This window comes from Nocardia sp. CY41 (assembly GCF_009829325.1).
GTDB lineage: Bacteria > Actinomycetota > Actinomycetes > Mycobacteriales > Mycobacteriaceae > Nocardia.
Map to the genome: position 1 here is coordinate 115,065 of NZ_VUOS01000024.1, position 56,497 is coordinate 171,561.

The window sequence follows — 56,497 nt, forward strand, 5'->3', positions numbered from 1 at the left end:
CCCACGCCTGACGCTCGTTTCCGACCGTGCCGCTGCCCGGTCGGCGCCGACCGGGCAGTGCGCGGCGGCTGTGGTCCCGCTCCGGAACGACCGCCGTAGCCGTCGCGTACCCCGAGGGCTCCGTGCGGTGGCATCGCCGGTGCGGTCAACTCAGCAGCCGCTGCTCCAGTTGCGCGAGAACGGCTCGGTTGCGCTGCGCGTCCAAGGCCAGTGCCGCGGCCCAGACGTGCGCGGAGATGACTCCGGTCTGGACGCGGTCGATCCAATCGTGAATGGTGCTGCGCCGGTCGAGGGTGTCGCTGTCGAAGGTGATGGGCTCGAGCTCGGGCAGGTGGACATAGCGTAGCTGCGTGATCTCTCTCCCGCGGGCGTCGAAAATGCTCGCGGCCCAGACTTCCTCGGTGGTGGAGACTTCCTCGGATCCGTCGGGAGAGGCGCTCGTCATGTCCGGCTGATTGTCGATCCCGTGCACGATCGTGTCCGCGGCCGCCTGGTGCGCCAGCCCGAATCCCCACAGCCTGCCGTGCATACCCGCCATCATCCGGCCGGCGATGTCCAGGATCGGAGAACCCGCGACCGTGGGGGTGTCATTCGGTGAGAATTCCGCGAAACCTGCCGCGCTCGCGGAGTCGTCCTCGCCCGTGCCGGTGAAACCCCAGATGTGGACCAGGCCGGTGTCGAGGCTCGGCGCGCTGCTGCGGCGGGTGATCATGGCGGGCAGCAGCATGTCGAGGACGGAGCGGGCCGGATACCGGATGGCCGGTACGGTGTCCGGGCGACGGGTGCTGCTGTTGCGCTTGTGATTTCGTCGGCCGGACATAAGCTTCTCCGTCGAAGTGTGGTTTCGGACAAGGCATCGACCCGGTGATAGTCAGCGCTGTCAGTGTAGATAGCTCGACCGGTGACATTGTCGACAACCGCGCATACTCGTGCGGTGCGCAGTCCGGTTGTCCGGTGAGGGTTGCTGGGCGTGGCGAGCGTCCGGCCGCCCACCGCGGGGTTGTCCGTCCAGGTCCGCCCGGCAGCCGGCGATGCGGCGAACCGGTTGTGCGGCGGCGCGTCCGCTCGGGCTTTCCCTGTGACGTCGGCATCAGGGCGTGTTGACACGGGACTGCGATGCGGCCTCCCTATCGGCGTCGGCGGCTCAGTCGGAAAGCCGGTCGTCGCGAATCAGACACGTGATCGAGAGATCTCGTCTGGCTACGCCGGGTTGTGCGAGTGGACCGGGCGGATCGCGTCCACGACGTTCACGCACGTCAGGTGATCGGCCGGATGCGGTCCGTCGGTGCACCGGAACGGGACGTGCGCTGCGCCTTTTCGCGGGCCCGGATGACGAGAAGATGAGGACGTGCCACAACGTCTCCTCGCCGATCGCGAATTTCCTTGACCGACCGCCGGTCCGGCGGGCTGGTGTGCGGCCCCGAGTTGTCGGCGGAGAGGTCAGGCGGTGCGTTCCAGCGGCGGTGCGGAATGACCGATGGTGGCGCTGGTTTCGCCGATCAGGCGGTGCAGGAAAGCTTCTTGCTGCCGTCGGCCGTGGACGGCGGCGCGGTCGAGCCCGCCGGGGGTCAGGTGGGTATAGGCGGTGCGGACCAGATTGACGGGAATTCGCAAGGCGGGGTACCACGGCGGGACGTAGGCGGGCAGCCCGAGCGTCCGCATCGCTTTCGGCCCGAGGAAGGCGCTGCTGACGGACAGATGCCGGGCGCGGGCCAGACGGCCGCGCAGCGCGGGCAGGTTGGGGTAGGACCAGTTCAGCGGATCGTCGGCCATGGGCCGGGCCAGTTGGCGGCTGGTCTCGTCGGGGTTGGTGATGGCGGTCAGACAGTGGTCGAGGATGGCGATGCCGTCGCGAAAGCCGGTGGGCAGCCATCGTTCCTCGACGCCGATGAGCCAGCCCACGTAGCGGGTTAGGTGCGCGGCGGCCGTCAGTTCGCGGGGAGACAGGATGACGCCGAGCGCCATGCCGCCGACGACCGGTGCGAGCAGCGCGCCGACCAGGGTGGCGGCCATGTCGGTCTGGTTGATCGGCAGGCCCCATTCCTCGGTGCGCCAGTCGGGCATGGCGCCGACGTGCCGCCGGACCAGCGAGTGGATGAGCCGCACGTGCAAAGTGGAGCGGTAGCCGACGCCGTAGCGGTCCATGCCGCTCTCGGTGGACACGTCCATCGCCCACTGCAGGGTTTCGGCGAACCGGCGGGCGGGGCCTTTCTCCAAGGCGCCGGTGCGCAGCAGCGTCTTGTTGAATCCGGAGGCCAGATAGCCGCCGATGAACGAGACGTCGCGAGCGAAATACAGCCCGTCGTTGCCACCGGAACGGAATACCCGCTCGCCGTCGCGCAACAGGGCCGGGTCGACCCAGGCCGGGGTGTCTTCGACCACGCCGAAGAATTCGCGCAGCGGCGCGGGAGCATCGGGAATGCTGTCGACGCCCGATCGGAGCGCCCGCTCGAACAACGGCCGCGTGACGGCCATGCCTTCGGCGTACATCCACTCGACCAGGCGGTCCATCGGCTCGTCGCCGACGAGCAGGGATTCCCCGAGCAGCTGCCAGCGCTGCGGAGACGGTTTCCCGATGCGCAGCAGCGCGGAGAACGGGCCGAGGCCGGGGGCCTTACGGGGCCGGTCGGGGTGCCGTGCCGGGACGGTCGCGGACGTGGTCATGGGTGAGCTCCTCGTCGGGGCGGGTGATGCCGTGTCTGATCAGCGGCACGATGGTGGTGCGGACGAAGGCGCGGGCGCGCTCGTCGTCGGTGAAGTCGACGCTTCCTCCGCCTGGAGTGAGCAGCAGCGAATGGGCGAGGCGGGCAACGAGTTCGGCGACCGGGTGCGGGTTGTACGCCGCGATGAGGCCCGCGGACTGGGCATGGGTGAGCATGCCGACGATGTACTCGATGCCGATGGACACCAGGCGTTCGCCCTGCGCGGTGGAGAAGCGCAGCGCTTCCTCGGGTGCGACCCGCAGCAATTGGGTGACCAGCCGGTGGATGCGGGTCTGCAAGAGGACGTACAGCATCGTGTCCTCGATCTGGGCGTCCACGCTGTCGGCGGTGGCGGCGATCGCGGTGACCTCGGCCAGCATGCGGCGGGTCTCCCGGGCGAGTACCGCTTCGATGAGGTTGTCCTTGCCCGCGAATCGGCGGTGGATGGTGATCCGGCTGAGCCCGGCCCTGCGCGCGATGTCCTCGAGGCTCGCCCGGCGGATCCCGAACTGCAGGATGCGGTCCAGTGCGGCGTCCAAGATCCGCTCGTCGACGCCGTCGGCCCGCTCCGTCATGAAACAAGCATAGAAAGATTGTTTCATTGAGTCAATGTTGCAGCGTTGCTCGCCGCCGCAACGTGTCGGCCGCGTCCGTGGGCACACGCGGGGTCATGCGCCACGATCGTGGACTTGCCGGCGAATAGGATTGCGCGAGAAGTGAGCTCGCATCCGTGCGGCTGCCGGAGTATGGGAGGGCCGATGACCGTTCTGCGTCGGCGGTGCGGTGCACTGCGCTGGTCTGCCGCGTTCGCGGTGGCGGCTTCGACCGGGGGATGCGCGACCCTCCTCGGTGAGCCGGCGCCGCCGCCTTCTGCCGCGGAGATCGCGGCCGCCCGAAGCGAATTGGTCGGGTTACCGGCTTCGGAGGTGGCGGAGCGGCAAGTGGCGTCGGTGGTCGAGCAGATCGCGGCCGCCGCGTCGGCGATCGAACCGGGATTGCGGTGGAGCCGCGCCGAGGACCGCGCGCTGGGGCCGTGCTACGGGCCGTACGAGCACACCGGCGGCAGGCGTGTCGTGCTACCGCGCTACCGGGCCGACGGTTCGCTGCCACAGGCGGCATGGCCCGGTTTCCAGGAAACGGCCCGTGTCCTGGCCGCGTCCGTCGGCGCGACGGACATGCTGCCCGCCGCCGCGTCGTCACCGGAGGCACGTCACCTTCGCGGGGCCGGATGCGGCGGCTTGGGACAGCAACACCCAGCTGTCGGTGTTCTCCGACGCCCGGTCCGTGACCATCACCGCGACCGTGGGCTGCCGCCTGCCCGAGCAGCCGGGCGGCTGAGCATTCGGCGGCCTGCTCGCGACCAGGGCAGGTCATCCTCGCCCGAGAACCGGCGGATCTCCGGCCCGGGGAAACCCGGATGGCGAGTCGCTGATCGACCCGGGTCGGTTCCACGGCGCCCCTTCATGGAGCAGGGATCATGCAGGATCGAGAACGTGAGTCTGCGACGAGAATTCGGGGAGCGGCGGCGGTCAGCGTCCGTGGCGACGGCACGATCTCGGTAGGTGACCCGCTCGGGAGGACTCGACGCGGCAGCGCAGAGCCGGGGATCACGGGCCGCGGAACGCTCGCCGGTAGGCGCCCGGCGTCGTGCCCACCTGGGCGCGGAAGCGGCGGCGCAGGTTGACCGCCGAGGTCAGGCCGACGCGTGCCGCGATCGCCTCCACCGGCAGGTCGGTGTCCTCCAGCAGGGTGCGCGCCTCGGCCACCCGCCGCGACAGCAGCCACGCACCCGGGCTCGTGCCGAGCTGATCGGCGAAGCGCCGGGCCAGCGTGCGAGGCGACACGCTGAGGTACGCGGCCAGATCGCGCACCGACAGCGGCGCCCCGATGCGCGCGTCTGCCCACTCGAGCAGTCCATCCAGCGCGTCCGCGGGCGGCGGAGGCGGCGCGTACTGTGCTTGGCCGCCCTCGCGGTGCGGTGGCATCACCATGTGGCGCGCGATGAGCGCGGCGTGCGCCGCCCCGTGGTCCCGGCGGACCAGGTGCAGGCACAGGTCGATGCCCGCGCCCGCTCCGGCGCTCGTGGCGACGTCGCCGTGGTCCACATAGAGCACGTCCGGCTCCACGCGCACCTGGGGGAACTCCCGCTCCAGCTGTGCGGCGCGCGCCCAGTGCGTCGTCGCCGAGCGACCGTCCAGCAGGCCCGTGCGCGCCAGCGCGAAGACCCCGGAGCAGATGGTGACCAGCCGCGCCCCGCGCGCGTGTGCCCGCAGCAGCGCGCGGCGCACGCGGGCGGACAGCGGCGCCTCCACCGGCGCCCAGCCCGGGATCAGCACCGTGTCCGCCGAAGCGAGCGCCGACAGTCCCCGTGACACCGACAGTGCGTACCCGGATGTCGTCGGCACCGGTCCGGGCGTCTCCGTGCACACGTCGAATTCGTAGTACTGCGGCACCCCGGCCCGCTGCGTACCGAACACCTCGGCAGCGCAACCGAGTTCGAATGTCGACTGCACCGGCCGCACCAGGGCCACCACACGATGCATGGCACAAAAGTACCCTTCGATGTCCGACCGGACACTTTCTCCTGCTCCTCGCGCGCGGCACCGTAGGAGGCATGCATCCCGAGATCCTCGCCCAAAAGGGCTACACCTCCGCCTCCGTCGAGGAATCCCCCGTTCGTGAACTCTTCCCCGGGATCCGGCTTCGTCCCCTGTGGACCGGCGCGGGCGGGGCGAAGGCCAACGTGCTGGAGATGGACCCGGGGACCTCGTGGCCGCGCCGCGACATCCACGAGCCCGGCCCGGAGGAGGTCTACGTGGTCACGGGCACGTTCAACGACGGCGCGCGCGACTACCCGGCCGGGACGTTCCTGCACGCCCCGGCCGGGTCGTGGCACGTGCCCGCGACCACGACCGGCTGCACGTTGTTCGTCTTCTATCCGGAGGGGTAGAGACACGCGGATCTCGGCCGGGACGGGCATGTCGACGATGTCGCACAGCCGCCCGGCCGCCGGCCGCATTGCGGTCGTGGCAGCTGGAGTCGCTCCCGGCTCTGTGCGCAGACCGTCGTCGGTGACTGATCGCAGCCTGTTGGTATCCCACCGCCGCTTCCGGCCGATCGACCGTAGGCCGCGAAAGCCGCCCGAGAGGCCGTTCGAATCGTCAGACCCGCTCATGAGTTTCGGCACGGGCAGGTGCCTCGATTTCGGTGAGACCGGTCAGGGCCTGTGGCAGCGGGCCATGGTGCAGGACGCCGAGGCGTTGGGTCGCGCGGGTGAGCGCGACATAGAGCTCGGCCGCGCCGCGTGGTCCGTCGGCGAGGATCCGTTCCGGCTCCACGACCAGGACGGCGTCGTACTCCAGGCCCTTCGTCTCCGACGCCGCCACGGTGCCCGGCACCCCCGGCGGACCGATCACGATGCTGGTGCCTTCGCGACCGGCTTCGTCGCGGACGAATTCCTTGATCGCGACGGACAATTCGTGCTCGGCGACCCGCCTCGACCATGGCTGGACACCGCATGCGCGCACCGATTCCGGTGGCCGCACGCCGGGCGCGAACTCGGCCAGCACCGCGGCGGCGACGGTCATGATCTCCGCCGGAGTGCGGTAGTTCACCGACAGCGACCGGTACACCCACCGGCCGGGCACGTACGGCTCGAGCATCGCGTCCCACGACGTCGCTCCGGCGACCGACCGGCGTTGCGCGAGATCGCCGACCACCGTGAAGGAGCGCCCGGGGCAGCGGCGCATCAGCACCCGCCAATCCATCTCGGACAATTCCTGCGCCTCGTCGACCACCACGTGCCGGTAGGTCCAATCCCGGTCCGACGCCGCACGTTCGGCGAGTTCACGGGTGTCGCGCTCCAGGAAGCGATCCGCCAGATCCTCCGCGTAGAGCAGATCATGGGCGAACAGGTGGTCCTCGTCGTCCATCATGTCCTCGCGGCTGACCAGGATGTCCAGCACGCCCGCCGCGTACTCGGCCTGGGCCGTCTGCTCCCGCTCGGCGGCGCCGTCGTCCGGCTTCTCGCGGCCGAGCAGGTCGACCAATTCGTCGAGCAGCGGCACGTCCGACACCGTCCAGGCATCGCCGACGGCGCGCCCCAGCGCCCGGTCGGCGCCTGCCGCCGCCAACCTCTCCGGGGACACGTAGAGCTGCGCGAGGAGTCCTTGCGGTGTCAGGATCGGCCACAGCTCGTCGAGCGCCGCGGTGAACTGGTCGTTGTCCGCGAGTTCCGCGATCAGGTCCGACCGCACGTTCTCCCACGCCAGGCGGTCCTCCCGGGTCAGCCAGCCCCGGCCGATCCGGGCGATCGCCCGTTCGGTGAGCACCCACGTGACGATCTCACGGAACACCGCACGGGCTTCGTTGTGCGGCAGCCCGCTCGCGCGCGCCTCATCCCTGGCCCATTCGGCGGTCTCGGCGTCGATGCGGACCGTGACGTCCGTCAGCTCGATCGGCAGTGGGTGTTCCGGCAGCCGCTGCCGGTCGGCCACTGCTGCCGCGAGCACGTCCAGGATCTGCCGAGAGCCCTTGAGCCGGGCGGCATCGGGGGTGTCCTCCGCGGTGACGTGCAGACCGGGCACGAGGTCGCCGGTGGTCATGAACACGACGTTCGTCTCGCCCAGCGACGGGAGTACACGGCCGATGTGGTCGAGGAACGCCGGATTGGGGCCGATCACGAGCACACCGTTGCGTTCCATTTGCTCCCGCTGCGTGTAGAGCAGGTACGCGACACGGTGCAGCGCCACCACGGTCTTCCCGGTGCCCGGTCCGCCCTCGATCACCACTACTCCTGGGTGATCGAGCCGGATGATCTCGTCCTGTTCGGCTTGGATCGTCGCGACGATGTCGCGCATCCCCGCGCCACGCGGCGCGTCGACCGCCGCGAGCAGCGCCGCGTCGCCGCGCTCGCCTCCGCCGGGGCGGCCGAGCACCTCGTCGGTGAAATCGACGACGTGCCGTCCGCGAGTGTGGAACTGGCGGCGCCGACGCATGTTCTCCGGACTGGCGGCGGTGGCGACGTAGAACGCGCGCGCCGCGGGCGCGCGCCAATCGAGCAACAGCGGTTCGTACTCGTCGTCCTCGTCGAAGATGCCGATCCGGCCGATGTAGCGACGCTCGCCCGTCAGCGTGTCCAACCGGCCGAAACACAGTCCGCTGTCCGCCACGTCCAGCCGCTTCGCCTGCTCGGCCAGTGCGCGCACCTCGGCGTCCCGTTCCATCGGCGTCCCGCCGTTCCCGCGCAACACGGCGGTGTAGCGGGCCCGTACCCGCGTGCGCTCGGCGTCGAGTCGCGTGTAGAGCCCGGTCACGTAGCTCCGCTCGGACCGCAGTTCGTCCTCGTACCCCTGAGTTGACACAGCCCCTCCTTCTCCCGGCTCGACGGTCCCGCGTGGGTCACGCGAATACTGTTTCTCGCCTGAGCGCGTCGAGCAGCAACGCCGCAGCCAGCGATTCTGCGGCATCACCCGGGTCTTGCCGCAAGCCCAGGGGTGCGCTATAGATTGAGAGTGGAAAGAGGCGTGTGCGTTCACGCCACCGTACGGGCTGTCGCCCTCCTGGCCTCCGATCCGGCCTACTCGATCAAGTTCTGACTCTTCAGCCAGTCATAGGCGACGTCGGCGGGATCCTCTCCGTCGATGTCGACGCGACCGTTGAGATCCTGCATCAACTCGTCGGTGAGGCGCTCGGAGATCGTGCCGAGCAGGGTGCGCAGCTGCGGGTAGCGATCCAGGACCGCCGCTCGTACGACCGCCGTGCCGCTGTAGGGCAGGAAGAATTTCTCGTCGTCGTCGAGGACGACCAGGTCGAGGTTCTTGACCCGGCCGTCGGTGGTGTAGATCATGCCGAAATTGCACGGGGCGCTCTTGGCCGTGGCCGTGTAGACGACTCCGGCGTCCATCCGCGTGACGTTGCCGGACGGAACACCGTTCGGATCGTTGTAGGGGATCCCGTATTTCTGCAGCATCGGAATGAAACCATCCGAGCGGCTGAAGAATTCGTCGTCGACACAGAAGGTCCGGTCGGGAACGGGGAGCGCCGCGACGTCCGACAGCGACCGAACTCCCAGGCGTTCGGCGGTCGGTGTGGACGCGCCGAAGGCGTAGGTGTCGTTGAAGTTGGCCGGCGGCAGCCATTCCAAGTCGTGGTCGCGCTTCTCGATGTCGTGGACGCGCTGCCAGAGTTCCTGCGGGTCGGAGATGGTCTCGGTCTGGTTGTGGTAATTGACCCAGCCGGTGCCGGTGTATTCCCAGAGCACATCGGCGTCGCCATTGAGCTGGGCCTGCCGCGACGACGCCGACCCCGGCGCCCCGGTCAGGTCGGTGACGTTCGCACCCGCCGCGCCCAGGTAGGTCGCGGTGATCTTGCCCAGCAGCACGCCCTCGGTGAAGCTCTTCGAGGTGACGGTCAGCTTCGCGCCGTCCAGCGGCCGTGCGCCGTCCGGCAGGTGCGCGTCGTGGAAGGTTCCGGACGAGCTCACCAGACCGCACCCGGCGAGCGTCGCCGCGGCGACGACGACGAGGGCGGAAACCAGCGTGACCAGGCGGGCTCGCGGCGATCTCATGAGATACCTCGCGGGGTCGCGGCCAGTTCGACCAGTCTGCCGAGCCAGTCGATGAGCAGCGCCAGCAGCCCGACCAGGATCGCGCCGGAGACCAGCAGTTTGGGGAGGAAGAGGGTGACGCCGGTGGTGATCAGGGTGCCGAGGCTGGTCGCCCCGATGAACGTACTCAGCGTCGCGGTGCCGACCAGGATCACCAGCGCGGTGCGCACACCGTTGAGGATCACCGGCACCGCGAGCGGCAGTTCGACCTGCGCCAGCGTCCGCGCGGCCGAATAGCCGATGCCGCGCGACGCCTCGATGGTGCGCTGATCGACCTGTCGCAGCCCGACGATCGTGTTTTGCAGGATGGGCAGCACCGCGTACACGACCAGACCGACGATGGCCGTGCGGAATCCGGTGCCCAGCCAGAAGGTGAACAAGACGAGCAGGCCGACCGCGGGCGCGGCCTGGCCGACATTGGCGATGTTGACGGCGATCGGTTCGAGTCGTCGCAACGCCGGGCGGGTCAGGGCGATGCCCAGCGGTATCGCCACGACGACCACGATCACGGTGGCCACCACGGTGAGTTTGATGTGCTGGAGGATCGTGGTCTGCAGGTTGTCCCATCCGAGGGACGCCTTCTCCGTGGCCGTGAACGTCGTCGACCGGTACCAGAGGACGTATCCGGCGCCGATGACGAGGATGATGATCGGCTCGAACCACACGTCGAGCGGCACGCGGCGCAGGCGGTTCATGACGGCTCGGCCGATCCGGGTTCCTCGTCGGCGGCGACCACCGGTGTCGGCGCCGGGTCGCTGCCCTCGACGTAGGTCGTGTAGGAGGGCTCCGCTTCGTCGTCGCGCCCTTCGGCGAGTTTGTTCCGGATGACCTCGGTGACCGTGCCGATGCTCAGGGAGCCGAGCACCGCGCCGCGGCCGTCGGTGACCAGTGCCGCGCCTTGGCTGGTGGCGAGCATGGCGTCGAGCGCGTCGTTGAGGGTCGAGGAGCGCGCCACGACGGGCAACCGGCGATCGAGGTAGTCGGAGACCTCCGGTTTGGTCGCCACCTCGGTCAGTGCGGGCCATGACCGCGGCCGCCCGGCCTCGTCGACGACGACGACCCAGGTGTGCCCGGCGGCCTTCGCGCGGTCGATCACCTCCCGTGCCGGCTCACCGATCCGGGCGGTGATCACCTCGTCGTAAGCGACGTCGCGCACTCGCGACACGGTCAGATACGCCAGCTTCGCGCCGGACCCGACGAACTCCTCCACGAACGGCGTGGCGGGTACGGTGAGAATTTCCTCCGGGCTCGCGTACTGCTCGACGTGACCTCCTTCGGACAGGATGAGCACCTTGTCGCCGAGCTTGGTGGCCTCCTCGAAGTCGTGCGTGACGATCACGATGGTCTTGCCGAGTTCCTGCTGGATTGCGATCAAGCTGTCCTGCAGGCGGACCCGGGTGATCGGGTCGACCGCACCGAACGGCTCGTCCATCAGCAGGACCGGCGGGTCCGCCGCGAGCGCTCGCGCCACCCCGACGCGCTGCTGCTGGCCGCCGGACATGTCCTTCGGCAGCCGGTCGGCGAAGGTGCCCGGGTCGAGACCGACCAGATCGAGCAGGTACTCGGTGCGTTCGGCGATCCGCTTCTTGTCCCACCCGAGCACCCGCGGGATGGCGCCGACGTTCTTGGCGACCGTCCAATGCGGGAACAGACCGCCGGACTGGATGACATACCCGATCGACTGGCGCAGCTTGTCGGGGTCCTCCCTGGTGACGTCGCGACCCCCGATGAAGATCCGGCCCTCGGTCGGCTCGATCAGCCGGTTGATCATCTTCAGCGTGGTCGTCTTGCCGCACCCGGACGGGCCGACGAACGCGACGATGTCGCCCGCCTCGATATCGAGGTCGAGGCGTTGCACCGCCGGTCTGTCCTGGCCCTTGTAGCGCTTGACGACCGAATCCAGCCTGATGGAGGCGCCGGTGACATTGCGCTCCGCCGACGCCGAAGCGGGCCGACTGGTCACATCATCGGTCATGACAGTCCCTTCGCGATCGTGAGGCGCCCGAGCAGGACGAGCAGCGCGTCGAAGACCAGCGCGATGATGACGATGAGGATGGTGCCGGTCAGAGCCATCTCCAAGGCGTTCGCTCCACCCAGACGGGAAAGACCGTTGAAGATCAGCGATCCGAGGCCCGGGCCGAGGACATAGGCGACGATGGCGGCGACGCCCACGATCATCTGGGTGGATACCCGGATGCCGGTGAGGATCACCGGCCAGGCGATCGGCAATTCGACGGTCAGCAGAATGCGCCATCGCGAAAAGCCGATGCCGCGCGCGGATTCGACTACCGAGGCGGGTACCGACCGCAAACCGACAATCGCATTACCGATCACCGGCAGCGCCGCGAAAAACGCCAGCATCACGAACGACGGGGTCACGCCGAGGCCGAACGGGACCAGCAGGATCGCCAGCAGCGCCAGCGAAGGAATCGTCAGCGCGACGCGGCTGGAGGTCAGGGAGAGCGCCGACACCAGGGGCAGCCGATAAACCGCCACCGCGATGAGCACGGCGACGACGGTCCCGACCAGAACGGTCTGGAATGCCAGGGAGGCATGCTGATACGTGAGAAACGCCAGAACCTCTCCCCGCCCGCGGACGTAGCTCCATAGATTCACGGGATTCCCCTCGTCAGCCGAAGACCTGTCGGTGCCTGTCCGCGCATAGTCGCCCGGGCGTGCGAGCCGTCAAAGAGTAATCGAAGCCGCGCATTTGTTCCCCGTTGGCGCGCGGAGAGCGAATCCTCGAATCGCCGAACCGTCGCATTCTTCCAGCCGTCACCGGCACGAAAACAATGCCTCTGCGCAGCACTCATTTCACTCTGATGCCGGTCTCGGTGCGGCTGCGTGATCGGCGAACATACCAGGGCCCTTCGCTCGAACCTGACGATCGGCTCGTAGGAAACCACGCCTGCACCGGCGCGCCCAGTATTACGGTCAGCCGGATCGAAATACACGATCGGCCGGATCTTCTCGGCTGCCTGCTCGCGAATGCCGGGCAGAACTCAGGTGCGGGGTCGCAATCCGTCCACGAACAGGTCGAGCAGGCGGCCGGCCTGGTCCCGGCGTTCCGGGCTCTCGGTGGCGAGCGATACCCCGCTGAGGCCGACGAGTACGTCCTCGGGTGCGACGTCCGACCGCAGTGTGCCTGCCTCGGCTCCCGCTCGGAGCAGCGTGGTGACGGCCGTGGTCAGACGATCGCGACTTTCCGAGAACGGGTTGCCGCCGGAGGCGATCAGTGCGCGCAGGGCGTCGCCCATGCCGCGTTTGGTGGTCGTGTAGTCGACGAAGCGGTCCATCCACGTGCGCAACGCGCGGTCCGGCGGCTGGGCGGCCAGGAGATCGTCGACGGAGTCGCACAGCCGGGTGAGTTCGCTGCGGTAGGCGGCGTCGATGAGCGCCTCGCGGGTGGGGAAGTGGCGGTAGAGCGTCCCGATGCCGACGCCCGCTTCCTTGGCGATGGCATCGAGCGTGACGTCCGATCCGTCCTGCGAGAACGCGCGCACAGCGACCTCGAGCAGCCGGTCTCGGTTGCGACGGGCATCGGCGCGCAGCGGGCGTGCGTTGGTCATCGAGTCCTCCCGGGAACAAAGCGGAGGGTCCTCCGGTTATCGCTGGTACCGGAGCATCCTCCGGTTCCAGTCTACCGAGAAGGGGACATGTCATGTCCGATCGCATCACCACCCCGTTCACCGCGGAGTCGACCGCGGCGGAGGTACTGGCCGGCATCGATCTCGCCGGGCGGCGTGCCGTCGTCACGGGAGGAGCTTCCGGCATCGGCGTCGAAACCGCCCGGGCACTGGCCGGCGCCGGAGCCGAAGTGACCCTCGCCGTCCGCGACCTCGCGGCCGGGGAACGCACCGCCGCGGACATCCTCGCGACCACCGGGAACGAGAAGGTGCGGGTCGCCGCGCTCGATCTCGCCGACCGAGCGTCCGTCGCGGCGTTCGCCGGAGAGTGGGACGGGCCGCTGCACATGCTGATCAACAACGCCGGTGTGATGGCATCGCCGCTGATGCGCACCGCGCAAGGCTGGGAGATGCAGTTCGCCACCAACCATCTCGGCCACTTCGCGCTGACCACCGGCTTGCGCAAGGCGCTGGCAGCGGCGGACGGTGCGCGCGTCGTATCGGTCAGTTCGAGTGCGCATCACCGGTCACCGGTCGTCTTCGACGACATCCACTTCGAGCGCAGGCCCTACGATCCGTGGTCGGCGTACGGCCAGTCCAAGACGGCCAACGTGCTGTTCGCCGTCGAGGCGACCCGGCGCTGGGCCGACGACGGCGTCACCGTCAACGCGGTGATGCCCGGCGGTATCCGCACCAATCTGCAGCGGTACGTGTCCGACGAGGAACTCGAGCGGCTCCGCGCGGCCGCGGGCGGGACCCGCATGATGTGGAAGACGCCGCAGCAGGGTGCGGCGACCTCGGTTCTGGTCGCGGCGTCGCCGTTGCTCGACGGTATCGGCGGCCGCTATTTCGAGGACTGCGGCGAAGCCGAGGTCGGCGTGCTCAGCGCCCGCAACGGAGTCGCCGAGTACGCGCTCGACCCGGAAGCCGCCGCCCGGCTGTGGCAGGTGTCGAGCGAGATGTCGGCGGAGTGACGGCCACGCCTTCGCTCTCGGCGCCCGGCCAGAAGCCGGAAGCGGGGCGCATGCCGCCCCTGCCGGCCGGGCGCTGCGAGCGGGGGACGGTCACCGATCGGTCGGCGAACCCACGGCGAGCCGGCTGCGCAGGAAGTCCAGCACGCGGTGCAGGGCGGCCTGGGTCGGCTGGCCCGGTTCGTCGATGAGGTGCTCGGTCAGCACCGAATGCGGGCTCAGCACGGCATCCGGGTTCGCGTCGGCGTCATCGAGTTCGATCGCCAGGAACGCGTCGCCGAACTGCGCGCGCAGGAACTCGAATCGTTCGGCGGGCGAGCGACGATCGCCACGGAAACGCAGCCCCATCACCGACAGACCCTCCGCGCAGCGTTGCTTGATGCGGGCCAGGTCGGACGGCGAGACGTCGATGGAGCACTTGTTCCGGGAGGTGAGCGCCAGCGGCAGCCCCGGCTGGGACAGCACGGGGGCGAGCAACCGGTCGTCGACGGCCATCGCCAGGGCGAATCCGCCGGTGAAGCACATCCCGACCGCGCCGACTCCGGGTCCACCGCAGCGCTGGTGCTCGTGTTCGGCCAGCGCCCGCAACCAGTGCACGACCGGTGACGTACGGCCGGAGGCGAAGACCACGAATTCCCGGCTGATGCAGATCGGCCCGAACTGACTCGCGACGTTCGCCAGCGCCGCGGCGAGCCCGTGCGCGGCGGGACTGGGGTCGCGGCCGGGTTTTCCGTACAGGTGTGGGACCACCGCGGTACAGCCGGCGGCGGCGACTCGCCGGGCGAAGTCGAACACCTCCGGCGAGATGCCGGGGAATTCCGCCATGACGATCACGGCGGGTCCGGAGCCCTGGCGAAAAATTGTGCGGGTCTTGCCTTTGTGCGTGAACGTATCGCGCTGGAAGTCGACCAGATTGTCGTCGGTCATGAATGGCCTCCTCGGGATCGGGCCCTCACTATCGACCGACCGGCCTCGCTCGGTATTGGAAGAATGTTCCCCAGGCTTCGTAGCGGTGCTTCGAGACGGCGGTGCTCGGCTCCGCCGCCAGTGCCCCCGGCGTGACCGCCGCGAAACTCGATACGTCCCGGCACAGGTGGGACTGGTCGGTGTAGCCACAGGTCGCCGCGACCTCGGCGGCGGGACGGCCCGCCACCAGCCCTTCCACGGCGTGCCGGAATCGGACCAGCATGGCGGCGCGCTTGGGTGTCAGGCCGATCTGGGACTCGAATCCGGCCCACAGCCGCTTTCGGCTCCATCCGCACGATTCGGCGAGCGCGCCGACCAGGATGTTTCCCCGGCTCGCGACGACGCGATCCCAGCATGCGACCACTTCCGGGTCCGGCGTGCGCGCCGGGTCGGCGCATCGGGTCAGGAACGATCTCGTCAGCGCGAAGCGCTCCTCCCAGGTCGCGGCCTGCGCCAGTCGCTCCCGTAGCCACCGGGCGCGGCGTCCCCAGAGGTCATCCAAACCGAAGACTGCGCCGCCCAGATCGGACGGGCGCACCGGCAACAACGAGTAGGCCAGTACCGGCGACAAACGCACCTCGATACACTGGACCCCCGCACCCCGGATCCGCATCGTCCCCCGGGTGAACGCCGAAACGAAGCCGGGGAAAGTCTGCGGGCCTGCGCAGCTGTCGACGAGCAAGTCGTTTTCGCCGAATTCGATCACCACCGTGATCGCGGGGATTCCGGTGACCCGCAGATCCATCCGTGGCCACCACGATCGTGGAAACCGAGCATCGCGGCGCCGCTGACCGGCGCGATACCGGCCGGACGACGGAAATCCCATCCGGCACCACGATGCCGGTCGAGCTCGATCGCTCCCACGCGCCCAGAGTAGCCGTCCCGGGCCGGGGCGGACGTCTCCGATCAGGGCCGGCTGGTGCGGTCGACGGCGAAGCGCGCCAGATTGGTGGAGATGATCTCCGGCCGCCCGCCGGCTTGTCTCGCCGCGGCGGTGAGCACGTCGATGTGGTGGTAGCCAGGAGCGGTCACCGTCTCGCCGTGGCCGCGCCACCCGGTGGCGACGACGACTCCGGCGCCGCCGATGAGGTTGATGGTCGGATTGGCGAGGATGCCGCCGGGGTGGGTGCGGTGCCGTGCGAGTTCGGGGGCCTGGGACTGGAAGACGTCGAGCGCGAGCCGCATCGGGAAGTACCATTCGGTGAAGTCCAGCGGTTGCGCGGCCAGGCTGCGCGAGAGATCCGCGATATCGGTGACCTCATGGGTGGCGTCGGTGAACGGCGCGCCGTCGCGGTCGGTTGCGGCCGTCGCGGCCGGGTCGTCGTAGTTGCGCCAGGTGTAGAGCGGGCCGTATGGCTGATCCGGGATCGCTTTGCGGTCGGGACCGAACAACATCCCGGTGAGCCCGCGCAGTGCAGGCACCGCGGCGACATCGCCGGGAAGCGGGAAGTCCTTGCCGGTCACGGCGCCTCCGCCGAAGAAGCCGAATCCGGCTTGCAGTAACGCCAGCGGCTGGGAGTTGGCGTCGAGGAACGCTCCCAGCGCGGCGGCATTGGTGATCCGGAAATCCCGTACCGAGGGCGAGCCGGTCGCGGCGACCGCCGCATCGCGCGACAGCAGGACGCGGTAGGTGGTTTCCTGGTTGAGGCTGCTGGGCACGTACCGCGCCAGATCGGATTCGGCGTCGGGTGCCAGATAGGCTGCCATCCCGGCGATTCCGAGCAGATTCATCGTCTCCGGGTTGATGACCGCGGGCAGAGCAAGCACCCGGGGGAGCGCGCCTCCGTCGAGCGCGGCCTCGACCGCGGTGGAACCGATGCCGCCGAGGGAGAGGTCGATGATGTCGGGGATGCCGTTGAGCGCGGACAGCGAGGCGTCGATCGAGGAGTCCAGGGCGAAATAACCGGCGCACTGGTCGGCGCCTGCCGCGCCGTCGAAATCCCATTCGGCGAAGAACGCGGTGAGGACTCCCCCCAGGGAATGTCCGCCGCACAGCGTCTTCTGCTTCCGCAACCCCGGATCCGGCAATTCGGCGGCCAGCAGATCGAATTGGTCCTGCACCGTTTGCGCGACACCGAGGTGACCGAGCCACCCGAGCTGGTCGTTCGGCACCACGCCGCCGAAGCGCCTGCCATCGATTTCCGCGCCGCGGTAGTAGTAGTCGACGGCGAGGTGCACGTCGTCGGCGGCCAACCCGGCCCGTCTGCCGAGATGATCCTCCAGGCAGTTGGAGCGGCGATCCAGGGCCCAGAATTCGATATGGCGGCCCTGCTGCGCCGCCGCGGCGACCGTATTACGCGCGACGCTGTCGAACGCGCCCGCCCCTTCGAAGATTCCCGGCTGCGCCACCAGAACCGCGTCGGCATCCGCCGAGCGCGCGGGGCCCCCGCCGTCCCGGTAACGCAGGTAGGACAGCCGATCACAAGCGGCCGGATGCGGGCCGACCGACTCGGGCAGCGGAATACGCAGGCTCACCACGGATTCCGCCACCGAAGCGATCGGCGACGAGGAAACCACCGCGATCTCGGTGCGTTCCACATCGAGCGGCTGCGCGGTGGCGTTCGGTGCGGCCGCCGCGACGACCAGGGCGGTGGTCACCAGGGCTGATCTCAGGAAACGGGGGACATCGTCACGATGTCTCACGAATCGACCGTGGCCCGCCAACGATTGTGTCGACATCGACGACCTCTCGTCACGACAGCGGAGCAAGCTGCATCGCCGACACTTTCCGCGTCGGCGCGATGAAACTCATGGTGGGCCATATCGGCTGTCAACGTCCGCGGAACGGGTTACGAGATCTCCCGAAGCCGGAAGGCTTTGCCCTGTGGCACAACCCAGATCTGGGGGGCGCCGATCCTCCGCGTCGGTCATGCCGCCGCACCCGTCCTTCGCGCACGATCGGCTCGGTGACAAGCTCGTTGCACAGCGGCGCCGTGGTCGACGATCGTCCGTCTCCACAGGCGGATGCCACCCGAGGCGGGCGCGGCGGTGAAGGGTCCGCCCGTGCACCCGGCATACCCACCCGTTCGCCGAGCGACGTAACCTCCGGCGGCTGGTCGGGTGCGTGCCGCCCAGCGGCGGGTGCCGGTGCCTGGCGGCCGGCGCACGGTATCGAACGGGCGAGCGGTGCGGAGCGACCACGGATATCCGGTGGCTCGGCAAGCGCGGCAAACGGCCGCGCACGGGGTCGGGGAGGCCCTACGCTGTGCTGGCCGAGAACCGATCGTGCTGTCAGTTGGGGGACCCGATGTCCGATACCGCGCTGTTGCTGATCGATGTGCAGAACAGCTACCTCGTTCAAGACGTGCGTGACGCGCTGGGGTGGCCCCCGATCTGGCGGCTCGACCGAGTCGTGGCCGAGTGCCGGGATGCGGCCGAGGCCGCCCGCACGTCGCACCTGCCGGTGATCTACTCACGGCAGATACCGAGCACGGCGAAGATGTTGGCCCTCAACCCGCGGTCCGCCCGGCACCGGCGCTCCCGGGCCGCGTTGGTGCCGAAACTGACCGCCGAAGACCGGCACTGGCGGTCAGAGATCATCGACGCCGTGGCTCCGCAGCCGGATGATCTGGTGCTGGACAAGACCCGGCACAGCTTCTTCGCCTACACCGAACTCGATCCGATCCTGCGCAGCATGAACATCCGCCGGCTCGTCGTCGCCGGTCTGCAGACCAACGTCTGTGTGGAAGCGACCGTCCGCGCGGCGCTGGAACGCAATTTCGAAGTGGCCGTGGCGGAGGACGCGGTCACCACCGACGGGCCCGCCCTGCACTTCGCGGCCCTCGACGCGATGCGCGTGCTCTACGTCGAAGTCGCTCCCTGGCGTGAACTTCTCGCACCCGGCGCGGCTTGGGACGTGGCCTATCGGACGCCGAACTACGGACGTGACCCCGCGTACTGGTCGGATCCGCACATGCCTCTGCCGAACCCATAGCGCGATCCGGCGGATTTTCTCGCCGTCTCCGAGCGAGCGAGTGTCTTGCCCGGCCCGGATTGCCGTTCGTCGTAAGGTCGCGGTCATGAACGCACGTATCTGCCTAGGCGCGGTCGTCGCCGCCGTCGGGGTCACCATGACCGGGACGACGGTGGCCGCTGCTGCGCCGGATATGAACAACCCCAACTTGATCCAGGCCGACCCGGCGGACTTCATGGTCGGTGACACGGTGTACTTCTCCGGCTGGCTCGGGTCGAGCAATTGCGCGATCCACCCGAACGGTGATGTGGGCTGCGACCTTTCGCCCGGCCACACGCTGTGGGGAATCGTCCCGATCTCCGACGTCGCGATCGATGTCCCGTTCCTGCCCGCGCATCCGACCTTCGGACTGGGCGGCCCGCACGGCCGTCCGGGCAGCCGGTGGATCACCGACGTCCCACGTCCCGAGGGGAAGGTCTATCAGGGCACCCGGATCAGCTACGCGGGCGTCATCTGCATCGGAGGCCTCCCCAGAGGCGCCGGAGTGGCCTGTACCTCCAAGGGCCACAGCTTCACCGACGGTGCGCAGGTCGAGATCAGCTGATCGCCGAGCTCGACCGCGCTCGTTCCGAGGCCGCCCGCTGTCGAAGCGGCGGCCCACGGCATGACGACATCGACATAGCGGCAGCTCCGAGTCCGCGGCGGGCAGATAGAAATCCTGGTCGTTGGCGGTGAACCCGTGGCCGACGAACGCGATCTACAGGGCCGCTCCCAGTTCGTCGGCCTGCTGGAAGGCGGCCTTGATGCGCCGCTCGAGTTCGGTGAACGTGGGGTCGAGCAGGGGGCCGTCCCCGATCGGCAGCCAATGGCCGACCGTGGGGAAGGTCGTGTACAGCGCCACGGCCGGCTCACCGGTGAACCCGAGCCGGGGGAATGCCGCGCACTCGGATGCGACGATCAGAGCCGGCCTCTCCGCCATGGAAGAACTATCGGGCAGGGCGACCGACGGCACGACAGCACCGGGCACACGTCGGCGGCCGCCACGGAGGTGTGCGAGAGTGGCGTGTCCGAATGTTTCGGGGCACGACAGTGGGCTGTCGCCCCGAAGGATGGGGAGTTGGAACGTGAGTGTGCCGGAGTTGGTCTACAACGTCGTAGTCGTCGCGCATCTGCTCGGAATGGCCGCCGTGGTGGGTGGTTATGCGGCAGGGCGGCCGCGGGTCTCGGAGGTCATGGTCTGGGGCGCCCGGTTGCAGGTGGTCACGGGGTTGATCCTGGTCGGGATGGCCGAGTCGATCGATGCGCTGGGCAAGGATCCGAACATGGCCAAGATCGGCGTGAAGCTGATCGTGGCGATCGCGGTGGCGGCGTTCGCCGAGATCGGGCACGCCGACGAGAAGCGCGGCAAGCCGGTTCCGTGGCTGACCGACGCCGCGGGCGTACTGGCGATTCTCAACGTCTCCGTCGCCGTTCTGTGGTGAGGTGTCCGGCGCCCGGCGCGCCGAACACATCTCACGCCCCGAACAGCGATTGCCCGAGATAGCCGCCCGGTGACGCGACACCGGGCGGGATCGCGAATACCGCGGAACCGATCGGCGTGGTCCACACATTGAGCGCGTCGAACTCCGCCAACCGGCGCTGCACCGGAAGGAATTGGGTGTCCACGTCACGCTGATAGGCGGCGAACAGCAGACCGGAGTTGGAGATCCCGCCCGGGGCGGGCGCGTCGTCGTAGTTGTAGCCGCGTCGCAGGAAGCGCTCGCCGTCGTGCGTGTGATGAGCGCGAGCGATGTGCGACGACGGTGGGATGACGGGGATGCCGTTGGCGTCGACGGCCGTGAAATCCGGCTCGTCGAACTCGTCGGTTCCGGTCAGCGGCGCACCGTGGGCGATGGTGCGTCCGATGGTGAGTTCCCTTTCTTCCCGGTCGATCTGGTCCCAGGTGTCCAGCGTCATCGCGATCCGGCGGAGCACGCAGGAGGTGCCGCCGGCCAGCCACGGCTGGGTAGCGCCGTCGTCCCACACCAGACGGGCGAACTCCGGTGTGCCCGGGGCGAGGTTCACCGTGCCGTCGACCTGGCCCATCAGATTGCGCGGCGTCCTGCCCGGCGCGGCATTCCGGAAGCCGCGCTGCACCCAGCGCACGGTGACCAGCGACGACACGCTGCGCGACAGCACACGCACCGTATGCGACACGGTGGTCGTCTCGTCGGCGCACACCTGCAGGAGCAAGTCGCCGCCGCTCCAGGCGGATTCGAGCCGATCGATGACGAACGGCGGCAGCGGCCGCAGCCAGGACGGCCTGCGGTGCTCGAGGCCGGCCGCGGGGAACACCGCGGGCCCGAAACCGACTGTGACGGTCAGCCGCGCCGGGCGCTGCGCGAGTTCGGGTTCGGTGTCCGCGAGGGCCGGCAGGCCCTGGGTGAGCCGGGCGGCGTCCCCGGTCCAGATCTTCAGCAGTCCGACGAGGTCGTCGCGCCCGACACCCGGCTTCAGATCGAAGGCGACGAAGGCCGCGTGCTCTTGCGGGACGGTGTCGATGCCGGCTTGATGCGGTCCGTGGAACGGCACCGTCGCGTCCCAGGACGACGGATCGGGTTTACGCAGGGCCGTCGCGCCGAGCCCGATCCCGGCGGCGCCGGCCGCGGCGGCGCCGCCGCCCAGCAGACGCCGCCGGTTGATCCGTGCGGGACGCGATCGGTTCCGTTCAGCCACCGTGCGCGGGGGTCTGCGCGCCGGCATGGGATTCGCCGTCCGCGTGATCGGGCACGTAATTCTCCTGGTTGCCGGAGAAGTCGCGCACCTGGGCGGTGAAGGTCGTGGTCGAGCCGTCCTCGAAGGTCAGCGTGACCGACGTCTCCGATCCCGTGCGCAGCGGTCCGCGCAGGTCCATGAACATGATGTGGTCGCCGCCGGGCCGCAGTCGGGTGCGGCCGTGCGCGGGGATGACGAACCCGCCGCGCTTGGGCCGCATCGCCTTCGTCCCGTTCGCGTCGGCGACCACCTCGTGCAGCTCGATCCGGTCGGAGGCGGGACTCGTCGCCGAGACCACGGTGCGCGGGGTGTCGCCGCTGTTGATCAGGTCGCCGAACGCGGCCGACATCCCACTGTCGGCGGCCTTGACCCACTGGTCGGCGATGGTCACCGCAGCGGCCGAGGTGGCGGTGTCCTTCTCGTCGGCCGAGGAGCACGCGGTGAGGAGAAGCGGCACCGCCGCGGCGGCGATCGCACCGCGCAGGACGTGAGCGGCGCGCGGCGGAGCGAAAGTGATGGCAGGCATGGAAACTCCGGAAGTTCGTACGGTTCGGGGTGGTGCGCACCGACGAAAGGCATCGGACAGCTCTCGGGCGTCGACCGATCCGCCGGTGTACCGGTGTCGGTCTGGCACCGACCGCTGTCGAGCGGTCCAGCATCAGGCCGGACGCGAATGAACCCCCTACACCGATTCCGGAGCCGCAGGGTTCTGTGGCGATCGGATCGCGGGCAGCGGCCGTCGGATCGTCGAGCGCGAAAGGCGATGTTCGTCGCGCGCGGAAGGCGTCAGCGTAGGAGTGGTGGGCCGCGCAGGCCGGAGCCCGAACTGAGCAGGAAGCGCCGAGGCCGGGGGAGACCATGACCGAAGGCGGGCGAGCTGATCCGGCCCGGCGCACCGGGGCCGTCGGCGAGTATTCGCACCGTGCGGTGGACGTCGGAAACCGCTCGCAGCACAGCTTGTTCGGCGGCGCGGATGAGCAGCGCGCCGAGCGGAACAGCCGCCAGATGCGTGCCGAGCATCGCCGGGGTCGTGCCCGCATCGTGGTGATGAGCGGCCGACAGGGAGGAGGCGACGTGCGCGACGGCTTGCGCGACCGCGAGCGTGGCCATGATCCGGCCGACCCCGTGCCGGTGCGGTCGCGTGCCGACCAGCACGCCCACCGCCGCGCACGCGGCGATCAAGAGGGCGAGTGGGGCGGCTCCTGGTGACAGCGCACCGCCGCCGAGTGCGTGTGCGGCGATGCTCACCGCGCCGGCGGCGGATCCGACGAAGGCGCCGCGCACCCGCGCCGCCATTACCGTCGGATTACGCACCGGCTCATACTACCGCCTGTCGTAGCGGCGGGAAGCGCTGGTTCCGACGCACGGGTGGCGGATGCGCTCGAACGGCTCGGCCACAGGATCGCTCTGCGGTGCAACGCTTCTGACGGGATCCCTATCGAACCGGCGGGCGGGGATGCCCGGGACCCCGAAGTCGGCGCGAGGCTCGGCTCACACCGTGACGCTCGCGTGCACGAGATTGTGGTCGGATACCCCGCCGACGTCGTCGACCGAAGCCGTCGTGACGGAGGCGCCGTGCACGACCACATGATCGATGTGCTGCGACTTCGTGCCCGAGGCCCGGGGGCGGGTCGGCAGCGCGTCGGCGACGCATTCGGCGACCACGAAGTCGTCGCCCAACCCGGTGGCGACGGAGGCGCGGTCGGTGTTGAAATCCCCCAGCAGAACGGTCGCCTGCGCCGATGCGCCGGTGGCCAGTTCGGCCAGGCGGGTGAGTTGGTCGGCGCGCCGCCGGTCACCGGTCACATGGGTGGCGATCACCGTCAGTCCGCCCGCGTCGACGACGAGCGCGCCTTTGCCGCGATCCTGGGTGAAGGATTCGGCGGTGACTTCCCGGCTCGGCTCGGCGGTGAGCACGACGAGGTACTCGCCGCCGTCGAGCAGGGAGCTGGGCATGCGCCGCGGGGTCGGCAGCCGCTGGTACCGCATCGCGTGGAAGGTCCGATCCGGCAGTGCCATTCGCAGGCTGGCCAACTGATCGCCGCTGACCTCCTGTAACGCGATGATCCGCTCGGTGCGTTCGGCCACTCGGGCGGTGACCGCGGCGATCCGCGCGCCCTCGTCCGGCCAGCGGGTGGCGACGTCCTCGTACCAGTTCTCGGCGTGGACGCGATGCAGAACGTTCCAAGTGGCCACCGTGATCACCTTCGCGATGGTATGCGACCGGGTGAAACAGGTTGCGGTGCGGGCTGTGCCGGTCTCGGCGTGCTCACCCCGCGCGCTGGATGTCGATACCCTGCTGGAGCGAGGCCACCGCGCGATCGAGGATGCGGTGCAAGGCCGTGATCGAATGGTCCGTCCCCAGCATCCAGTGGTCGAGGCCGACGCCGAAAGCCGCGAAGCAGGCCGCGGCGGTGAGCTGCGGCCGCAGATCGTCGGCGGGTAGCCCGGCGCGGGCGGCGAAGTTCAGTGCCATCGCACGCTGGCGGCCGAGGGCCCCGATGAAGTTCTCCCGGCGCAATTCCGGGTTGCCGACCAGCAGCTGCCTGGCTCTGCGCGCCGTGTCCGCCTGGCGTTCCCGGGACGGGGCATCCTGCTCGTCGAGCAAGAAGTCGCGCAGTGCCGCGCGCAGCGCGGTCAGCACGGACTCGCTCGCCGGGCGCCGGTCGACGGCGGCGAGCAGCTGGGCCATCAGGTCTTCCTCGTGGCTGAAGACCACCGCGAGCTTCGAGGGAAAGTGGCGGTGGAAGGTGCGCCGGGAGACCTGCACGGCGTCGGCGATCTGCTGCACGGTGGTCTGCTCGAACCCGTGCGATTCGAACAGCCGCAGGGCCGCATCGACCAATTCACGCCGTACCCGCGCCTTTTCGCGTTCGCGCGGACCGTTCACGCCTGTCATGCCCGCCGTCCTCTTCGCGATATTCGCCAATGATGTCTCAAAGTGACACTTTAGCCGAAGCCGGTCTACAGTGTCTCATCGAGACACCAAGCCTGGAATCGAGAGGTGGCGCCCATGTCGGTGCGACGTGCAGCAATAACCGTGACCATGGCGGCACTGCTTTCGGCGGGACCGTCGGCGGGTTCGGCGGTGGCCGACCCCGGTGCGCCGGATGCGGCGCCGGGCACGGTCGCCACCGACCAGGTGCTGCCCGAACGACTCTGGATCGAGGGCACCGGCACGGCCCGCCGCCTCACGTACTGGTCCCGGACCTCCGACGACCGGCCGGCGTTGGCCGGTGGCGCGGTCTTCGTTCCCGCGGGCACGCCGCCGAGTGGCGGCTGGCCGGTGCTGTCGTGGGAGCACGGCACGGTCGGTCTCGCCGACGAGTGCGCCCCCTCGACCGCTGGTCGCAGCAAACGCGATCTGGACTACTTGGCGACCTGGCTGCGCCAGGGTTACGCCGTCGTCGCGACCGACTACATCGGGCTGGGCACACCCGGCCCGCATGCCTATCTGGATGGGCGCGCCGAGGCGCACGCCGCGATCGACATGGTGCGCGCGGCCCGCGCGGTCGATGGTTCGGTGTCGTCGAAGTGGGTGGCGATCGGGCAATCCCAGGGCGGTGGCGCGGCGGTGTTCACCGCGTCACTGGCCACGCAGTACGCACCCGAACTCGACTATCGCGGCGCGGTCGCCACCGGCCCTGCCTCCAATATCGTGGACGCCGCCTCGTTGCTCGGGCCGGCGCTGCCGCCGATCGGCAACGCGCACCTCACCGCCTACATCGCCTATGTGATGAACGGGTTGAAGGCGGCTCGGCCCGCCTTCGATCTCGACAGCTATCTCAGCCCCGTCGGCAGGCAGTTGGCGACCGCCGCGGAGTCGCTGTGCTTCCAGGCGCTGGCCGATCGCGCGCAGGGCATCTCGGTCGGCCAGTTGTTCTCCCGTCCGCTCGCCGACGGTGACTTCGTCGCCACCGCCCGCCCGGTCATGGACGTCCCACTCGACGGGTACGACCGGCCGCTGTTCATCGGGCAGGGCACCAACGACACCGACGTCCCGGCCCCGCTGACCGCGAAACTGGTCGCCGATCTGGAATTGCGCGGCGTCCGGCCGGACGTGCACGTGTATCCGGGCAAGGACCACAGCGCCACCATGGCCGCCTCACTGCCCGACAGCATGCCGTTCGTCGCGCGCCTGTTCTCCTGACCGGAGGCCGGGCCGGGGTTGCCGCCCGGCCGGCCGGGTGCTCAGGCGCGCGCCCGGACGGCGGCATGGCGCGCAAGTTCCGCCTCACCGCGGAGGGCGGGCGCCGGCTCGACGCCGAGCGCGCCTACAACGTTCGCGCCCTGGAAAGGGTGCTGGCGCAGTGGTCGGCCGAGAACGTCGCCGCCTTCGCCGGATTCCTGAAGCGGTTCGACACCGATCGAACGCCGACAAGCGTCCGTGGCCCCGGCCGTGAACCTCCGCCCTCCGCGGATGCACACGGAATCTCCACAATCGACGGCGGATTCCTCCACAACCGGTGGCTAGGGTTCGGTGCATGGAACACAGCGCACCGCAGGCCGCACGGCGGATCCTGGTGGTGGACGACGAGATGACCATCGCCGAATCCGTCGCGGCGCGCCTGCGGGCGGAGGGGTTCACCGTCGACCTGGCGCACGACGGCCCGTCGGCCGTCACCGCCGCCGAGGCCGTCGAGCCCGACTTGGTGGTGCTCGACGTCATGCTGCCCGGGTTCGACGGGCTGGAGGTGTGCCGTCGAATTCAAGCGCGCCGGCCGGTGCCCGTGCTCATGCTCACCGCGCGTGCCGACGAGACCGACCAGCTCGTCGGCCTGGGCGTCGGCGCGGACGACTATCTCACCAAACCGTTCTCGCTGCGCGTGCTCGCCGCCCGGGTACACGCGCTGCTGCGCCGGATGGACCGGGCGGCCGACCGCGAAGGCGCGACGATCCTGGTCGGCGACCTACGTATCGACGTCGACCAGCGCCGGGTCTGGCGTGCGGACGTCGAGGCGCTGCTCACGCCACTGGAATTCGATCTGCTGGCCCGGCTGGCCCGTCGCCCGCGCACGGTGCTGGCGCGCGAGCGGTTGCTCGAAGACGTCTGGGACTGGTCCGACGCCGCCGGTACCCGCGCGGTGGACAGTCACATCAAGGCGCTGCGCCGCAAACTCGGCGCCGACCTCATTCGCACCGTTCGCGGCGTCGGATACGCGTTGGAGGCGCGATGAACGCCGGTCCCGGTGCCGGGTGGCCTCGGTTGCGGCGAGCGGGCGACCGGATCGCCGAGCTGTTGCCGCGGCCACTGGACCCGGTGAAGTCGATCAAGCTGAAGCTCGCCGTCCTCATGTTGTGTTCCGGCGGTGTCGCTTTCGGATTCTTCCGATTCAAGATCGGCTGGCTGCCGCCGCGCACCACGATCGCCGCGGTGGTGATCGCGTTGGTCACCTCGCAGTTCCTCGCCCACGGCATCACCAGGCCGCTGCGTGAGATGACCGCGGCGGCGAAGCGGATGGCCCACGGTGACTACACCCTGCGGGTGCGCGCGAGCTCGCGCGACGAAGTCGGGCAATTGGCCGAGGCGTTCAACCAGATGGCCGCCGACCTGGCGGCGGCCGATCAGCAACGCCGTGACCTCATCGCCAACGTCTCGCACGAATTGCGCACGCCCATTACCGCGTTGAACGCGGTGCTGGAGAACTTGGTCGACGGCGTCTCCGAACCGGACCCGGCCACCCTGCGCACCGCGCTGGCCCAGACCGAGCGGCTCGCCCTGCTGGTCTCCGAACTGCTCGACCTGTCCAGCATCGAAGCGGGCGCCTTGCGGCTCGATCGCGAGGAGTTGCCGATCGCGCCGTTGCTGGCCGACGTCGTCGCCGAAGCGGAAGTGATGACCGCCGCCCTCGGACGCGGTGTGCGCTTCCGCACCGACGTGCTGCCCGGCACCGCCCGCGTCTTCGCCGACCGCGCTCGCCTGCACCAGGTGCTGCTCAATCTGCTGGACAACGCCGCTCGCCACGGGCCCGCCGGCGGGGAGGTCCGCCTGGCGGTGCGGGCGTCGCAGGGCGGGGTCGTGATCGATGTCGAGGACGACGGCCCCGGCATCCCCCTCGACGAACGCGCCAGGGTGTTCGACCGGTTCACCAGAGGCGGCCGCACAGCGGGCGGTGGCACCGGGCTCGGCCTCGCCATCTCCCGTTGGGTGGTCGACCTGCACGGCGGCACCATCGCGGTCGCCGATCCGGGCTCCCGCATCCGGGTGGTTCTGCCCGGCCGCTGACCTGCCACACAACCGACCCGGACCGCCCGAGCGGAGCCGGGGTGATTCCGCACGCCTATCGAAGGAGTGAAACCGTGCCTCCAGAACCCGAATCCGCCTGGAAGGCTGCCCCGGCGCCCACGGGGGTGGCCGAGGAAATCGGCCGTGCCCCGCGGGGTGCACCCGAGAAATCTGCTACGGATTCCGGCGAGGGAACTGCTCCGCCATCGGTGTGGGCGCCACCTGGACGGTCGGGGACAGCGGTGGCCGAGGCGCCTGCGGAGACCGCCGTTCCGCCGGTGACCGGGCCGGTGTTCGTTCCCCGTCCGCCGAAGTGGCGCCGGGTGGCCCGCCCGCCTGGCGTGGCCGTCGCCGCGCTCGTCTCCGGGCTGGCCGCCGCCGTCCTGATCCACTGGGACCGGCCCGGCATCGGGTGGCTCCTGGCCGCCTGCGTCGCTGCGACATCGGTCTTCCTCGTCGACCGCAATGCGCGCAAGCGGGCGGCGGTCACGACGGAAGAAGATGCGGACGAAGCGAAAACGATGCCCGAACAACAGGCGGACACCGAGTCCCGGCGCCGGCAGCGATACGGGGGACGGCCGTGGTGGGCGGCGCTGACACTGGCATTGCTCGCGGTAGGGGCCGTTCGCGCGGCGGGGTGGCTGTTCGCCCTGTGCGTGATCGCGGCCTGCGTCGCCGCTTCGCCGGCGGTCGTCGGACGCCGCACGGTCAACGGCATCCTCTACGACACCCTCGCGGTCTGGCTCGAGACGGCCGCGGCCGTGCCGTGGGCCTACGCCGGCATCGCGCGGCCGCGCGGCGGGAACGCGGCACGGGCGCGGCGGCTCGGATTGTCGGTCGTGGTGACCGTCGCGCTGCTCGCGGTGTTCGTGCCGTTGCTCGGCAGTGCCGACGCGATGTTCGCCGCGCTGCTCGAGACCGTGACCCCGGACGTGGACGTGCCGTCGGTGCTGCGCTGGGCCGTGCTGTTCGCGCTGGGCGGTCTCGGCACGCTCGGCGCGCTGTTCGTGCTCGCGGGCCCGCCGCCGCCCGCCACCGCGGCGGCGGGTGGACGGACGTTGCGCCGGACGGAATGGGCGCTGCCGGTCGGTGCGCTCGCGATCCTGTTCGCGGCGTTCGTCGCGACCCAGTTCGTGGTGCTCTTCGGCGGTGACGACTACGTCCAGGAGACGTCGGGCCTGACCTACGCCGAGTATGCGCGCAGCGGGTTCTGGCAGCTGTCGGCCGTCACCGTGCTGACCCTCGCGGTGCTGATGGTGGTGTTGCGCTGGGCGGCTCAGGACACCGTCGCCGACCGGTGGTGGTTGCGCGGGCTGCTCACGGCGGTGAGCGTGCTCGCGCTGGTCATCGTCGCCTCGGCGCTCGGCCGGATGTGGACCTACCAGCAGGCCTACGGGTTCACGGTGCTGCGCCTGCTGGTGGAAGCCTGCGAACTGTGGCTCGGCTCGGTCTACCTGCTGGTCGCGGTGGCCGTCCTGCGGCTGCGCCGGGCCTGGCTGCCCCGCGCCGTGCTGGGCACCGCCATGGTGACGCTGCTGGCGCTGGCCGTTCTCGATCCGGAGCGCCTGATCGCGCGGGAGAACATCGATCGCTGGCAGCGCGGTAAGGCGCTGGACCTCGACTATCTGGGCACCCTCTCGCCGGATATCCTGCCCGCGACCGATCGGCTCCCCGAGCCGCTGCGCGCGGACCTGCGCAGCCGGCTGCGCGCCGACCTCGAGGAGGACTCCTGGCAGAGCTGGAATCTGTCCCGCGCCCGAGCGCGGTGAGCGTCGAGGCAATACACTTGTATTATCCCTGATCGTGGGTTATAACTGGCCTGAGTGGGCACTGTTGTCGCTGGCGGGGATCGACCCGCGTGAAGTGCTGCAGGTGCTCATGGGCGCTCGCCGATGGCCTCGGCAGGCGCGTGGCCGGAACGAGCTCGCGGTCCTGACGGTGTGGGGCCGGACCGAGGCGGGCCGGCCGCTCATCGTCGCTGTCCGCCGCGCCGAAGGCTGGCAGTGGGACATCCTGGGCGCGGTCGAGATGACCGAGGCTCAGGTGGCCGAACTCGAGCGTTGGGAGCACGCCGATGACTGACTATCCGACGAACCCGGAGGCCGTCCGGGACTTCCTGTCCGGTTTGGAGTACACCGACGCACCCGTCGCCCCGGCCGAGCTGCCTCCGCCGCTGCGGGCCGAGGACACGGTCACCGTCACCACGTCGCTGCGCATCCCGCTGGAGTTGCACCAGCGGGTCAAGAAGGCCGCCGAGCAGCGCGGCGTCACCATGTCGGCGCTCATTCGCGACTGGATCGAGCTGGAGCTGGCCGCCCTGGAGAACGACCAGCCCATCTCGCGGGCCGACGCCCTGCGGGCGCTGGCCGCCCTACATCCCTTGCGGCAGTCGGCTTAGCCCGCCGTCAGCGGTCGTCGCGGGTGAGTATGTCGTCGAGCCGGGCGGCGAACTCGTCGGGTGCGCTGCGGTAGCCGACGTGGTCGCCCGCGAACTCGACGAGTTCGAGGCCGAGTTCCTTCGCGAGCGCGGCGTTCGGGAAGGCGGGGAAGGTGTCGCGCGATTCGCGACCGATGCCGAGCACGAGCCGGTCCGACGACGCACGCAATGCCGCGAGGTCCGGCGCGTATCGCGGATACTGACGCAGCTCGTGTTCCATCCAGAAGACCAGGTTCTGCTGGATCCTGCCCACCATGGCGACGGCTTCCGGCGGCAACGGCTCGGCCGGCGGCGCCGCGATCCGCAGGCCGATGCCCGCGGCGAATTCCGCCATGGCCGCGGGCGTGCCCTCGGTCTTGCTTCGCTCGTGGACGCCGTCCAGGAAGGCCAGCCACTTCTCGGCGTCGGGCAGCAGGGTGGCCAGCGGTGGTTCGTGCGCGACGAGGGTGCGGACCAGTTCCGGCCGGGTGCGAAGCAGTTCCAGGGCGACGATCGCGCCCGAACTGCTGCCCAGAACGTGGGCGGGCTGATCGGTGAGGTGAGTGATCAGCGCCGCGGCATCCACGGCGTCGGTGACCACGCGATCGTCCGGTAGCCCGTCGAGCGGGCTGCGGGTGAAGCCGCGCCGGTCGTAGGAGACCACGGTGTAACGGTCGGCGAGACGTTCGGCGATCGCGTCGAAGGTTCCGGCGTCGCCGTTGCCGCCGGGAATCAGCAACAGCAGCGGCCCGGCGCCGCGCTGCTCGTAGTAGAGAGTGGCGCCGGGGACGGCGAGGGTCTGTTGGGTGGGCACGTCCATCGGGAACGCTCCTGGGAGAAGGGACAATTGCCGCAGCGCCTCGAGAATGATCGATAGCGCGGGAACGGGGGGATCGGCGTCGACCCATCGGTCGACGGCCACGGACAGTGCTGCCGCGACAGCGCCCGCCATGATGCGGGGGAACATGTCGGTGTCGAGGTCGTGGCCGGTGCGCTCGGCGATCGCCTCGGCGAGCGCGGCTTCGATCACCGCCTGCGATCTGCGGTACTCGCCTTGCAGCGCGGGCGCCCGGGTGATCAGACGGACACCCGCGGTCCACGCGGGGTCGGGCGGCTCCGCGTCGCGGAACTCCGTCAGAACCGCGTGGATCACCGCAGGCCACAGTGGTTCGTCGGCCGGGCGGGTGCGCAGGTGGTCCGCGATCCGGCGGGCGCGGTCCACCGCCACCGAACAGACGGCCTCGTACTTGCTCGTGAAGTAGTTGTTGAACGTCCGCGGCGACACCCCGGCCGCCGCGGCGATGTCCTCGACGAGGACGTTGTCCAGCCCGCGCCGCACGGCCAGCCCCAGTGCCGCGAAGCCGAGCGCCTCGCGGGTGGCGAGCTTCTTGCGCTCGCGCAGACCGAGGACGAATGCCACGTCCTCCACGGTAGCGAAACTTGCGTGAAGCGCAAGAATGCGCGATCGGAAAGTATTGCGCGAGTGCGGATCAGGTCACTGGGCAATCCAGATACCGGCGGGCAGTGCGGAACCTGATGTTCAAGGCAATTCGATTGCGAATACCGGAGACATCAGACGTGCCGAATACGCGTGCGAGGCAATGATTCGAAGGCGATGGACGACTTCAGATCGGTTCGGCTGTGATCCCGTTCAGCGCCCGGCGTACCGCGTCTGCCGGGTCGGCCGCGATCACCGTCGCCGCCACCGGATGTCCCTGCGCGTCGCGAATGTCCCAACCACCGAGCGACACCACCGGAATACCGCCGCGCCGCCGCGCGAGAGCGACCTCCGACAGTGTTCCCCACGAGCCGCCGACGACGATCACCGCGTCCGCCGACTCGACGAGGATCGCGTTGCGCGCCTCACCCATATTCGTGAACAGCACCGCCGACAACCCGGGACACACCGCGCCGCGGTCGGTGTCCGGGCGCACGCCGATCACGAGCCCACCGGCCTCGGCGGTTCCGGCGGCGACCGCCGCCATCACCCCGGAACCGCCGCCGCAGAGCACGGTCACACCAGCGCGCGCCAAGAGTCCGCCCACCACGTGCGCCCATTCCGCTTCCTGCCGCGTGCACTCCCTCGGCCCACAGACCGCGACCTGCCGCACCGCCGCCACCTTTCTGTCCTCATTTGGCGGGCCGTGGTGTCACGGCCGGCGCCAAGCGCTCGCGCAACGCCATCGCATCGCGCGGCGCCCGCACCTTCGCGTCGTTGTCGAAATAGGTGTAGACGTCGCATGACCCGGCCCACGAGCGGATCTTCTCCGCCCACATGTCCAAGCCCTCGTCGGTGTATCCGCTGACGTAGAGCTCGTCGTGGCCGTGCAACCGGATATAGACGAAATCGGCGGTGACCTCTTCCAGCAGGGGATACTTGCCCGCGGCGTCGGCGACGACGAGTGCCACGCCGTGGCGGGCGAGCAGCTCGGTGAACGCCGGGGTCACGAAGCTGTCGTGCCGGATCTCCAGCGCATGCCGCATCGGCCGATCGGCGTCGGTGCTCGTGTGCGCGGGGTCGACGCGGTGGTCGTGCCGCCGCGCGATCTCGGCGGCCCGCTCGGTGCTGCGCGGCAGCCGGGACAAGAAGGCGTCCAGTACGTCGGCGTCGAAGCGGAAGGTCGGCGGCAGCTGCCAGAGGATCGGCCCCAGCTTGGGCCCGAGCGCCAGCGGGCCGGACGCCAGGAAGTTGGCCAGCAGTTCGTCACCGTCGCGAAGCCGCTTCATATGGGTGATGAAGCGGCTGCCTTTCACCGCGAACAGGAAGTCGTCCGGCGTCTGCTCCGCCCACCGCTGGTAGCTGGACGGACGCTGCAACGAGTAGAACGAGCCGTTGATCTCGACGCTGTCGAGTCGCTCCGACAGGTAGGCCAGCTCGCGCTTGTGCGCCAAGCCCGGTGGGTAGAACGTCCCGCGCCAGGGCGGGTAGACCCAGCCCGATGTCCCGATCCTGATCCGGCCCATTCCTCCATGGTGGCAAATCCACTACGCGGATGGGGGCTTCGCCGCCACCTTCCCGATCAGCCATGCCACCATCAGCGCTGCCAGGAACGACAGCAGCGACGCGCTCATCCACGCCTGCGGGGTGAAGTGCAGAGCCCGCCGCGCGTGCTCCCAGAACTCGGTCCACACCCCGGCGTCGCCCGGGTTGATCAGTTGATACACCGCGAATCCGGTCAGCCAGGCGGACACCATTCCCCATCGCGCAGGCGCGTCGGGCGCGGTGTTCCACTCCCGGTGGGCACGCAGGAAGAAATCGGCGACGAGCACTCCGAGCAAGGGGACGAACACCGAACCGATCAGCCCGAGGAAGCCGAAGTAGTCCGCCATGTCCAACCGCAGCGCCAGAATCGTGATCAGGGCCCCGAGGCCGATCGAGAGCACCCGGCGGTCGACGCGCGGCGCGAGATTCTGGATCGACACGGCGGTGGAGTACACATTCGCGAACGATTGGTCCGCCTCCCGCACGACGAAGACGAAGAAGAACACCGCCCCGAGGCTCACTTGCAAAAACGGTGCGTATGGTCCGTCGTCGCCGGCCGCGAGCGCCAGCGCGAACAGACCGAGGACGTAGGCGACGATCTGGGTGAGCGCGTAGGCGCCCGCGGCCGCGCCGAACGCCGAGCGGCCGGTGCGGGCGTGCCGGGTGTAGTCGGCGGCGACCGGCACCCACGAGATGGAGACCGCCAAGGCGGCGTCGGTGGCGATCCAGAAGAGGTTCCAATCGACGCCGAACGGCCCGCTTCCCTGGGGGCCCGGATTCGCCCGCAGATCCGGCAGACCGGCGCGGAAGAACTGCGCGTAGAACCAGACCAGCGCGAGCACGACGCCGGCGGTCACGAACCTGCGCAGCAACCGGACCGAGCCGAGCGGCCAGATCGTGAGCACTGTCGTGAGCACCCCCGCGACCACCACGTAGAGCCAGTGCGGGCCGCCGCCGAACAGTTCCTCGGCCGCGTCGCCGATGACGATCAGCTCGAAGGTCCCCCATCCGATCAACTGGGCGATGTTCAGCACGGTGGGCAGGTAACTGAGCTTCGCGCCGAACAACCCGCGCAGCAGGACCATCGCGGGTTGTCCGGTGCGCGCGCCGGTCAGCGCGGCGGCGCCGAGCATCAGTCCGCCCACCAGCGTGCCGAGGACGGTCGCCAGGATTCCGGCCGCGATCGAGATCCGCGCGGCGCCCTCGGCGTTCGGCGCGAGCACCGTGTACGCGCCGGAGAACGCGATGAGGCTGACGCCGAGATTCGCCCAGAACGCGCTCTGGTCCCAGAACGAGAGCACCTTCGGCGCCGGCTGGTCGAGGGTCAGCGGCGCTTCCTGCGGCGCGCTCGCGCGGGTCGACGACATGACGGAAACGCTCTCCCTACGCCGGCATTACCCGGACAGGTTCATGCGGTCGGCGACGCGTGCGGTTTCGCCCTCTCAGCCCGGCCGTGCCCGAGCTCCCGCGGTGGTGTGATCCCGGCGAATAGTACACCCGCGCCAGTTTCCCGTGACAGGGACGAATCGGGCGGGGCGGCGTGCGGTGGTGTCCACACCGGAACTCGCCGTACTCGCGATGGACAGTGCGGAGACCTACCGCACCCTCGCGCTGGTGGCACGCGGGGTGACATGCCGGTGGCGCACCAGCGTGCGCGCCCTCGAGACCACCGACGGCATAGTGACGGGTGTCGGCACCGACGACCAAGTGCTGACCGCGTGTCGCCCGTCATCCGACCGATTTGTTGCTGCACCGGCGATCTCGCGGTCGATCCCGCGCGCCTGGCCCCGGATCGCGTCGAGCACTGGACCGACGAACGGGTGCGCGCCACCGCGCCGGCCCACTATCAAGGTTACGACGCGCACTGACCTCGCGAGCGCGGACCCGGAACCTGTTCGGCCACAGTCGTTCCAACGGCTGTCCGACTCAGCCCATGAGGAACGACGCGGCGACCCAGGCCAGCAGAACGAGCACCGCACCGACGAGCGCTCCCGGGAACAACGCGCGCCCCTGCCGGGCCGCCATCCCCGAAAGCAGCACGCCCACCGCGAATCCGACGATCCCGCCACCGACCATGATCCAGACGCCCGCGCTGGTGTCGACCCGGCACTCCGGCTTGGACGCGCAGATGCCGCCCGCCATCAGGAACCACGGCGCGAGGACGGTCGACATCGCGGCCAGCGTCGCGGGCAGGAACCACAACAGCGCGCTGACGAGGAGATCCGCGGTGCGGGGCGGCTCGACCGCGCGGGTTTCGGGCTCGCGCATGGGATAGCCGGAGGGGGTCGTGCCTTGGGACACCTGATTCAGGTAACCGTGCATCGTGTCTCGCTATCGCTTGTCGGTGGAGGTCGACCGGGCCGATGGAAGTTATACACCAGGCGTCTGCACCCGGAAGTGCTTGTGCCTCCAGCGATGCGAGCGCGCCGTCGGCTCCGTCGTCGTGCATCGGACCTGCCCGTCCGAGCCGCGACCGACAGCGAATGCTCAGCATCGGAGTGGGTTCGAGAGCGCGACCGTCGGCGCATCACCGCAGGCGGGCCGCTACTACCGATGCCCGCACTCTACCTACGCGACCATCCTGTGTGTCGATCCGATGCGCGGTCGAGCCGAGGCGGCGCGGCGGTGCACGGCATGGACCGTACGACGACGACGGCGTCGCCGCGGCCCGCTCGAGCTCGCCGAAGACGCTTCTACTGTGGGAGTCACGCGTTGACCACGCCCCGAAACCTCGACCAGACGACGAATCAGCCCGGCACCCATCAGGGTTCGCCCATCGAACACCGGGGCGAGCGTGTGTCGCTGTACTCTCCCCAATTCGCGGCCGATCCGCATCGCGCCTACCGGGACATGCGCGCCCGCTACGGCTCGATGGCGCCGGTCGAACTGGCCCCGGGCGTGCCGGCGACGTTGGTGCTGAACTATCACACCGCCGTGCGAATCATGCACGACCCGGAGCACTTTCCCGCGGACCCGCGTACCTGGCAGGCCGACGTCCCCGCCGACTGCCCCGTGCTGCCGGTGCTGGAGTGGCGTCCCAACGCCATGCGCGCCACAGGCGAAGCGCATGCCCGCTACCGCCAGGCCAACACCGCGAGCATCAATGCCGTGGACCTGCACGCCCTGCACGAGACGGTGGAGCGGACGGCCGCCGAGCTGATCAACGCCTTCTGCGCGGCAGGCAGCGCGGATCTGGTGTCGCAGTACGCCCTTCCACTGGCGTTCGAGGTGATCAACGCCATGTTGGGCTGCCCGCCGGAGATCGGCCGGGAGGTCGCTGCCGCGACTGCCGCCGTGTTCGACGGGGTGGACGCCGAGGAGGGCAACCGCAGGCTCGGCGCCGCGCTGCTGCGGCTGATCGAACTGAAGCGCGCCGAGCCCGGCCGGGACATCACCACGCGACTGTTGCGGCATCCGGCGGGCCTGGACGACGCGGAGGTGATCCACCAGCTCGTCGTGCTCTACGGCGCGGGCATCGAACCGCTGCAGAACCTGATCGTCAACACTCTGCTGCTGATCCTGACCGACGACCGGTTCGGCGGCGACGTCCTCGGCGGCAGCCTGTCCACCCGCGACGCGCTGGACGAGGTGTTGTTCACCGACCCCCCGATGGCCAATTTCTCGGTCACCTACCCGCGCCAGCCGATCCTGATCGAGGACGTGTGGCTGCCCGCCCACCAACCGGTGGTCATCAGTTTCGCCGCCTGCAACAACGATCCGGCGATCAGCGGCGACAACCACAGCGGAAACCGGTCGCATCTGGCCTGGGGCGCCGGGCCGCACGCCTGCCCCGCCCGCGACCCGGCCTACCTCATCGCGCAGGACGCGGTCGACCAGTTGCTGGACGCGCTGCCGGAACTGCGGCCCGCCGTGCCGGTGCGCGAGTTGACCTGGCGGCCAGGGCCTTTCCATCGGGCCATGGCCGCGCTGCCGGTCGTCTTCCCCGCGACACCGCCCTGGCAGCCCTGAGCCGGGAAACGGTCAGGAGGCCGCTTTCGCCGCAAGCCGGGCCAGGTTCGCCGGTCGCGCGAAGGTATCGGCGAAAGCGTCGGCCAGCGTCGGGTCGTGCTGGGCGGCCAGCATCATCTCCTGCATGGCCGGCGGCGGATCGAGCACCGTCGCCGTCCACCGCGCGGCCGGGTGGGCGACGGCCGTCAGCCACGGCGCGGCGGCCCACTCCATCCACGCGCGGTCGTAGGGGCCGTCCGGGTCGTGCAGGATCGCCTCGCCGTAGCGGAGCGCGCAGTGCACGGCGTTGTTGGCGCCCTGTGCGCCGCCCGGGTCCATCCGGCAGACGACGTCGCCTCCGCCCAGCACCGGCCTGCCCGACGGCAGCGCTCCGACCGGACGGCGCATGACCGGAGTCACCGCGCCCACCAGCGTCGCCCCGGCATCGGTCGGCTGCGCGTACCGGAAGCGTTCGGCCAGTTCGACCGGCAGGTGCGTCTCCAGCAGTCGCCTGGCCTGTGCCCAGCGCTGCGTGGGCGTGCCGTGCTGGTCGAACACGTCCAGCGCGCCGCCGGGCCGCGCCTCGAAAAGCAGCATCTCGCAGTGACGTTCTTGCCCCGGCCGCCCGGTCAGGCCCGGGTAGGAGATCACTTCACCGTGCTCGGGCAGCGTGGTGTAGGAGCCGAGGCCCTCCGGGTCCGGCTCGACACCGTCCAGGTACAGCACGGCGAGCCGCCGCAGCGGCGCGGCGGGCGTCGGCCACGCCGGGTCGGCCTCGAAACAGCCGGCGAGGTCGCGACCGGCGCGGGTCACGACGGTGAGGTCGTAGTCAGCGGCGCTGTGCTCGATATCCGCGACGGAGGGCTCGGCGATGCGCAGGTCGCCGCCTTCGGCCAGGTACTCGCCGAGCCAGCGGGCGAACACCGTTCGCTGATCCACGCTCTGCGCGGGGCGGCTGAGCCGTCCGGCCCAGGTGACCACGGTCGTGCGGTCGACGGCCATGGTGAACCGGATGCCTTCGATATTCGGCGCGATCGAGCGCCAGTAACCCAGGCCCAGGTCCGCTTCGAGGTCCTGTGTCGGCGAGAATTTGACCTGAGTGCTGGTCACGGTGCCGGCGAGGACCGCCTCGGCGTCCCGGTCGGTCACCAAGGTGACCGGCCGTCCGCCGCGCAGCAGTCGATGAGCGAGGGGTAATCCGCATTCGCCCGCCCCGAGTACGAGTATCTGTCCCACCGTCGTGTCCTTCCGGTCGTGCCATCGTCTACCGCGCCAGCGCAATGGTCCGCGTATAGGTGGGTGCCGCACATCGGTAGAGACTTGCCGATCTTCTCGGGCGACCCGACTACGCTGCCCTGTTGTGTCGGTAGGACGTGCGTCGAGTCCGGGGTTCCCACCCGCGAGCGCCAATGATTTCGTGGGGCGCGAGCGTGAGCTGGAGAAGATCGGGATGGCGCTGCTGGGCGGAACCCGCCTGGTCACCCTGATCGGCGCGGGCGGCATCGGCAAGACCCGGCTGGCGACCGAAGCCGTGCACCGGTTCCACAAGGCCCGGCGCGTTCCGGTGCACTGGGTGCGCCTGGCCGTGCTGTCGCGCGGCGCCGACGCGGCGGCGGTGGAGGAACTGCTCGCGCGGTCGCTGATCGACGCCGACTTCTCCGGACGCTCGGCGTGGGAGGCGGTGCTGGACACGCTGCGCCGCCGCGACGCGGTCGGGCGCACGTTGCAGACGATCCTGGTGATGGACAATTGCGAACACGTCCTGGACGGCGCGGGCCGGGTGATCGCCGATCTGCTGGAAGCTGCGCCGGGTCTCACCGTGTTGGCCACCAGCCGGGAGGCCATCGGCTGGGTCGACGAGCAGTTGGTGCCGGTGCCCGCGCTGTCGCGGGACCAGGCGCTGGCCTTGTTCCGCGCCCGCGCCGACCTGATCGGGCACACCGTCGCCGACGACGAGGCCGAGCTGGCGGTGGCGGTCTGCCGCCACGTGCACAACCATCCGCTCTACATCCGGCTGGCCGCCGCGCGGCTGCTGCGTCAGCCGCTGCCGATGATCCTGCGGGATCTCAGCGGTGAGGCGAGCGACCGGCGGTTGCGCTGGTCGCACGGCCCCCGGGTCGGCGCGGACGCGCGGCACCAGGGCATTCGCGACGTCATCGCCTGGTCCTACGACCTGTGCCGGGACAAGGAGCGGCTGCTGTTCGACCGGCTGTCGGTGTTCGCGGCAGGCTACGACGTCGATCACGAGAACGCGGACCCGGCCGAGGCGGACGTCGGCGCGGAGCTGGAGGCGATCGAGGCGGTCTGCGCGGACGACGAGCCGGCCGGCCTGGCCCGCGCCGAGATCGAGGGTCTGCTCGAGCGGCTGGCGGACCAATCGCTGGTCTCGGTGCATCTGACCGCGACCACGGTGCGGTATTCGCTGCTGGAGAGCGTCCGCTTGTTCGCCCAGCAACGGCTGGCCGAACGCGACGGCGAATGGGACCGGTTGGTGCGCAGGCACCGCCGCTACTACCGCGACAAGGTGCTGGCGGCGGCAACCGGATGGTTCGGCCCGGACGAACAGGAACTGTTGGATTGGGCCCGCGCGGCCTGGGACAACCTACTGTGCGCCATGGCCGGTAGCCTCGCCACGCCGGAGGAGGCCGCCGTCGGACTCGAGATCGCCGCCGGGCTGATCGCGTTGCGCAGCCCGTTTCTCACCGGCTCGCTGCGCGAACCGCGCCGCTGGGCCGAGCGCACGCTGGCCGTCAGCCGCGCCCTCGACCCGCAGCCGGTGTCGCTGCAGGTCACGGCGATGTCGCTGATCGCGTGGATCAGCCTGTGCCAAGGCCTGCACCACTACGCGGATCGAATGCTCGACGAGTGCGTCGCGCTGTGCGTGCCCGACCCCGCCGCCCGGACAGGCTGGCGCGAGCACGACCGTGATCTCGATCTGCCCGCCCCGGTCGAATTCGCCCGAGGCGCCGAGCTGATGCTGGTGTCTCGCGATGTGCGCGCGCTCGCCGTGCTGGCCCGCGCGCGCGAGAAGTTCTCCGCCGCAGGGGACCCTGGGGGAGCCGCGATGAGCGAACTCTTCGAAGCGATGACGGCCGCGTTGCTCGGCGAATCGGCGCGGGCCTTGGAGATCTCCCGACGGCATCTGGAGCACGCCCAGCGCTCCGGCGCGCGATGGGCGACGTCCTGGGCCGGACTGGCTCGGGCGATGGCACTGATCAAGCACGGCGACCCGCAGCAAGCGCTCGCCGTGACGCAGGCGGCGCTGACCACCCAGCTCACGATGCGCGATCAGTGGGGCGTGGTATGGGCCGTCCACGTTCGTGCGTGGGCGCTGTCGCGGATGATCCGTGACACCGCGGGCGAACGTTCCGGCGCGGTGACGGAGCAGGCGCGCGAAGTCGCGCGCCTGCTCGGTGGCGGCGCCACGCTGCGCGAGCGAATCGGTGTCGACATCGCCAATCTCGGCCCGTTCGCCGTCGAGACCGACATCGCGGCCGACACCGCCCGGGCGGTCCTGGGCGACGCCGACTTCGCGGAGGCGCAGCGAGAGGGTGCGCTGCTGCGTCCCGAACTCGGCGAAGTGGTGCAGCTGGCGCTGGGCACCTTGACGCTGGACCGGCTACCCGTCGAGCATCCGGTCCGGCGCCACCGGCCCTCGCACTGGGAGGACTTGTCGGCGGCCGAACAGGATGTGGCCGTGCTGGCGGCGGCGGGCTGGACCAACACCGCCATCGCCGCCCGGCGCGGCAGCTCCTACAAGACCGTCGACGCCCAGATGGCCTCCATCCTGCAGAAACTGATGATCGGCTCGCGCGAGGACATTCGCGCCCTCGTGCCCGCCGACCGGCAGGACCAGGTGATGGAGGAGGCCGCGCGCAAACCGCTGCGCGCCCGGCGCTCGTGAGCGCCCACCCCGCCGGTGCGCATCGGGTCGTCCCCGCTGCCGGGCCGGGCGGCGTCTCGGCCGTACCGCCGCCCGGCCCGCTACGGGCCCGATTCGCCGAGGCGGCCGGTGCTCACTCGTCCCGTTTGCGCGCGGTGATCTGAATCCCCGGCTCGCCGGGGATGCGGCGCACCGTCGCGTCGGTGACCGGGAGATCGGCCACCAGGTCGCGGCCGTCCTCCAGATCGATGCCGTAGCCGGCGATGTAGGTGCGGAAGAACGGCAGGCACGCCCGCGCCATCGGCTGCGGCAGCTTCCAGCGGTCGACGAAGGCGCGCGCGTCCTCGAAGGTGCAGCCGCGATCGGCTTCGATCACCAGCAACAGGCCGCCGGGCCGCAAGACGCGGAGCATCTCCGCGAGCCCCTTGCGCTGATTCGGCCAGTGCTTGATCGAACCCGAGCTGATCACCGCGTCGTAGGCGCCGTCAGGGAACGGCAGGTCCATCGCCGACCCTTCCCGAAACTGGATGCGGCTGCCCAGCGCCGCACCGCGTTTGCGTGCCCTGCGCACCTGTTGGGGGGAGAGGTCGATGCCGGTCAGCCGCAACGAGGTCCCGGTGGTGGCCAGGCCGACCGCGAGTTGCCCACCGCCGCAACCGACGTCGAGCACCTGCGCACCATCGTCGAGCTGGGCGACGATGTCGTCGAACAGGGTCGGGGTCATCTCGCGCACCGCGTCGGAGATGAAGTTGTCGTAGAACCACGAGTCGATCGGGTTGTAGCGCTTGGTCTTGTCCAGCAGGACGGTCATGGCGTGCTCCTAAACGCGAGTGGCGAACTTGATCTTGCGGCCGAGAGTGTGCGGTTGTTGCTGGGCGATGATCGTTTCCTGGACACGCTCACGGCTGCTGCGCACGACTTCCATCGCCTCCTTCACCGCGACATCGATGTCCATCACGGTGGGGATGTCGAGCATCGAGACGATGGATTCCAGGCGCTGTTCCGGGGTGCCGCGCACCGTCACGACGGGCTGTCCGAGTTCGCTGATCGCATGCAGCAGCTGCCGATCGGAGATGGCGCGATAGCGCTCGTCGACCGGCCGGTGGCCGTCGGGGTCCATCGGCACCTCCACCGGGAGATGGAAGAAGATGTCGTAGTTCTGCCGCGCCCGCTGCCGGGCCATGTCGCCGTAGGCGTTGAGGTAGCGGCGATAGAACGGCCGGCCGGGCAGCGTGAGGGTGTTCTTGACGGCCTTGTGCCAACGGGACGAGCCGGGGTTGGGGCCGGTGACGAGCCGCGTGGTGCCGTAGATCCACTCGTTGAGCACCGAGCCGTCGGCGATGAATCCGCCTTGGGCATCGAGGATCGCCTCGGCCTGGATGCGCAGCTCCAGCCTGCGGAAGCCGAGCGCCATCAGCTCGGTGGTGCTCAGATCCTGGAACCGCATGCCCGGATAGAGCTCGGTGACCACCTCGCGAGCGGACGAGGCGTCCACCCGGGGAATGCCGGTCAGCAGGGACAGCGCCGTGGAGGTCGTGGTCTTCCCGGTCGAATAGGTGCCGGAGATGACGATGCGTCGATAGTTGTTTCCCGACATGGGAGTGCCTTTCTCAGTGTTCGGGGATGCGCGGGTCAGGCCGGCAGACGGTGTGCGAGGTCGTAGCGGATCGCACAGCCCGCGAAGTCCGACGCCCAGCTCGAGATGCGCCAGTCGCCGCCGCCGAAGGCGAGGACCATCGAGCGGGCCATGCGCGTGGTCGCGGTGCCGGAGGTGAACGGCGGCGGGGGAGCGGACGCGCGCGCGGTCATCCGGCGCATCCACAGGGTCTCGCTGTCCTTGCGAGCGATGTTGTCCAGCTCGTACAGCACGACTTGGGACAGCTGTGCCAGGATCACCGTCGCGTCCACCAGCGTGACGGAAGGCTGGTAGGCGTCTGCGACACCATGCCAGGGGCCCGCCGAATCCGGTTCCGCGAGAGTGAAATCGGCTTGTGCGCGGCTGCCGCCGTCGGAGACGACGACGTTGCGCAGATACTGCCCGCGCGCGTACACCCCGCCGTGGAAGTATCCACGCCCGGTCTCGTGCGCCGTGCGGCTCGCCGTCTGTGGCGGGCGCGGTGGCGCCGGGAGCGCCACGGTGGCTTCCAGGCTCATGCCGCCGCCCAGCGCTCCGGTGATGCTGATCGTGTTGCCCTCCACCGCGACGACCGTCGCGCTGATCGCGAACTCCGTCAGCGACTCCGTCGCGATGGTCCCGCTGCTGAACTGGACGAAAGGCACCCAGCACGACCGGATCTCGCTGTCGGTGAGCCCGAAGCACTCGCGCAGGATCACCTCGAGCAGCCGATAGCCGAAGATCGAGCAGTCGATGCTGCTGACATGGGGGACCAGCACCCGGGTGCTCTTGCGCGACCAGTCGAGTGGATAGTGCACCCCCGCCGTCGCGGTCAGCCGCGGACGGTCCTCCGCGTCGCGGTCGACGGTGATGTCGAAGATGCGGTGGGTGATCCGCTTGTACCCCTCGCCGAAGAACCGCCCGTCGCGGTGGCCCAGCACGGTGTCGATGTCGGCGTAGGCGATCAACTCGGTGGACATATCGCTTCCTTTCATGCCGCGGCCTGCGCGTCGGCGGGCTCGGCGAACTGGGTGACCACCTTGGCGCCGATGCCGCGCAGGGACAGGCCCCTGCTGAGTTCGAGTGCGGAGATCTTGATGTCGAGCTCCTTCTCGGTGCGGGCCCCGAACTCCATCGCCATGAGCGAGTCCATGCCGAGGTCGGTGACCGGCTCGTCGATGTTGATGGCTTCGGTGTCCACGCCGAGCACCACAGCGAGCTGGCCGGCGAGGCGCTGGGCGACGAAGTCGGCGCGCTGTTCGGTGGGCAGCGTGAGGATCTCCGCGCGCAGCGTGCCGCCGGCCTCACCGGTCACGCCGATGTCGGCGAGCAACTGGCGGAAGCGCCGGGTGTCGGTGGACGGACGCGCCACCCGCGACCACACCGTCCAGTCGATATCGGCCACCGCGACCTGGGCGCTGTCGAGGGTCAGGCATTCACGCAGCAAGGCGGTGGCGCGGTCCATGTCGATGGGCAGGAACCCGATCGACTTGACGTAGTCCACCAGCGCCTCGGTCTTGTCGGCCATGCCGCCGCCGCTCATGAAGCCCCAGTTCACCGCCAGCGCCGCGGCGCCGCGAGCCCGCCGCTGGGCCGCGAGCGCGTCCAGCGCGGCGTTGGCGGCGGCATAACCGACCTGCGGGGTGATGCAGCCGAGCGCGCTGATCGAGGAGTACAGCACGAACATGTCCAGCTCGATGCCCGCGGCCTCGACCGCTCGGTCCAGATATTGCGCTCCGCGGACTTTGGCGAACAATTCGTCGAGCGACTCCCGGGTGATCTGCGGGACGGGCAGGTTGTTCACCACCCCTGCCGCGTGGAAGACGCCCCGCAGCGGCCCGACCGACCGGATGCGATCCACCAGGGCGGCCGTCGCGGCGTAGTCGGCGACGTCCACCCGTTCCTCGATCACCGTCACCCCTGCCGCGGTGAACGCCGCGACCTGTTCGCGGGCCTGTGGCGTGGCGGCTCCGCTGCGGCCGACGAGCACCAGTTTCCGGGCTCCCTCGGCGACCAGCCAGCGGGCGGTGGCCGAGCCGAACCCGCCGAAACCGCCGGTCACCAGGTAGCAGCCGTCCGGGTCGATGCGCGGGTAGGCGATCGCGGGCCGCACCATCGGGCGTTCCTCGCGCAGGTCGAGCACCACTCGGCCGATCTGGTCGGATCGGGCGACGGACTCGAATGCCGCGGCGAGCTCCGACACCGGATAAGCCGTATACGGCAGGTACTGGTACCGCCCCGCGCGCAACGCCGCGTGGCTGGCCCGCATCGGCACGCGGAGCAGTTCCGGGTCGTGGGCCAGTGCACGGTCCATGTCGACGGAGAAGAACGTCAGGTTGCGGTCGAAGGGCTCCAGATCGATGACCCCGCCGGTGTAGATGTCGGCCTTGCCGATGTCGACGACCCGGCCGAATTCCGCGGCCACCCGGAAATTCTGGCGCAGGATCTCGCCGGGCGCCGAACTGTAGACGACGTCGACGCCGCGTCCGCCGGTCAGCTCGGCGATCTCGTCGACGAAGTCGGCCGAGCGCGAGTTCAGCACGTGCTGCGCGCCGAGCCCGCGCACCCGCGCCCGCCGCTCGGGCGTGCCCGCGGTCGCGATCACCGTGGCGCCGATGTCCAGCGCGACCTGCACCGCGGCCATGCCCATGCCACCCGCCGCGCCGTGCACGAGCACGGTCTCACCGGCCCGCAGGCGAGCCAGCGTGCGCAAGCCGAATTCGGCGGTGAGCAACGGCAAGCCGGATCCGCAGGTCAGCGGGTCGTAGTCCGCTCCGGGCAGCAGGCCGTGCGGCATGGTGGCCCCCGCGTCGACGGGCATCGTCACGTACTTGCGGAGGATGTCGCGAGCGCACACCATCATCCGGTCGCCGACCGCGACGCCGGTGACGCCGGGCCCGACGCGCTCCACCACACCGGAGCCCTCCATGCCCACCGTCGTGCCGAAATAGGTGCCGGCGAGCTCCTTTTCGGTGAGCACGCCGATGACCTTCATCGCGTCCTTGTAATTGAGCCCGGCCGACTCCATCCGGACCTCGATCTCGCCGGGACCGGGCGCGACCCGCTCGGTTTCACGCAGGGCCAGGTCGGACATCAGCCGTGACTTGGGGATCTCCACGACGAACGAGGCTTCCGGGTCCGGCAGCGGGGTGGCCCGGTTGCGCTGCTCGAGGTGCGTGCCGAAATTGCGGTCCAGCCGCACCGCCCAGTGGTCGGCTCCGCGCACACCGATCTCGTCGAGCACGTCGTCGGTGAGAACGAGATCGGCGAGCGTCGTGGCCTGCGGGTCCGCGTCGACCAATCGCCAGCCCGCGGCGGGCTGCTCGTTCAGCAGGGCGCGCCGCGCACCCACCAGTGCGCCGTGTGCCACCTCGGCGGTGCTGTCGGCGGGCGTGCACAGCGCGTTCTCGGTGACCACGATGCCGTGCACGCGGACGTGCGGCGCGTCGGCGAGCAGATGCTCGATCGCGTTCGCCACGCGCGCGAGCCAGTAGACGTTGCGCGCGGCGTCGAACGCCGCGCCGAACACGCCGACCACGCGGATGCGTTCGCCGATCGGCTCGCCGTCGGGGGAGCGCAACGCCAGCCGCAGGCGCTCGTCGTTGTCGTCGGCGTCGGGGTCGGCGAGCACGACGGTGCGGTCGGCACGGTCGCCCAGCAGCGTGGTCGCCCGGTCGGCCGCGTCGGCGCCGACGCACACGGCGACCACGAGCTCCGCCTCGGCCGGCGCGCCGGACGTGGCCTCGACGATCTCCCAGATGGGCTGGTAGAACACCCGTTCCAGCTGATGGGTGGCATCGACAGTCACGCTGACCGGGCGGAACTCGACACCCAGCAGACGCATGGCCACCTCGCCGTGCTCCCCGACGACGGCGATGTCGGCGCGCAGCGGGTCCACCCCGCGCCGGGTCACCACGACCCGCGGGCGCTCGGGCAGCGGGCCCAGCCGCCGCACCCCGGCGATGGCGGCGGGCACGATCGCCACGTCTGTGTCCGTATCCGCGGCCAGCGCGGCGACGCATTGCAGCGCGGCGTCGACCACGGCCGGATGGGCCAGGTGCCGGACCGGCGCGGGTTCCTCGACCGGTGCGAGCGAGGCGACCACCGCGTCCGCGCCGACGACGGCCGAGACGATGCGCTGGAAGGCAGGCCCGTAGTCGAGGCCGCGAGTCGCCAAGCCGCGATAGAGATCCGGGCCGGCGACGGCGGCGGCGTGCTCCGGGGCCTCGACCTCCACGACGGCGGCGGCGAAGTCGGCTTCGATGAGCCTGCCGTGGGCGTTGAGCGTCCAGGTGGCCGCGGTGGCCGGGCGTGACCGGATCTGAAAGCGTTTGGTCGACTCCTCGACGCTCACCCGCAGCACCGGGACGTCGTGCTCGTCGATCACCAGTGGCGCGACGAACTCGACCGACTCCAGGCCGACGCTCGTGCGCCCGGTGCGCTCGACGGCGGCGCTGAGCGCGGCGTCGAGATAGGCCGCCCCGGGCAGCACCACATGCCCGTCCACTACGTGGTCGCGCAGCCACGGCAGCCGCGAGACCGACAGCTGCACCTCCCATTCCGAGTCCGCCGCCGCGGTGCGGTCGCCGAGCAACGCGTAGCCGTCCGGTGTGCCGAGGCGATCGAGCAGGGTGACCGGTTCGTCGTGCCAGACCCGTTTGCGCTGCCACGGGTACGCGGGCAGGTCCAGGTGCTCGACGACCGAGTCCGGGCGGCCCGGCACGGTAGAGCCGTCCAGCGAGCCGGCGACATACAGATCCGCGACGGCGCGCAGCACGTTGTTGCGGTCGCGCAGATCGCGCGAGAGCGTGGTGACCGCGGCGCCGATCACGCCGCGATGGATCAGCATCTCGCGGATGTTGCCGCTGAGCACCGGGTGCGGGCCCACCTCGAGGAAGACCCGGTGGCCCGCGTCGACCAGCGCGCCGATGGCGTCGGCGAACCGGACCGGTTCCCGGACGTTGCGGCACCAGTAGTCGGCGTCCCATTCCGTGCCCGCGATCTCGGCGGCGGTCACCGTGGAGTACGTGGTGAGTTTCGCGTCCCGCGGCCCGAGCCGGCTCAGCGCCGCACGCAGATCGTCGAGGATCGGGTCCATCAAGTGGCTGTGGTAGGGCACCTCTACCCGGAGGCTGCGCGCGAACGTGCCGGTGGCCGACAAGGTGTCGCGCAGCAACTCGAGGTCCCCGCTGTCGCCGGCGAGGGTGACCGCGCCCGGGCTGTTGACCGCGGCGATCGAGATGCTGTCGGTGCGGGCGAGCAACTCCCGCGCTTCGTTCTCGGACATGCCCAGCGCCAGCATCCCGCCGGTGCCCGCGGTGGTCGCCTGCAGCCGGGCGCGGTGGTAGCTGACGGTGAGCGCGTCCCGCAGCGACAGCGCGCCGGACACGTACGCGGCGGTGACTTCGCCGACACTGTGCCCGACCACCGCCGCCGGATACACGCCGTACTCGGCCAGTTCGGCGGTCAACGCGGCCTGCAGCACGAAGTTGGCCGGCTGGGCGTAGGCGGTGCGGATGATCCGCGAGTCGGCCTCGTCGGCGAGCATCTCGTCCAGGATCGACCAGCCCGCGATCGAGACGAACTCGCGGTCGATCTCCCTGGCCACCTTCGCGAACGTGCTGTCGGTGGTGAGCAGTTCGCGGCCCATGCCCCACCACTGCGGGCCCATACCGCTGAAGACGAAGACCGGCTCCACCTCGCCGTCGCCGATGACCCGGGACGGAGCCCGGCCCTCGCCCACGGCGAAGGCGCGCAACTGGGCGCGCAGATCGTCGGCGTCGTCGTAGGCGAAGCCGACCCGCAGGGGGTGATGGGCGCGCCGGGTCCACGCGGCCGCGGTGACCGCGTCGGCGGGATGGCGGTCGAGCGCGTGCGCGAGTTCGTCGGCAAGCGCCCGGACCGCGGTCTCGTGGCGGCCGGAGATCGGCAGGACCTTCGGCACCGGGCGCTCGTCCTCGGCGCGTGCGGCCCGCGGCGGTGCTTCGACCAGGATGACGTGGGCGTTGGTGCCGCCGTACCCGAAGCCGTTGACCGCGACCACGCCTTTGCCCGGTGCCGCGGGCAGCGGTTCGGGCTGGAGCGGAACCCGTAGTCGAAGCTCGTCGAACTCGATCTCGGGATTCGGTGTGCGCAGCTCGAATTGCGGCGCGACCGTGCGGTGGTGCAGGGTGAGCGCCGCTTTGATCAGGCTCGCGACCCCGGCCGCGGCCTCGGTGTGCCCGAAGTTGTTCTTCACCGAGCCGACCGGCACCGGTTCGCCGCGGCCGTCCACCGCGCCGTACACCGCGCCCAGCGCGGAGAGTTCGATCGGGTCGCCGACCGCGGTGCCGGTGCCGTGCGCCTCGAGATAACTCACCTCGTGCGCCGCCACGCCGGCGTCGTCGCGCACCTGGCGGGCCAATTGTTCCTGCGCAACGGGATTCGGCACCGGGATGGCCATGGTGCGGCCGTCCTGGTTGACGCCGGTCGCGCGGATGACGGCGTAGACGCGGTCGTTGTCGCGCTGCGCCAGATCCAGCGGCTTGAGCAGCACCGCGCCCGCGCCCTCGGCGCGGCCGTACCCGTCGGCGGCGGCGTCGAAGGTCTTGCAGCGCCCGTCGACCGACAAGAACCGGCCCTTGCACATCGAGATGAACGTCTCCGGCTGCAGCATCGCGTTCGCCCCGCCGGCCAGCGCGATCTCGCATTCGCCGTTGGCGATCGCCTGCACCGCGAGATGCGTGGCCACCAGCGACGACGAGCACGCGGTGTCGACGGTCAGGCTGGGGCCGTGCAGGTCGAGCAGATAGGAGATCCGGTTGGACAGCAAGGTGTGCGAGGCGCTCATCGCGGTGTGGCTGGTGATCGCCGAGCGGACCAGCGGCCCGCTGCGCCCGAGCACGTTGTCGAGGATGAAGCCGCCGACGTAGACGCCGACGCGGTGACCGGAGACCCGGCCCGCCATGCCTGCGTCGTCGAGCGCCTCCCAGGTGACCTCCAGCAGCAGCCGCTGCTGCGGGTCGAGGATGGCGGCCTCCTTCTGAGCGATGCCGAAGAAATCGGCGTCGAAATCCCACAGCGGCTGGGTGAGAAATCCGCCGCGCCGGGTGTACATACGCCCCGGCGCGTCCGGATCCGGGTCGTAGTACTTTTCGACGCTCCATCGGTCCGGCGGTATATCGACGATCCCGTCGCCTCTGCCGAGCAGGAAATTCCAGTAACTCTCCGGGTCGAATACGCCGCCTGGAAAACGGCAGCCGATACCCACTATTGCAATGTCGACCATTGTTTCTCCTGGCCTGAAATGCGGGACTTGCTGAGCCCCCCGACCGCAGCAGCAAAATATCTGACGAGCTTCTTCGCTCGAATGGTCATGCTATTGCGCATGCCACTCGGGCGTCAATTGCCTTGCGCTACAGTTTCTTCAATTTACGTAACGTCGCCACCAGAGGCGCGTTCGAAAACATCCCGTGCGTGATGTTCGGATGAATTGCGCTGAGATTCATGAGCACGGCGTAGCGCAGACCGTGGTCGCGCCAGTGCGCCACCTGATCGGTGATCTCCTCCGGCGTGCCGGTGAGGCAGAATTCGCGCACCAGCGACGGCGGGACCTTCTCGACGTAGTCCAGCACGGTGCGCTCGTCCAACGTCTGCGGCAGATAGTCCTGCAGGCCGGTGAAATCCTCGCCCAGGGGATGGGTCGCGCCGTGCCTGGTCCACATCTCGCCCGGGGCGCACAAGGTCAGCGCCCGTGCGCCGACGCTCTCGACGAGGGCGTCCACCTCCGCGGGGCGGGTCGCGGTGAGCACGCTGAACACGGCGGCGGGCGCGACCGACAACGGGTCGCGGCCCGCGTCCGAGGCCGCCGCGCGGACCAGCTCCAGGCGGTGCCGGTACTCGTGCGGGCGCTGCGCGAAGCCGGGGAACCATACGTCGGCGTAACGCCCGGCGGCCCGCAGCATCCGCGGGCCGCCCGCGGCCACCCAGATCTCCGGGCGGGTGCCGCGGTACGGCGGTACGTCGAAGACCGCGTCGCGCAGCGGGAAGTGCGGCGAGTCCCTGTTCACCAGCCTGCCGTGGGAGTCCCACAGCGCGCGGATGGTGGCCAGCGCCTCTTCGAAGCGCGCGACCGGAGCGGTCCAGTCCACGCCGTAGGGCTCGTTGTTGTCCCGGATGCCGGTGCCGATGCCGAGAATGGCCCTGCCCCTGCTCAAGTGATGCAGGGTGGCCGCGGCCTGCGCGGTCACCGCGGGATTGCGACGGCCGGCGTCGGTGACGCCGACGCCGAGCCGCAGGCGCGCCAAACGGTTCTGCGCGGCGAGGTAGCCCAGCGCCGTCCACGGTTCATAGATGCCGTCGGCGTGCGGCGCGAGCCGGGTGATGCCGACGTGCCGCGGTTTCCAGATCGAGGCGGGCAGGATCGAGGGCAGATGGTCGGTCACCCAGAGCGAGTCCGCCCCGCCCGCCATCGCCACCGAGCGGCTGCCGCGAAATTGCAGATCGGGCGCGAACCGGGTGTAGACACCGGAATCCATCACACCTGTGCGGAATTTCGCCATGTTCTTCCTATCGCACTACTTGGGTACTGGCTCGAGAACGGCGCTGGTCTCGGGGATTTCGATACGGTCGTGCAGGCGGGCGAGCCGGCGCGGCGCCCACCAGTTGGCCGCGCCGAGCATGCGCATCAAGGCCGGCGCGAGCACGGCGCGGATCAACGTGGCGTCGCTGAGCACCGCCAGGGTCAGGCCGAGGCCGAACAGCTGGATGAACGACACGTGCGAGGTCACCATCCCCGCGAAAGCGATCGCCATCAGGCACGCGGCCGCGGTGAAGATCCGCGCGGTGCGGGCGACGCCGGTCGCCACCGCACGCGTGTTGTCGCCGGAGGCCAGCCACTCTTCCCGGATCCGGGACAGCAGGAACACCTCGTAGTCCATCGAGACGCCGAAGGCGATGCAGAACATCAGGATCGGCATGGTCGGCACGAGATATCCGGTCGGGGTGAAGCCGAGCAGATCCGACAGATGCCCCTCCTGGAAGACCCAGACCATGGCGCCGAAGGTCGCCGCCAGCGAAAGCGTGTTGAGCAGCAGCGCTTTGATCGGCAGCAGCACACTGCCGGTGAAGAAGAACAGCACCACCACCGTCGACAGCGCGATCACGAAGATCGCCAGGGGAACCTTCGCAGCGAGTGCGTCGAGCGCGTCGACGCTTTCGGCCGCCGCGCCACCGAGTAGCGCCCGGCCGGGCGCGGGGACCGCGCGCACCCGGTCGAGCTGCTCGATCGCGGCGGGGGAGTACGGGTCGAGCCGGGTGCCCACGCGCAGATACGTGCCCGCGTCGCCGCGCATACCGGGCGGCGCCGAGGCCACTTTCAGCCCGCCGGCATAGACGCCCGCCGCGGACAGCACCGACGTGACGTCCTGCGCTCGCGACAAACGCTCGGCGTAGGCGGCGATCTCGGCGTCGCCGCCCCGGAATCCGGGGACGGCCACGAGCACTCCGGCCATGGTGTTCTCCCGGAAGCCGGTACGCAAGGCGTCGCCGACCTCGTGGCTGGACGCGCCGGTGATGACCCGGTCGTCGGCGGCGCCGAACCGGACGGAAAGGAACGGCGACCCCAGCACCAGCAGCAACGCGACGACCGCCACCGCGGACACCACCGGGCGGCGCATCACCAGCAGCACCGCGCGATACCAGCGGGTTTCGGTGACTTCCACCGGAGCGGGACGCGACCGGCGGCGCAGCAATGCACGCACGTCGAGTGCGTCCACGCGGGGCCCGAGCAGCGCCAGCGCGGCGGGCACCAGCAGCAGCGTGGTGAACACGGCCGCCCCGAGCACCGCCAGCCCCGCGTAGGCCAGCGACCGGAGGAAATACAGCGGGAAGACCAGCAACGTCGACAGCGACAGCGCGATCACCACCCCGGAGAACAGGACGGTACGACCCGCCGTCCGCGCCGTGCGCGCGACCGCGGCACCGGTGTCGTGTCCGGCGGCGAGTTCCTCCCGGAACCGGCTGACCATGAACAGGCTGGAGTCGATCGCGACCGCGAATCCGAGGGCGCTCATCATGTTCAGCGCGAAGATTGATACGTCGCCTACCTCGGTGAGCAGCCGCAGGATCGGCAGGGTCGCGAAAATGTTGAACACGCCCACCGCCAGCGGGATCAGCGCCGCTGTCAGGCTGCCGAAGACCAGGACCAAGGCGAGACCGGTCAGCGGTATCGCGATCGCCTCGGTGATGAGCAGGTCGGTGACGATCTGATGGCTCATCTCGTCGAAGGCCACCGCCTGGCCGCCCGCGCGCACGGTGACGCCGTCGTAATCACCGCTCACCTGGTCGGCGATGGCACCGGCCCGTGTGGGCGCGTCGGTGTCGTCGCCGGTGACGTGGGCCAGGACCAGGCCGTCGCGGCCGTCGTTGCCGCGCAGGCCCTGCCGCAGATCCGGCGGAAGTTCCCAGTACGACTGGACCGCGTCGACCTCGCTGCGGCCACGCAGGTCCCCGGCCAGGCGTTCACCGACCGAGCGCGCCGCCGGACCGTCGAGTCCTTCCGGAGCGGTGACCAGCAGCACGAGATTCGGTGCTGCGCCGGGGAAGTCGCGGCTCAGGAACGCCGCGACCTCGGCGGATTCGGTGTCGGACGGGATGTAGCCACCGGATTTCAGGTGGGCGGGCGCCGACCAGCCCAGGCCGACGCAGACGATCCCGATGAGCAGCGCGCCATAGAGGATGGATCGCGGTCGCCCGACTGCCAGGCGTGCGAGACCAGCAAGCATGATGAATGACCCTTCTCGGATTCCGGCCGTGCGTCGCGGGTGTGGCGGCGCTACTCGGTGCCGCCGGAATCGATGTAGCCGGCCAGCGCCCGCCATTCCTTGGCGTTGCGGGTGGCGAGTTCGGCGACGGCCGGGATGCAATGCGGAGGGACGGTGGCCACCAATGCGGTCCACACCTCGCGCTGCATGGAGTGGGTGTGCAACCAGCGCAGCAGGTCGCGGCCTTGCTGGCTGTGCCGCATGGCGGGGTCGCGAGTGAGCTGCTGCAGCAGCAGCGCGCTGCCCTCGGGTTGGTCCGCGGCGTTGTCGTGCTCCGGTGACCCGGTCTCTCGCAGACGTTTCCGGATCGCGTGCGCCGTGCTGATGGACACCTCGGCCGCGGCGGCCAGCGCGCGTAACGGCATGTCCGGCGAGGTGGCCAGCAGCTCGGCGACGCGGCGCCTGCGCTGGGCGCGATCCAGCGGCCTGCGCCTGCCGTCGGCGCCGACGCGGATGTTCGACTGCGGAATTTCCGCAGTCGAACGTTGGCGAATCGTGGCCACCGTGCGCGCCGAGAGCCCCGTGGTGGACGCGATGGCGCGGTCGGACAATTCCGGGAGAGTCTCGATGATCCGCTCGGCCGCCGCTTTGCGATCCGCGAGCGTCAACGGCAGCCCGTGCGTCGTATTCAGTTCGACGCCGCGCAGAAAAGCCTCGGCCTGTGTTCCGTCGAAGAACACGACTTCGATGTACTCGCGTCCGAGCCATTGCGCGGCGCGCAACCGGTGCATTCCGTCGATGACGCGCATCGTGCTGCGGTGCACCAGGATCGGCGGCAATTCGGTATCGCTCTCGGCCAGCCGCGCGATGTGCCGGCGATCTTCTCCGTTCGACCGCGGCGAGTCCGCGGGCAGCAGATCATCGATCGATACGCGACAACGCGCGTTCGACGCCAGTGGCACCACGTCGCCGCTCGCCAATTTAAACTCAGCGGACATTTCGAACCCCCAGGGTCGCCCGGAATCAGATCGGTCCTCGATGACCCGATGGCCCATCCCGAACCCGGTTAGGCTTCGACCGACCGATCGGTCACAGCGTAGGTGCGGCCGGTGCCCGAGACTAGCCTTTTCAGAAAGAGTGGGGAGAATTCGGAAACATGACAGTCATTGCCGACCCCGGTCGCACGGCACTGCTCATCGCGGGCACCGTGGTAGCGGAACGCGAAGGGCTGCATCGCCTTTCGGTCAACGCGGTGGTCGAGGAGGCCGGGATGGCCAAGGGCACCTTCTACCACCACTTCGTCAACCGCCGCAGCTACGTCATCGCGCTGCACCGCCGCTTCTTCGACGCGCTGTCGCAGTCGGTGGCCGCCGCGCTGGCCGGGATACCGCCGGGCATCGAACGGATCGCGCCCAGTCTGGACGCGTTCCTGGATGCCTGCCTCGACGCCCGCGGCACCGAGGCGTTCATGGTCCAGGCGCGTACCGATCCGGATCTGCGCGAGGAGATCCGCCGCCGTCACGAGCTGTTCATCGCCGTGGGGCGGCCGGACATGGTCGCCGCCGGGTGGCCCGACCCGGACGCGGCCTCGCGGATGAAGGTCGCCATGGTCGGTGAAATCTGCCTGGCCGAGCTGACTTCCCGGCGTGCGCGTCCGGATCTGCGCACGGCGGCCGTGCGGATGCTGACCGCCAACCGCACCGGGCCGCTCGGGTTGGAGCCGCCCGAGGGCAATGCGACTTAGGCGCCGCTATATTCGATGAAAAGTTCTCTGCGCGAATTACTTTCGCGTACATGCGCCTCCTCGGTCGTTTGCCGGGCGACGGGTGGGGTACGAGAGACGCCGCGACGGACCACGGTCGCGGCTCGCGATGGCGACGGTATCGATCCCGGCGGCGACGGTGCGAGGCGCGACCGGTCGCGCGAGTGTCTTTCGGCCCTCGCGCCGGGGACGATCAGCCGTGTTCGCGCCTGTGGTGCGGCGCATACCGTCGAGTTCGGCGCTCGGTTGGGTGCTACACGATCACGGGCTCGGGAGGCCGTCATGACAGAACAGCGATTCGACGACCCGCACCACCTCGCCACAGCGAAAGTGGTTGTCGGCGTCGATGGTTCGGAGGGATCATGGACCGCGGTGCGGTGGGCGGCGCGGTTCGCGGCCGAGCGCGGACGGGCCCTCGAGATCCTGCACGGGATGGAGCTGGTGGGGACCGGGTGGGTGCTCGGCGACTACGAGGTCGTGATCCCCTCGGTGCTCGACGCTGCCCGCGAACAGGGACGAGAGGTGGTCGCCCAGGCCGAACGCGTGGCCCGTTCGGTCGCGCCCGAGCTGCGTATCTCGGCTCGCGCGACGAGCGACACCGGAAGGCAACTGTTGATCGAGCACAGCGCCGAGGCGTTTGCGGTCGTGATCGGTGCGACCGGCGACGCGGGGACGTTCGCGCACCTGGGCTCGACGCTGCTGGCGGTGACCGCCCACGCGCACGGCACGGTGGTCGTCGTGCGGACCGACCCCGACGTCGACGGCGGGGTGCACCCGTCGGGCCCGGTGGTAGTCGGTGTGGACGGCAGTCCGGTCGGAGACGCCGCGATCGCGGCAGCGTTCACCGAAGCGGCCGAACGCGGCGCCGACCTCGTCGCCGTCCACGTGTGGACCGACTGGGACTCCGGGCGCTTCGCCGGTGACGTCCACCGGACCGACGCCGAACTCGACAATGTCGAGCGGGTGCTCCTCGCCGAGCGCATCGCGGGCTGGCAGGAGAAGTTCCCGCAAGTTCGTGTCACGCGGAAGGTCGAGGTGTCCGCTCCGGCGTCTCATCTGCTGTCCTGGTCGAAGGTGGCGCAGTTGCTGGTCGTGGGCAGTCGCGGCCGGGGTGGCTTCGCCGGGATGCTGCTCGGCTCCACCGCCAACACGGTGGTGCAGCACGCTTCGTGCCCGGTCATGGTCGTGCACCCACAGGAGCGGATCAGCGGCTAGCCGCGCTGTCCGATGCGTTGCCGGTCACGGGCAGATTGGCGGCGCAGACCGCCTCGACGAACTCACCGACGGTGGCCCCGGTCAGATGGCGAGCCAGATCGGCCTCGGTGATGATGCCGACCAGCACGCCGTGGTCGGTGACCGGGAGCCGACGGACCCGGTGCTGCT

51 protein-coding genes and 1 riboswitch (2 of these 52 only partly in view) are annotated in these 56,497 nt (G+C 70.0%); of the genes, 18 read left to right on the plus strand and 33 right to left on the minus strand.

Annotated features, from left to right (window positions below; all coding sequences use genetic code 11):
• Positions 1 to 11, plus strand: partial view of an FAD-dependent oxidoreductase gene (locus GVY64_RS26345; protein WP_159846837.1) — the end only. The gene continues 1,522 nt to the left of window position 1, outside the view; 11 of the gene's 1,533 nt are visible here — the last part of the coding sequence; its start codon lies off the left edge, out of view; its stop codon occupies positions 9 to 11.
• A 134-nt stretch (positions 12 to 145) separates the two neighbouring features.
• Here the strand turns inward: GVY64_RS26345 and GVY64_RS26350 are convergent, their stop codons facing one another.
• The 3 genes from GVY64_RS26350 to GVY64_RS26360 all read right to left on the minus strand — a co-directional run bounded on the left by GVY64_RS26350 (position 146) and on the right by GVY64_RS26360 (position 3,277).
• Positions 146 to 820, minus strand: coding sequence for a hypothetical protein (locus tag GVY64_RS26350; protein WP_159846840.1), 675 nt, complete (start codon positions 818 to 820; stop codon positions 146 to 148).
• A gap of 620 nt (positions 821 to 1,440) precedes the next feature.
• Positions 1,441 to 2,664: an oxygenase MpaB family protein gene (locus GVY64_RS26355; protein ID WP_159846843.1), complete on the minus strand. Its 1,224-nt coding sequence runs from the start codon at positions 2,662 to 2,664 to the stop codon at positions 1,441 to 1,443.
• Entirely contained in the window at positions 2,615 to 3,277 is a 663-nt protein-coding gene (locus GVY64_RS26360; protein WP_159846846.1) for a TetR/AcrR family transcriptional regulator, read from the minus strand. Before GVY64_RS26360 ends, GVY64_RS26355 begins: the two co-directional genes overlap by 50 nt.
• Before the next feature lie 183 nt (positions 3,278 to 3,460).
• On the opposite strand from GVY64_RS26360, the gene GVY64_RS39210 reads away from it, so the two are divergent.
• On the plus strand, positions 3,461 to 4,264 hold the full coding sequence (locus tag GVY64_RS39210) for an LppA family lipoprotein (protein ID WP_159846849.1): 804 nt from the start codon (positions 3,461 to 3,463) through the stop codon (positions 4,262 to 4,264).
• A 45-nt stretch (positions 4,265 to 4,309) separates the two neighbouring features.
• On the opposite strand, the gene GVY64_RS26370 is transcribed toward GVY64_RS39210, so the two are convergent.
• Positions 4,310 to 5,245 carry a GlxA family transcriptional regulator gene (locus tag GVY64_RS26370; protein WP_159846852.1) on the minus strand — a complete coding sequence of 312 codons (936 nt, stop codon included), beginning with the start codon at positions 5,243 to 5,245 and terminating at the stop codon, positions 4,310 to 4,312.
• 71 nt (positions 5,246 to 5,316) lie between these two features.
• Here GVY64_RS26370 and GVY64_RS26375 point away from each other — a divergent pair, with 71 nt between their 5' ends.
• Entirely contained in the window at positions 5,317 to 5,652 is a 336-nt protein-coding gene (locus GVY64_RS26375; protein WP_159846855.1) for a cupin domain-containing protein, read from the plus strand.
• Positions 5,653 to 5,863: 211 nt separating this feature from the next.
• On the opposite strand, the gene helR is transcribed toward GVY64_RS26375, so the two are convergent.
• The 6 genes from helR to GVY64_RS26405 form a co-directional block, all read right to left on the minus strand.
• Positions 5,864 to 8,065, minus strand: coding sequence for an RNA polymerase recycling motor ATPase HelR (gene helR, locus GVY64_RS26380; RefSeq protein WP_236567212.1), 2,202 nt, complete (start codon positions 8,063 to 8,065; stop codon positions 5,864 to 5,866).
• A gap of 215 nt (positions 8,066 to 8,280) precedes the next feature.
• Positions 8,281 to 9,270, minus strand: a complete 990-nt coding sequence (locus GVY64_RS26385; protein ID WP_159846858.1) for a glycine betaine ABC transporter substrate-binding protein — start codon at positions 9,268 to 9,270, stop codon at positions 8,281 to 8,283.
• Positions 9,267 to 10,004: an ABC transporter permease gene (locus GVY64_RS26390; protein WP_159846861.1), complete on the minus strand. Its 738-nt coding sequence runs from the start codon at positions 10,002 to 10,004 to the stop codon at positions 9,267 to 9,269. The genes GVY64_RS26385 and GVY64_RS26390 overlap by 4 nt, the downstream gene beginning before the upstream one ends.
• Positions 10,001 to 11,284, minus strand: coding sequence for an ABC transporter ATP-binding protein (locus GVY64_RS26395; protein WP_159846864.1), 1,284 nt, complete (start codon positions 11,282 to 11,284; stop codon positions 10,001 to 10,003). The genes GVY64_RS26390 and GVY64_RS26395 overlap by 4 nt, the downstream gene beginning before the upstream one ends.
• Complete coding sequence (locus GVY64_RS26400; RefSeq protein ID WP_159846867.1) at positions 11,281 to 11,925, minus strand: ABC transporter permease; 645 nt, start codon at positions 11,923 to 11,925, stop codon at positions 11,281 to 11,283. Before GVY64_RS26400 ends, GVY64_RS26395 begins: the two co-directional genes overlap by 4 nt.
• 386 nt (positions 11,926 to 12,311) lie before the next feature.
• Complete coding sequence (locus tag GVY64_RS26405; protein WP_159846870.1) at positions 12,312 to 12,878, minus strand: TetR/AcrR family transcriptional regulator; 567 nt, start codon at positions 12,876 to 12,878, stop codon at positions 12,312 to 12,314.
• Between the two features lie 92 nt (positions 12,879 to 12,970).
• On the opposite strand from GVY64_RS26405, the gene GVY64_RS26410 reads away from it, so the two are divergent.
• Complete coding sequence (locus GVY64_RS26410) at positions 12,971 to 13,909, plus strand: SDR family NAD(P)-dependent oxidoreductase (RefSeq protein ID WP_159846872.1); 939 nt, start codon at positions 12,971 to 12,973, stop codon at positions 13,907 to 13,909.
• A 90-nt stretch (positions 13,910 to 13,999) separates the two neighbouring features.
• On the opposite strand, the gene GVY64_RS26415 is transcribed toward GVY64_RS26410, so the two are convergent.
• The 3 genes from GVY64_RS26415 to GVY64_RS26425 all read right to left on the minus strand — a co-directional run bounded on the left by GVY64_RS26415 (position 14,000) and on the right by GVY64_RS26425 (position 17,515).
• The gene (locus tag GVY64_RS26415; protein ID WP_159846874.1) at positions 14,000 to 14,833 is read right to left on the minus strand and encodes a dienelactone hydrolase family protein; all 834 of its coding nucleotides are present in this window, start codon (positions 14,831 to 14,833) and stop codon (positions 14,000 to 14,002) included.
• A gap of 28 nt (positions 14,834 to 14,861) precedes the next feature.
• Complete coding sequence (locus GVY64_RS26420; protein WP_236567213.1) at positions 14,862 to 15,617, minus strand: helix-turn-helix domain-containing protein; 756 nt, start codon at positions 15,615 to 15,617, stop codon at positions 14,862 to 14,864.
• Between the two features lie 161 nt (positions 15,618 to 15,778).
• On the minus strand, positions 15,779 to 17,515 hold the full coding sequence (locus GVY64_RS26425; protein WP_236567214.1) for a hypothetical protein: 1,737 nt from the start codon (positions 17,513 to 17,515) through the stop codon (positions 15,779 to 15,781).
• Between the two features lie 604 nt (positions 17,516 to 18,119).
• On the opposite strand from GVY64_RS26425, the gene GVY64_RS26430 reads away from it, so the two are divergent.
• Entirely contained in the window at positions 18,120 to 18,806 is a 687-nt protein-coding gene (locus tag GVY64_RS26430) for a cysteine hydrolase family protein (RefSeq protein ID WP_159846876.1), read from the plus strand.
• Between the two features lie 85 nt (positions 18,807 to 18,891).
• On the plus strand, positions 18,892 to 19,389 hold the full coding sequence (locus GVY64_RS26435) for a hypothetical protein (RefSeq protein WP_159846878.1): 498 nt from the start codon (positions 18,892 to 18,894) through the stop codon (positions 19,387 to 19,389).
• A 153-nt stretch (positions 19,390 to 19,542) separates the two neighbouring features.
• Here GVY64_RS26435 and GVY64_RS26440 read toward each other — a convergent pair whose 3' ends face one another.
• Positions 19,543 to 19,764, minus strand: a complete 222-nt coding sequence (locus tag GVY64_RS26440; RefSeq protein ID WP_159846880.1) for a hypothetical protein — start codon at positions 19,762 to 19,764, stop codon at positions 19,543 to 19,545.
• A 199-nt stretch (positions 19,765 to 19,963) separates the two neighbouring features.
• On the opposite strand from GVY64_RS26440, the gene GVY64_RS26445 reads away from it, so the two are divergent.
• Positions 19,964 to 20,266 carry a hypothetical protein gene (locus GVY64_RS26445; protein ID WP_236567226.1) on the plus strand — a complete coding sequence of 101 codons (303 nt, stop codon included), beginning with the start codon at positions 19,964 to 19,966 and terminating at the stop codon, positions 20,264 to 20,266.
• A gap of 31 nt (positions 20,267 to 20,297) precedes the next feature.
• Here GVY64_RS26445 and GVY64_RS26450 read toward each other — a convergent pair whose 3' ends face one another.
• The 5 genes from GVY64_RS26450 to GVY64_RS26470 all read right to left on the minus strand — a co-directional run bounded on the left by GVY64_RS26450 (position 20,298) and on the right by GVY64_RS26470 (position 24,438).
• The gene (locus GVY64_RS26450) at positions 20,298 to 21,500 is read right to left on the minus strand and encodes a Dyp-type peroxidase (RefSeq protein ID WP_236567215.1); all 1,203 of its coding nucleotides are present in this window, start codon (positions 21,498 to 21,500) and stop codon (positions 20,298 to 20,300) included.
• Positions 21,493 to 22,065: a copper chaperone PCu(A)C gene (locus GVY64_RS26455; RefSeq protein ID WP_159846887.1), complete on the minus strand. Its 573-nt coding sequence runs from the start codon at positions 22,063 to 22,065 to the stop codon at positions 21,493 to 21,495. Before GVY64_RS26455 ends, GVY64_RS26450 begins: the two co-directional genes overlap by 8 nt.
• 260 nt (positions 22,066 to 22,325) lie before the next feature.
• Positions 22,326 to 22,853: a hypothetical protein gene (locus GVY64_RS26460; RefSeq protein WP_159846890.1), complete on the minus strand. Its 528-nt coding sequence runs from the start codon at positions 22,851 to 22,853 to the stop codon at positions 22,326 to 22,328.
• Positions 22,854 to 23,030: 177 nt separating this feature from the next.
• Positions 23,031 to 23,735, minus strand: a complete 705-nt coding sequence (locus tag GVY64_RS26465) for an endonuclease/exonuclease/phosphatase family protein (protein WP_236567216.1) — start codon at positions 23,733 to 23,735, stop codon at positions 23,031 to 23,033.
• A gap of 73 nt (positions 23,736 to 23,808) precedes the next feature.
• Positions 23,809 to 24,438 carry a TetR/AcrR family transcriptional regulator gene (locus tag GVY64_RS26470; protein WP_159846898.1) on the minus strand — a complete coding sequence of 210 codons (630 nt, stop codon included), beginning with the start codon at positions 24,436 to 24,438 and terminating at the stop codon, positions 23,809 to 23,811.
• A gap of 114 nt (positions 24,439 to 24,552) precedes the next feature.
• On the opposite strand from GVY64_RS26470, the gene GVY64_RS26475 reads away from it, so the two are divergent.
• From GVY64_RS26475 to GVY64_RS26500, 6 genes are all read left to right on the plus strand, one after another.
• Complete coding sequence (locus tag GVY64_RS26475) at positions 24,553 to 25,689, plus strand: lipase family protein (protein ID WP_159846901.1); 1,137 nt, start codon at positions 24,553 to 24,555, stop codon at positions 25,687 to 25,689.
• Between the two features lie 334 nt (positions 25,690 to 26,023).
• Positions 26,024 to 26,716: a response regulator transcription factor gene (locus GVY64_RS26480; RefSeq protein ID WP_159846904.1), complete on the plus strand. Its 693-nt coding sequence runs from the start codon at positions 26,024 to 26,026 to the stop codon at positions 26,714 to 26,716.
• Positions 26,713 to 27,765, plus strand: coding sequence for a HAMP domain-containing sensor histidine kinase (locus GVY64_RS26485; RefSeq protein ID WP_159846907.1), 1,053 nt, complete (start codon positions 26,713 to 26,715; stop codon positions 27,763 to 27,765). Before GVY64_RS26480 ends, GVY64_RS26485 begins: the two co-directional genes overlap by 4 nt.
• 242 nt (positions 27,766 to 28,007) lie before the next feature.
• Positions 28,008 to 29,534 carry a DUF4153 domain-containing protein gene (locus GVY64_RS26490; RefSeq protein ID WP_236567217.1) on the plus strand — a complete coding sequence of 509 codons (1,527 nt, stop codon included), beginning with the start codon at positions 28,008 to 28,010 and terminating at the stop codon, positions 29,532 to 29,534.
• A gap of 34 nt (positions 29,535 to 29,568) precedes the next feature.
• Positions 29,569 to 29,847 (plus strand): hypothetical protein, encoded by a 279-nt coding sequence (locus GVY64_RS26495; protein WP_159846910.1) that lies wholly within the window; start codon positions 29,569 to 29,571, stop codon positions 29,845 to 29,847.
• Positions 29,840 to 30,163: a CopG family transcriptional regulator gene (locus GVY64_RS26500; protein ID WP_063022683.1), complete on the plus strand. Its 324-nt coding sequence runs from the start codon at positions 29,840 to 29,842 to the stop codon at positions 30,161 to 30,163. The genes GVY64_RS26495 and GVY64_RS26500 overlap by 8 nt, the downstream gene beginning before the upstream one ends.
• Before the next feature lie 7 nt (positions 30,164 to 30,170).
• Here the strand turns inward: GVY64_RS26500 and GVY64_RS37330 are convergent, their stop codons facing one another.
• The 4 genes from GVY64_RS37330 to GVY64_RS26525 form a co-directional block, all read right to left on the minus strand.
• Positions 30,171 to 31,601, minus strand: a complete 1,431-nt coding sequence (locus GVY64_RS37330) for an alpha/beta fold hydrolase (RefSeq protein WP_201298159.1) — start codon at positions 31,599 to 31,601, stop codon at positions 30,171 to 30,173.
• Positions 31,602 to 31,806: 205 nt separating this feature from the next.
• On the minus strand, positions 31,807 to 32,292 hold the full coding sequence (locus GVY64_RS26515) for an LOG family protein (RefSeq protein ID WP_159846913.1): 486 nt from the start codon (positions 32,290 to 32,292) through the stop codon (positions 31,807 to 31,809).
• A 19-nt stretch (positions 32,293 to 32,311) separates the two neighbouring features.
• Complete coding sequence (locus GVY64_RS26520) at positions 32,312 to 33,145, minus strand: DUF72 domain-containing protein (RefSeq protein ID WP_159846916.1); 834 nt, start codon at positions 33,143 to 33,145, stop codon at positions 32,312 to 32,314.
• 21 nt (positions 33,146 to 33,166) lie between these two features.
• Complete coding sequence (locus tag GVY64_RS26525; protein WP_159846919.1) at positions 33,167 to 34,531, minus strand: purine-cytosine permease family protein; 1,365 nt, start codon at positions 34,529 to 34,531, stop codon at positions 33,167 to 33,169.
• A riboswitch (TPP riboswitch) is annotated at positions 34,528 to 34,643 on the minus strand. Its footprint overlaps the gene before it by 4 nt.
• Positions 34,644 to 34,882: 239 nt before the next feature.
• Between GVY64_RS26525 and GVY64_RS26530 the strand changes: the two genes are divergently transcribed.
• Positions 34,883 to 35,032 carry a hypothetical protein gene (locus GVY64_RS26530; RefSeq protein ID WP_159846922.1) on the plus strand — a complete coding sequence of 50 codons (150 nt, stop codon included), beginning with the start codon at positions 34,883 to 34,885 and terminating at the stop codon, positions 35,030 to 35,032.
• A gap of 58 nt (positions 35,033 to 35,090) precedes the next feature.
• Here GVY64_RS26530 and GVY64_RS26535 read toward each other — a convergent pair whose 3' ends face one another.
• A complete protein-coding gene (locus tag GVY64_RS26535) occupies positions 35,091 to 35,486 on the minus strand; it encodes a hypothetical protein (protein ID WP_159846925.1) in 396 nt (131 codons plus the stop codon).
• Between the two features lie 390 nt (positions 35,487 to 35,876).
• On the opposite strand from GVY64_RS26535, the gene GVY64_RS26540 reads away from it, so the two are divergent.
• Positions 35,877 to 37,133 carry a cytochrome P450 gene (locus GVY64_RS26540; RefSeq protein WP_201298161.1) on the plus strand — a complete coding sequence of 419 codons (1,257 nt, stop codon included), beginning with the start codon at positions 35,877 to 35,879 and terminating at the stop codon, positions 37,131 to 37,133.
• Between the two features lie 12 nt (positions 37,134 to 37,145).
• On the opposite strand, the gene GVY64_RS26545 is transcribed toward GVY64_RS26540, so the two are convergent.
• Positions 37,146 to 38,348 (minus strand): styrene monooxygenase/indole monooxygenase family protein, encoded by a 1,203-nt coding sequence (locus tag GVY64_RS26545; protein WP_159846928.1) that lies wholly within the window; start codon positions 38,346 to 38,348, stop codon positions 37,146 to 37,148.
• 181 nt (positions 38,349 to 38,529) lie between these two features.
• On the opposite strand from GVY64_RS26545, the gene GVY64_RS26550 reads away from it, so the two are divergent.
• Complete coding sequence (locus GVY64_RS26550) at positions 38,530 to 41,016, plus strand: helix-turn-helix transcriptional regulator (protein WP_159846930.1); 2,487 nt, start codon at positions 38,530 to 38,532, stop codon at positions 41,014 to 41,016.
• A 112-nt stretch (positions 41,017 to 41,128) separates the two neighbouring features.
• Here the strand turns inward: GVY64_RS26550 and GVY64_RS26555 are convergent, their stop codons facing one another.
• The 7 genes from GVY64_RS26555 to GVY64_RS26585 all read right to left on the minus strand — a co-directional run bounded on the left by GVY64_RS26555 (position 41,129) and on the right by GVY64_RS26585 (position 54,350).
• On the minus strand, positions 41,129 to 41,806 hold the full coding sequence (locus tag GVY64_RS26555; RefSeq protein WP_159846933.1) for a class I SAM-dependent methyltransferase: 678 nt from the start codon (positions 41,804 to 41,806) through the stop codon (positions 41,129 to 41,131).
• A 9-nt stretch (positions 41,807 to 41,815) separates the two neighbouring features.
• On the minus strand, positions 41,816 to 42,592 hold the full coding sequence (locus GVY64_RS26560) for an ATP/GTP-binding protein (RefSeq protein WP_159846936.1): 777 nt from the start codon (positions 42,590 to 42,592) through the stop codon (positions 41,816 to 41,818).
• A gap of 35 nt (positions 42,593 to 42,627) precedes the next feature.
• Complete coding sequence (locus GVY64_RS26565) at positions 42,628 to 43,590, minus strand: AvrD family protein (protein ID WP_159846939.1); 963 nt, start codon at positions 43,588 to 43,590, stop codon at positions 42,628 to 42,630.
• Between the two features lie 11 nt (positions 43,591 to 43,601).
• The gene (locus GVY64_RS26570) at positions 43,602 to 49,877 is read right to left on the minus strand and encodes a type I polyketide synthase (RefSeq protein ID WP_159846942.1); all 6,276 of its coding nucleotides are present in this window, start codon (positions 49,875 to 49,877) and stop codon (positions 43,602 to 43,604) included.
• A gap of 127 nt (positions 49,878 to 50,004) precedes the next feature.
• Positions 50,005 to 51,150 carry an LLM class flavin-dependent oxidoreductase gene (locus GVY64_RS26575; protein ID WP_159846945.1) on the minus strand — a complete coding sequence of 382 codons (1,146 nt, stop codon included), beginning with the start codon at positions 51,148 to 51,150 and terminating at the stop codon, positions 50,005 to 50,007.
• A 15-nt stretch (positions 51,151 to 51,165) separates the two neighbouring features.
• Positions 51,166 to 53,373: an MMPL family transporter gene (locus GVY64_RS26580; RefSeq protein ID WP_159846948.1), complete on the minus strand. Its 2,208-nt coding sequence runs from the start codon at positions 53,371 to 53,373 to the stop codon at positions 51,166 to 51,168.
• Between the two features lie 50 nt (positions 53,374 to 53,423).
• Positions 53,424 to 54,350, minus strand: a complete 927-nt coding sequence (locus tag GVY64_RS26585; RefSeq protein ID WP_159846951.1) for a ParB/RepB/Spo0J family partition protein — start codon at positions 54,348 to 54,350, stop codon at positions 53,424 to 53,426.
• 158 nt (positions 54,351 to 54,508) lie between these two features.
• Here GVY64_RS26585 and GVY64_RS26590 point away from each other — a divergent pair, with 158 nt between their 5' ends.
• Positions 54,509 to 55,096, plus strand: coding sequence for a TetR/AcrR family transcriptional regulator (locus GVY64_RS26590; RefSeq protein ID WP_159846954.1), 588 nt, complete (start codon positions 54,509 to 54,511; stop codon positions 55,094 to 55,096).
• Positions 55,097 to 55,396: 300 nt separating this feature from the next.
• Positions 55,397 to 56,329, plus strand: a complete 933-nt coding sequence (locus GVY64_RS26595) for a universal stress protein (protein ID WP_159846957.1) — start codon at positions 55,397 to 55,399, stop codon at positions 56,327 to 56,329.
• Here GVY64_RS26595 and GVY64_RS26600 read toward each other — a convergent pair.
• Positions 56,319 to 56,497 carry the final stretch of a CBS domain-containing protein gene (locus tag GVY64_RS26600; RefSeq protein WP_159846960.1) on the minus strand. The gene runs 289 nt beyond the window's last position, so the window shows 179 of its 468 coding nt (coding positions 290–468); its start codon lies off the right edge, out of view; its stop codon occupies positions 56,319 to 56,321. The genes GVY64_RS26595 and GVY64_RS26600 overlap by 11 nt on opposite strands.

What these genes read in the sequence shown, in the direction of transcription:
- GVY64_RS26350 (WP_159846840.1), bottom strand. Translation starts at nt 820, where the DNA reads ATGTCCGGCCGACGAAATCACAAGCGCAACAGCAGCACCCGTCGCCCG.
- GVY64_RS26355 (WP_159846843.1), bottom strand. Translation starts at nt 2,664, where the DNA reads ATGACCACGTCCGCGACCGTCCCGGCACGGCACCCCGACCGGCCCCGT.
- GVY64_RS26360 (WP_159846846.1), bottom strand. Translation starts at nt 3,277, where the DNA reads ATGACGGAGCGGGCCGACGGCGTCGACGAGCGGATCTTGGACGCCGCA.
- GVY64_RS39210 (WP_159846849.1), top strand. Translation starts at nt 3,461, where the DNA reads ATGACCGTTCTGCGTCGGCGGTGCGGTGCACTGCGCTGGTCTGCCGCG.
- GVY64_RS26370 (WP_159846852.1), bottom strand. Translation starts at nt 5,245, where the DNA reads ATGCATCGTGTGGTGGCCCTGGTGCGGCCGGTGCAGTCGACATTCGAA.
- GVY64_RS26375 (WP_159846855.1), top strand. Translation starts at nt 5,317, where the DNA reads ATGCATCCCGAGATCCTCGCCCAAAAGGGCTACACCTCCGCCTCCGTC.
- GVY64_RS26385 (WP_159846858.1), bottom strand. Translation starts at nt 9,270, where the DNA reads ATGAGATCGCCGCGAGCCCGCCTGGTCACGCTGGTTTCCGCCCTCGTC.
- GVY64_RS26390 (WP_159846861.1), bottom strand. Translation starts at nt 10,004, where the DNA reads ATGAACCGCCTGCGCCGCGTGCCGCTCGACGTGTGGTTCGAGCCGATC.
- GVY64_RS26395 (WP_159846864.1), bottom strand. Translation starts at nt 11,284, where the DNA reads ATGACCGATGATGTGACCAGTCGGCCCGCTTCGGCGTCGGCGGAGCGC.
- GVY64_RS26405 (WP_159846870.1), bottom strand. Translation starts at nt 12,878, where the DNA reads ATGACCAACGCACGCCCGCTGCGCGCCGATGCCCGTCGCAACCGAGAC.
- GVY64_RS26410 (WP_159846872.1), top strand. Translation starts at nt 12,971, where the DNA reads ATGTCCGATCGCATCACCACCCCGTTCACCGCGGAGTCGACCGCGGCG.
- GVY64_RS26415 (WP_159846874.1), bottom strand. Translation starts at nt 14,833, where the DNA reads ATGACCGACGACAATCTGGTCGACTTCCAGCGCGATACGTTCACGCAC.
- GVY64_RS26420 (WP_236567213.1), bottom strand. Translation starts at nt 15,617, where the DNA reads ATGGATCTGCGGGTCACCGGAATCCCCGCGATCACGGTGGTGATCGAA.
- GVY64_RS26430 (WP_159846876.1), top strand. Translation starts at nt 18,120, where the DNA reads ATGTCCGATACCGCGCTGTTGCTGATCGATGTGCAGAACAGCTACCTC.
- GVY64_RS26435 (WP_159846878.1), top strand. Translation starts at nt 18,892, where the DNA reads ATGAACGCACGTATCTGCCTAGGCGCGGTCGTCGCCGCCGTCGGGGTC.
- GVY64_RS26440 (WP_159846880.1), bottom strand. Translation starts at nt 19,764, where the DNA reads ATGGCGGAGAGGCCGGCTCTGATCGTCGCATCCGAGTGCGCGGCATTC.
- GVY64_RS26445 (WP_236567226.1), top strand. Translation starts at nt 19,964, where the DNA reads ATGGCCGCCGTGGTGGGTGGTTATGCGGCAGGGCGGCCGCGGGTCTCG.
- GVY64_RS26455 (WP_159846887.1), bottom strand. Translation starts at nt 22,065, where the DNA reads ATGCCTGCCATCACTTTCGCTCCGCCGCGCGCCGCTCACGTCCTGCGC.
- GVY64_RS26470 (WP_159846898.1), bottom strand. Translation starts at nt 24,438, where the DNA reads ATGACAGGCGTGAACGGTCCGCGCGAACGCGAAAAGGCGCGGGTACGG.
- GVY64_RS26475 (WP_159846901.1), top strand. Translation starts at nt 24,553, where the DNA reads ATGTCGGTGCGACGTGCAGCAATAACCGTGACCATGGCGGCACTGCTT.
- GVY64_RS26480 (WP_159846904.1), top strand. Translation starts at nt 26,024, where the DNA reads ATGGAACACAGCGCACCGCAGGCCGCACGGCGGATCCTGGTGGTGGAC.
- GVY64_RS26485 (WP_159846907.1), top strand. Translation starts at nt 26,713, where the DNA reads ATGAACGCCGGTCCCGGTGCCGGGTGGCCTCGGTTGCGGCGAGCGGGC.
- GVY64_RS26500 (WP_063022683.1), top strand. Translation starts at nt 29,840, where the DNA reads ATGACTGACTATCCGACGAACCCGGAGGCCGTCCGGGACTTCCTGTCC.
- GVY64_RS26520 (WP_159846916.1), bottom strand. Translation starts at nt 33,145, where the DNA reads ATGGGCCGGATCAGGATCGGGACATCGGGCTGGGTCTACCCGCCCTGG.
- GVY64_RS26525 (WP_159846919.1), bottom strand. Translation starts at nt 34,531, where the DNA reads ATGTCGTCGACCCGCGCGAGCGCGCCGCAGGAAGCGCCGCTGACCCTC.
- GVY64_RS26535 (WP_159846925.1), bottom strand. Translation starts at nt 35,486, where the DNA reads ATGCACGGTTACCTGAATCAGGTGTCCCAAGGCACGACCCCCTCCGGC.
- GVY64_RS26555 (WP_159846933.1), bottom strand. Translation starts at nt 41,806, where the DNA reads ATGACCGTCCTGCTGGACAAGACCAAGCGCTACAACCCGATCGACTCG.
- GVY64_RS26560 (WP_159846936.1), bottom strand. Translation starts at nt 42,592, where the DNA reads ATGTCGGGAAACAACTATCGACGCATCGTCATCTCCGGCACCTATTCG.
- GVY64_RS26565 (WP_159846939.1), bottom strand. Translation starts at nt 43,590, where the DNA reads ATGTCCACCGAGTTGATCGCCTACGCCGACATCGACACCGTGCTGGGC.
- GVY64_RS26570 (WP_159846942.1), bottom strand. Translation starts at nt 49,877, where the DNA reads ATGGTCGACATTGCAATAGTGGGTATCGGCTGCCGTTTTCCAGGCGGC.
- GVY64_RS26575 (WP_159846945.1), bottom strand. Translation starts at nt 51,150, where the DNA reads ATGGCGAAATTCCGCACAGGTGTGATGGATTCCGGTGTCTACACCCGG.
- GVY64_RS26580 (WP_159846948.1), bottom strand. Translation starts at nt 53,373, where the DNA reads ATGCTTGCTGGTCTCGCACGCCTGGCAGTCGGGCGACCGCGATCCATC.
- GVY64_RS26585 (WP_159846951.1), bottom strand. Translation starts at nt 54,350, where the DNA reads ATGTCCGCTGAGTTTAAATTGGCGAGCGGCGACGTGGTGCCACTGGCG.
- GVY64_RS26590 (WP_159846954.1), top strand. Translation starts at nt 54,509, where the DNA reads ATGACAGTCATTGCCGACCCCGGTCGCACGGCACTGCTCATCGCGGGC.
- GVY64_RS26595 (WP_159846957.1), top strand. Translation starts at nt 55,397, where the DNA reads ATGACAGAACAGCGATTCGACGACCCGCACCACCTCGCCACAGCGAAA.